The organism is Pradoshia eiseniae (assembly GCF_002946355.1).
Classification (GTDB): domain Bacteria; phylum Bacillota; class Bacilli; order Bacillales; family Pradoshiaceae; genus Pradoshia; species Pradoshia eiseniae.
In genome coordinates this window covers 1-57,671 of the sequence record NZ_PKOZ01000001.1, presented here as the reverse complement: position 1 = coordinate 57,671, position 57,671 = coordinate 1, and the positions used below count along the sequence as shown (strand labels likewise).

Sequence of the window (57,671 nt, the reverse complement as noted above, 5' to 3'; positions counted from 1 at the left end):
TTTGTCAGCATGCTGGATAATGACTGTTTTCCCGTATTCTTCTTTTTCTCCCGCATAAATCACAACACCTTCTTTGACTGTTCCGACAGAGGCTGCTGCAGCCGTTTTCACGATAACGCCCTGACCATTATGTTCAAAGCTTTCCATGATGGTTCCGCTTGCCGGCATAGAGAAATCGCTCCCCGTATCTTTTCCAGAATTCTCGGGCAGAAAGGCAAAAGGCTGTCCTATCGTTTCGTCGAACCAATTCACCACACTGGCAAATTGAAATTCCTGTTCATACACACCGCTGATGACACTCCTTGCCTCATTTGTCCATGGTGCGGATGTGCGATAAATGATGGCCATTACAAGCACTAGGCAAATGGAAGCCAAAAGCTGAAACAGCATCCATTCCTTTTTGATGAACACTTTATTTGGAGGAGTTTTGATCCCCTCATCATAAACAACCATAGTCTCTGTTCCCCAATCCAGCTCTTTATCCGCAAGAATCGAATCCCGCTTCCTCTCTTCCGGGATATATTTCCCATAATTCCGCTCTCTATTTTTCCGACGCTTAGCAATGCTTCTTCGAACATCCGAGCTGCTTTTATATGCCATACCCTTCACCCCTTAAGAAATTCCTCGTTTATAAAAAGTATGACTTCCTCGTCCAAGCTATGACTAGAAGGGAGAATACAAAAAAGCCTGCTGCAGCCATCATGATGGCTGCAGCAGGCTTGATATCATCAGCTCTTGACGCCGAATAATTTTTTAATGCGGGTAAAGACTCCGGTCTTCGCTTCCTCTAAAGGCTTAAGCGGAATGGATTCGCCTAAAATACGGCGAGCGATATCACGGTAAGCTATCGAAGCTATATTGTTCGGGTCAAACACAATTGGTTCCCCTTGGTTGGATCCTTTGATAACATCATCATCATCTGCGACAATTCCAATTAAATCAATGGAAAGGTGGTTTGTAATCTCGTCGATATCGAGCACATCTCCATTTTTCAGCATATGACTGCGAATCCTATTGATGACAAGCTTCGGAGCTTCCACATCCGGCTCCTTCTCCAGCAGGCCGATAATACGGTCTGCATCACGCACAGCTGTTGTTTCCGGAGTCGTCACAACAATGGCCTTGTCTGCTCCCGCAACAGCATTGCGGTATCCTTGTTCGATTCCCGCAGGACAGTCGATAATAATATAATCAAAATCCTGCTTCAAGGTCTCAATTAATTTCTTCACTTGCTTCGGGGTAACCGAAGACTTGTCCGCTGTTTGAGCGGCCGGCATTAAATACAGCCTATCTTCGAAACGCTTGTCCTTAACAAGTGCCTGATGAACCTTGCATCTTTCCTCGATGACATCGACCAAATCGTAGATGATTCGGTTCTCAAGCCCCATGACAACATCTAAATTTCTTAATCCAATATCTGTATCGACCAAACAGACTTTTTTACCCATTAATGCCAAGGCTGTTCCGACATTGGCGCTTGTTGTCGTTTTACCGACACCGCCTTTGCCGGAAGTAATTAAGATGGCCTCTCCCATGGCTATACGCCCTCCTCAAATAAGGATATATTCGGTCTCACTTTACTTAAAACTTGCAATCTATCAAATATAATTTCATTCGATTGATCCACATAAGCACATGCCATCATTTGGTCATCCTGCTCATGATGATCAAAGGAGTTATACAATATATCCCCGATCGTGATCAGCGCCGGCTTAAAAACAGAAGCTGATACCACGCAATCCTTATTGCCGTATATCCCTGCTTCGGCCCGGCCACGCAAGGTGCCCATCACAAAAATATTGCCTCCCGCCTTAACGGTCCCACCTGGATTGACATCACCAACAAGGAGAAGATCTCCCTTTGCCTCAAGCACTTGGCCTGAACGGACAATTTTCATCTCCTTTGTAACTGCTACTTCCTCTGCCATCCGCTTTGATTCTTCTAAAAGAATGACATTGGATTCGACATTCTTTACAGTCATATAACCTTTTTTCTCGACTAGCTCGATGAGACGTGCTGCTTGCTCATCCGCTAAATATCGATTACCCGTATGTATAGTGACATGAATACTGGATGTCGGCTCATTATTCGCCAGGTGCTGATTATGTATAGACAGCTTTTCATCCAGGTCCCTCAACGCTTCAGAAAAGGACGCTGTGTCATCAATGACAATCGTTAAGCCTTGTTTACTTCCTTTAATCATAACATGCTGTACAGTTTTTTTCCCCATGACGCTGTGCTCACCTCAATGCAATTTAATTCGACATGAGCGCTGGCAATCCCTCTTTTAGCGGTGCTCCGCCGCTTAAAAGTCTTCCTCAACTGTCCATTTCTTAATCCATTTCGCAAATAGATATCCAAACAAAATCAGGAAAACTAAATTTAATATTAGAGAAGGCAGCAATCTCATTTTTGCAAAATCAATGAAACTTAATGAAGCAAAACCAATCAGGCTGTTCAACTCAAACACAATGATTTCTAAGACAGTGATTGCAAGCAAACTGACCGTAGAAACAATGCCTAAATTCACTTGCAAAACCTTCATCAGCTGTGATGAAAGGTAAACCATCAAAGGCAGCGTGAACGTATAAATGCCCAGTATTTCTGTATAAACAACATCGTAAAAGATTCCAAGCCCAAACCCATACCATATGGCCATTTCCTTTTTGCCGTATACGGTCAGGAATACCAAAAAAATCATGATAAATCTAGGCACGAGAATATAATCAGTTTTGTAGAGAGGGCCTGAGAATACCTCTACAAAAATACCCTCTGAAATAAAGACAAGTACCGCAAGAAGGAATACCCTAATTTTCATTATAGGTCATCCCCCTCTGTACTGTCTGTATTAACTTCAGCAGTTGAACGTTTAACAATCATGACATCGTTGACATCATCAAAGTTGGCTGCAGGCTTAATATAAGCAGTCTGCGTCAGACCATATTGGTCAATGATAACCTCTTCTACTGTACCAACAACCAGCCCTTCAGGGAATACACCTCCAAGACCGGAAGTCACAACATTAGAATCTTCCTTGATATCCGCATCATATAACAGTCCAGTCAGCATAAGCGCTTGTTTATCTTCGTCAAAGCCTTGAATAAATCCATACGCCGGCTTTTTCCCTTGCACTACGGCAGAGATCCTATTCTGCGGATCAAGTGCTGTCAATAGCTGAACGGTGGAGGTGAATTGGGATACACTCTTCACCTTTCCAATCAATCCTTGTGCGGTAATGACAGCCATATTCTTCTCAATTCCGTTTACACTCCCCTTGCTGACCGTTAACGTTTCGTGCCAGCGTTCAGGGCTTCTTCCGATGACAGTCGCTTGAGTGACGGTATAATCATTGAGCGACTCTTTCTTTTCAACCATCGCTCGCAATTCTTTGTTTTCTTTTTCTAAATCGTAGATTTCTGTTTCAAGCTTCACATACTCTTCCAGGCGCGCTTTAAGATTTTTATTTTCCTCATATGTATTTCTTAAATCGGAAAGATTCTCAAAAAAGCCCGCTATTGCAGAAGCGGGCTTATGGAAAATAGTTTGTACGAAGCCGGCAGAATCCTTCATAAACTGTTCCGGCCAGCTTAGTTCATCCCTTTCCCTAAGTGAGAACCCTATTAAAGACACCAGAAAGATGATGCTAATCAGCAAGATAATCAATTTTTTGTTTAAGAAAAATTGCGGCATATTCTTGCTCCTTCATCGTTATTATCCTCTTCCGGGATTTTTAGGCTTTTATTCGGTTTTTATTTCGTTACTTTCGTCTTGAACAAGTGAATATGATCAAGCGCTTTTCCAGTACCGATTGCTACGCAATCAAGCGGATTTTCCGCGATCAAGACAGGCATTTTAGTTTCTTCAGAGATAACCTTATCAAGGTTACGGAGCAATGCGCCGCCGCCTGTCAAGACAATCCCGCGATCCATAATATCCGCTGCAAGCTCTGGCGGAGTCTTCTCAAGCGTGTTTTTCACAGCATCAACAATCGCATACACAGTGTCATGTAAAGCTTTGGCAATCTCATCAGGTGTGATTTCGATTGTTTTTGGCAATCCTGTCAACAAGTCACGTCCGCGGATTTCCATGTTTTCAACACCTTCAGGATCCCCTGCAGAACCGATTTCCAGTTTAATCGCTTCAGATGTACGGTCACCAATCATAAGATTGTAATTTTTGCGGATGTAGTTGATGATTGCTTCATCCATTTCATCACCTGCAATGCGAATGGATTGGCTTGTTACAATACCGCCTAAAGAAATGATTGCCACTTCTGTTGTACCGCCGCCGATGTCAACGACCATGCTTCCAGTCGGCTCCCAAACAGGCAAGTTAGCGCCGATTGCAGCCGCAAATGGCTCTTCAATCGTATAAGCGTCACGTGCACCAGCTTGTCTTGTGGCGTCAACGACAGCTCTTTCTTCAACAGCAGTGATGCCAGATGGCACACAAATCATGACGTATGGCTTACGGGCAAACAAGCCTTGGTTTTTCAACGCTTGTTTCATATAATATTTCATCATCGTCGCAGTTGTATCATAATCTGCAATTACTCCATCTTTCATCGGACGGAGAGCAACAACATTTCCTGGAGTACGTCCAATCATGTTTTTGGCGTCATTCCCGACAGCTACGATTGATTTTGTGTCAGTTTGAAAAGCTACAACAGAAGGCTCACGTACAACAATGCCTTTTCCTTTTACATAAACAAGCGTATTCGCAGTACCTAAATCAATTCCTAAATCTCTATTTCCAAGCATTTTTTAATATCTCCCTTTCTGAAACGTATTCCATAATAGGCATGAATTTATTCGTCATATTTTTCTATATAAGTAAAACAGCGTCTCTTCATGACTTTGTTAATTATATTGTCGATATCTGCATAAATCCATACTCGTATCTGAAAGAACTTTCGTGGATTTTCGCCATATTTCCGCCATAATAACGAATAACAGAGCTTTTTCCCCGTTTAAAACTGAAAACAAATCCAGTTTAAAAATCATACGTAATATTATAGCTCATCCTTTTTTGAATTCATAGTATTATAAATATCCTTTTTCCTTCAGACTGACATATTTCTTCTCTCCAATAACCAAATGATCCAGCACTTCAATTCCCATGATTCTTCCGCACTCAACGAGGCGTTTCGTCACTTCAATGTCTTCACGGCTCGGGGTTGGGTCACCTGAGGGGTGATTGTGCAGGCAAATGATTGATGCTGCAGACCTGCGGAGAGCTTCTTTGAAGACTTCCCGGGGATGGACAATGGAGGCGTTTAAGCTGCCGATGAAGATTGTTTGTTTGTGCAGTATTTGGTTTTTTGTATTCAAGTAAATGCAGACAAAATGTTCCTGTGATAAAAAACGCATATCATTCATGCAATAATTAGCGCAATCCTCTGGAGAACGGATGACGTACCGCTCTTCGTTAGTCAGATTGCTGATTCTGCGGCCAAGCTCCATGGCGGCAGCAAGCTGGACTGCTTTCGCTTCCCCAATTCCCTTAATCGCCGTCATTTCTTCAATCGTGGAATCCTTCAATAGCCTTAAGCCGCCGCACTTAGTCAGAAGCTGACCGGCTAATGCCATGACAGAATCCTCTTTTGTACCCGTTCTGAGCAGAAGGGCTAATAATTCTTGATTGGAGAGGCTTCCTCCACCGTATTGCAGGAATCGCTCACGCGGTCTCTCATCCTTCGGGTAATCTCGAATCATAATCTGCGTATCCATATCATCCTCCATTCCGTTGACGGAGCGGGGTATTCTATGTATGCATGATTTTCTTAAGCTCCCGATTCAGCCTTGAAACGGGCAATCCTACAACCGTGAAATAATCTCCTTCTATTCTCTTGACCAGTAAGGAACCATATCCCTGAATGCCATAGGAACCCGCTTTATCAAACGGCTCTCCTGTCAACACGTATTGTTCAACTTCCTTCTCTTCTAATGGCCAAAACTCTACGTCGGTCTTTTCATAAAAAAGATGGGTATTGCCGTCTTTTAAGAGGGCCACACCGGTAAATACCTGATGGACCTTTCCGGATAACTGCGTAAGCATGGAGATGGCTTCTTCCTTATCCGCTGGCTTTCCCAATACTTTTCCGTCAGAAACGACAATCGTATCTGCACCTATCACAACGGATTTCTTGTTAGTCTCAGCGATTGCATTTGATTTTATCCGCGCCAATTCCATCACGATTTCATGGGGCTGCAATCCATCCTGATAGGTCTCCTCCACATCACTCACCTTTATTTGAAAGGGGATGCCGAGAAGTTCTAGCAATTCTTTTCTTCTTGGGGAAGATGAAGCTAATATTAAATCCATTTCGTCACCTGCTATGAAAAGTTTAGATAGGGAGATACATATTAATCCTAACAGAATGCGACACCTTTCTCAATTCCCTATTGCTTCCACACAAAAGAAAAAGAGCGGTATCATCCACTCTCAGCTTAATCAGGATTCACTTTACTCTTTTTGAATCATTATTTCCCGAGAAATGCGTTAAAATTTATTCCATTCAGCAGCGAATTGAAGGGAACATTGCTGGATCTGCATCAATAAATCAGGCTTTGATTCCTTCTGGTATTGTGACCATAGCTTCTTCATGCTCTCGCTCAAATTATACATGTTCTTTAATTCTTCCGGAACCTTTTCTAAAGACACTTCCTCAGGCTTTGGGGCAATCGTTTTATCCCCCATTAAATGCTTTGCTGTGACAAGATCGTACTGCTTTACATTATGAAGCATAGCCTTTATTGCCTTTTGTTCTGCTTCGGAATAGACCTGACTGCTTTTACCGGTGAAGCTGACTTCCTTCCAATAGGTTTCTGTGCCCTTCTTGTTAAAGGATACAGCCAATTGCTTGGCATCTTCAAGGTTTCCCGCTGCCCCTATATATATATACCACTGCCCGGATTGCTTTAGGATAATCGGAGCATAATCTTCCTCTAGGAGGACAGCCCGTTCCTCTGCAGCTTCCCTCGAGGAGTATACACCTGCTTGAACCATGAACGCGGTCCATTCCTTGCTGACCGGATTTCCCTCAGAGCCTGAAATAGACGCTCCGAGTGCAGGCAGCCCGCCCTGCTGCATATCAGCCTTCTCTCCTGGACCGCTGAAAAGGACTATCTTAAGCATAATGATTCCGAACACCGTTCCTGTGACAAGGGCAACAAGAACAGGGAGCCCAATCCCAAACAAACGCATTTTATCCAGCTTAACCTTACCAAAGGCCCATTTTTTCCTTGCTTTCTTCTCTCCCTTAATGGCCGCTTTCGTATCCTCAGCATCTGGGTTAATCCACAGCGGGGACTTTGATTCTTCTTCAACACTGCTGGCCACTTGTTCAAACGATTCCTGTACTCCAGGATTCTCGCTTGAAATCCACTTATATACCTTTTGCTCTCCATTCACATTAACAATGATGGTTCTCTCCCGAGTTGGCTTGTCCATTGCATGGCCTCCGCGTTTTAGTTCATCTTATCACCCGCCGCCAAAAAAAGAACAAGACTCTTGTCGCATTGTTCAAAAAGCTTTCGTCAAATTTCTGATATTCCGCTGTCGATATACTGCTGAAACATGGAATAATGCCAACTGGAATTATTCCTCTCTTAGGATAATCACAAAAGCTTCCAATACCAATCGAGCACCTCTTGCCCGAAGAAATACGCAGCCAGGGCACCCATTGCAATGAACGGGCCAAATGGGATTGGCTCCCCTTTTTTCACTAGCCCTGCCGCTAACCCAATTCCCCCAAAGACTGCACCCAGGAGTGTAGAGAACATGATGGAAAGGAGCACGCCCTTTACTCCTATCAAAAGGCCAATTAAGGAAAAGAGTTTAATGTCACCTCCGCCTATCCCCCCTTTACTGATAATTGCGATAAAGAACGGAATCACAAACCCTACCGCAGCCCCGGCAAACATATCCCACCAAGGATCGAGAGGGATGAATATACGAAGCAACAACATGAAAGCAGCAAAAAACAGCAGGATTTTATTTGGTATGAGCATGTATACGTAATCAGACACAAAAATAATAACCAAAAGGGAGATAAATGCCCAGGCAATAAGAAGCTCCACCTTCCATCCCAGCAGCATAGGCGCTGACACAAACAAGATCCCTGTCACAAGCTCCATAATCGGATAAAGGGGGGATATGCCCGATTGGCATTTGCCGCATTTGCCCTTCAAAGCAAGATACGATAGAACCGGCACCAACTCAAAGGGGGACAATGACTGACCGCAGGATGGACAAGCCGACCGCGGCATTATGATAGATTCCTTCTCTGGGATCCTTAGTCCAACGACATTATAGAAGGAACCAAGGATAAGACCGATAAGGAAGATGAGAATGTAGAGACTAGTCATCGGCTTGCTCCGCCAAATTTCGTTTTGCCAGATAGATCGTAGCGTGCAGGATCAATTGCCCCTATATTATAAAGCTCTGAACCTCGAAAATTATTCTTGCCGTATTTTATAATCACTTCATCCTTATCCTTCCTAGTTCCCTTAAGTCTTACCGTTTTTTCTCTGTTAATGTGACTCCCCTCCATATCAGTCTCATGTCCTATCTGACCATATCATGATACCGGCATGAGTACCCTTCTTATCATTCTGCCTTGCTCATTACCTGGTACTTCTCTTGATAGTCGCTGGCACCTATTTATCTGTTATATCTTTACTTGAACGCTTGCATGGTTATTTCAATCTGACGCGAAGGTAAAGCTGGGTTAAAATAGGTAAAAATAACCATTTGTACAACGTATTTTATCAAATATTCTGATTAATGTCACATTAAGATAAAAAAAAAGGTCCTATGTCGGATACCTGCCAACAAGGACCAGTAAATATTATCGGCTATTAATGATGAAAGGGCGCGCTTCAGCCAAAAAGTATAAAGAGCCTGTAATAATCAGAACATCCTCTCCCGTGATTCGCCCGCAAGTTCTTTTAATCGCCTCTTGCCAATTCACTTCTATATATTTCTGTTCATGTTCACTCATCTTATATAATTCCCGAGCTTCATTCATCCGGTCCATCGCTGTCTGGGTGAATGTAATGCTCGCAGCCTTTTTCTCAATGGCTCTTATCATCTGAGGATAATCCTTATCCTTCAAGGCGGCAAAGATAAAATGTACGTTTTTATCCCCAAACCGCTCCTCTATTGTTTGAAGCAATGCTTTAATGCCGGATACATTATGCGCACCATCTAATATGATGACTGGGTCGGTAGATATTTGTTCAAACCGTCCCTTCCATTTCGCATTCGCCAGACCTGAACGAATGCTTTCCTCCTTAACCATGAAACCGTATTTCCGCTCAAGCAAAGTACAAGCCTGTATGGCTAATGAGGCATTGCTTAACTGATGCCTGCCAAGCATATTGATCCTAAGCCCCGAGTATCTAAATGCTTTCGATTGGAAATCAAAGAATTCCCAGCTTGTTTCCAAAACCCTGTTCTCCACCCAGAAATCCTTGCCCATATGAAATAATTCCGCATGGCTCTGGGCTGCTTTATCCATGATGGGTTGCAGCGCCTCTAGTGATTCAACGGCCGTAATGACAGAAATGCCTTCTTTTATAATCCCTGCTTTTTCTGCCGCTATCTCTGCAAGCGTATCCCCGAGAAGTTGTGTATGCTCCAAGGAAATACTCGTAATAATAGCAAGCAAAGGATGTATGACATTCGTCGAATCGAGCCTGCCCCCAAGCCCTGTTTCAATCAGAGCGATAGAAGGCCGTTTTTTCTCAAAGTACATGAAGGCAAGAACGGTATAGACTTCAAAGGAGGTCAAAAAGTTTCTGTCACTTTCAATCTCTGTCAAAACAGGGATAAGCTCATTCACTAGATCAACAAGCTCTTCATCTGTAATCATCTCATGGCCGATTTGTATCTGCTCATTCGGATTCTCAAGATAGGGAGAGGTAAAGGAAGCAACCTTATATCCTTGTGCCATCAAAATTTCCTTTAAGAAGGCGAGAGTCGACCCCTTCCCATTAGAGCCAGCGATATGAACCATCGGAATCTTTTTCTCAGGATTACCAAGTCTTCCAAGCACGAGTTCCATACGTTCGAGACCGAAGTCCATGCCGAGCTTTACGGCGCGGTCATTAAAAAATTCAAGTGCCTCTTCATAGCTGTGGATCAATCCAATCACTCCATTCCCTATAACAACACCCTGTTCAAATTGAACAGGGTGCTATGGTTAACCATATATTAAGCTAATTCTTCTAAGTCTTTCAAACGATTTTGGACTGCTTCACGTTTTTCGAGGTAATCAGCCAATTTCGCTCTTTCTTCTTCAATGACTTTCTCAGGCGCTTTCTTCATGAAGCCTTCATTGCCAAGCTTCTTCTCAATGCGCTCAACTTCCTTCTGCCACTTATCAAGCTCTTTTTGAAGACGTTTGAGCTCTTCTTCAATATTAAGAAGCCCTTGAAGCGGAAGAATTAATTCAACGCCTGTCACGATTGCGGTCATCGCTTTATCATCGGCCGGGATATCCGTTCCGATGGTCAGTTCCTCTGGATTACAGAAGCGTTCAATATAGCTGCGGTTCTTCTCTAGAACAGCCATTGTTTCCGCATCCTTCGCTTTCAAGGAAAGCTTGATTTTCTTGCTGAGCGGCGTGTTCACCTCTGCACGGATGTTACGAACAGTGCGGATGATCTCAACGAGCAATTTCATTTCATCAGATGCTTTTTCATCTGTCAATTCATCCTTAACAACCGGCCAGGAAGCCGTTGTGATGGACTCACCTTCGTGCGGAAGGTTTTGCCAGATTTCTTCTGTAATGAATGGCATGAATGGATGCAAGAGACGCATCGTTTGGTCAAGCACATAAGCCAGAATTGAACGAGTCGTTTTCTTAGCTGCTTCGTCTTCACCATATAGCGGAAGCTTCGCCATTTCAATATACCAGTCACAGAAGTCATCCCAGATGAAGTTATAAAGGGCACGGCCTACTTCACCGAATTCATATTTATCAGCAAGTCTTGTTACCGTTTCAATGGTTTCATTCAAGCGTGTCAGAATCCACTTATCTGCTACGGATTTCTCGCCGCTCAAATCGATTTCCTCATAAGTCATGCCATCCATATTCATCAAGGCAAAGCGGGATGCGTTCCAAATCTTATTCGCAAAGTTCCAGACAGACTCTACTTTCTCATAGCTGAAGCGCAAGTCCTGTCCTGGAGAGCTTCCAGTCGTTAAGAAGTAACGAAGGGAATCGGCGCCGTACTTATCGATAACCTCCATTGGATCAACACCGTTTCCTAAGGACTTACTCATCTTGCGACCTTGCTCATCACGTACTAGACCGTGGATGAGTACATCCTTAAATGGACGTTCGCCAGTGAATTCAAGACCTTGGAAGATCATGCGAGATACCCAGAAGAAGATGATATCATAGCCAGTTACGAGTGCCGCTGTCGGATAGTAACGCTTGAGGTCCTCTGCATCCTTCTCAGGCCAGCCCATTGTGGAGAATGGCCATAACGCGGAACTGAACCAAGTATCAAGAACATCGTTATCCTGTGTCCAGTTGTCGATGTCGGCCGGCTCCTCGCGTCCTACATACACTTCACCGGTTTCTTTATGGTACCAAGCAGGAATCCTATGTCCCCACCAAAGCTGTCTGGAAATACACCAGTCATGGATATTATCCATCCAGTTCAAGTATGTTTTTTCAAAGCGTTCAGGAACAAAATGAACCTTCTCCTCTGTCTCTTGAAGGGCAACAGCTCTCTCAGCCAAAGGACCCATTTTAACGAACCATTGGGTTGAAAGATATGGTTCAACCACAGCACCGCTGCGCTCGGAGTGTCCAACTTGGTGGATATGCTCCTCAATTTTGAAGAGAACGCCTGCCTCTTGAAGATCCTTTACGATTTGCTTGCGGCATTCGAAGCGGTCCATGCCTTCGTATTTGCCGGCTTTCGCATTCATTGTGCCGTCCTCATTCATGACAAGAACACGTTCAAGATTGTGACGGTTACCTACCTCAAAGTCATTCGGGTCATGCGCCGGCGTGATCTTAACCGCACCTGAACCAAAGTCCATCTCAACATACTCATCACCAACGATTGGAATCTCGCGGCCAACGATTGGAAGAAGCAATGTTTTGCCGATTAAGTGCTTGTAGCGCTCATCTTCCGGGTGTACCGCAACAGCTGTATCACCAAGCATTGTTTCCGGACGTGTAGTCGCTACTTCAATATGACCGCTGCCGTCTGCAAGCGGATAATTCATATGATAGAATGCGCCTTTTACTTCTTTATGAATAACCTCAATATCCGAGATAGCCGTTTTTGTGGATGGATCCCAGTTAATGATGTATTCTCCGCGGTAGATCAATCCTTTTTCATAGAGGGTTACGAATACCTCACGAACAGCCTTAGATAACCCTTCATCAAGGGTGAAACGCTCGCGGGAATAATCAAGCCCAAGTCCCAGCTTTGCCCATTGCTCACGGATATGGCCAGCATACTCCTCTTTCCATTTCCATGTTTCTTCAACGAATTTCTCACGTCCAAGGTCGTAGCGGGAAGTGCCTTGTCCGCGAAGCTTTTCTTCTACCTTCGCTTGGGTTGCGATGCCGGCATGGTCCATTCCTGGAAGCCATAGTACATCATAGCCCTGCATCCTTTTCATTCTTGTCAAAATATCTTGAAGCGCTGTATCCCACGCATGGCCTAAGTGCAATTTGCCCGTAACGTTTGGCGGCGGGATGACGATTGTATAAGGTTCTTTCTCTGAATCTTGGCCAGCCTCGAAGAACTTGCCATCAAGCCACCAATCATAGCGGCCTTTTTCAATTGACTGCGGGTCATATTTCGTTGGCATGCCAATCTCTTTTTGCTGTTCGCTCATGTTCATTCTCCTTCATTCGTTTATTCTGGTGTCCTGGAAAATAAAAAAACCGCTCCATCCCTCTGTCATCAACAAAAGGACGAAACGGTTAGTCTCGCGGTACCACCTTCATTCCGGAACAGACTGACAAAATATCAGACACTCCGGCTCTTCATTCATCATAACGGCTCTTCACCGGTTCTCGCTACTTGCAATTGGTTCACGAAAACAGCTCCTGGGCGACCTTCTGCGGATTTTGTTACTGAAGGAACCTTTCAGCCGGTGGATTCCTCTCTCTTACAGCCTTCTGCCGCGTACTCTTCCCATTCAAAGCTTTTAATTGGTTTTTTTTAATACTGTTATCATACATAAGTATGTAGCCTGACGTCAATCATTGTTTCCCAATTTTATATAATTTATTCAATTGGGCAAAGGCACTTGAGCCTAGCCCCATGAATAGAATGTGATAAAGGGGGAATTTCCGCATGAGACGAAGGATGAATAGATACAACTTGCCTCCTTGGATGCAAAATGGGCTTAATGTGACACGTCAATTTGCTGTCCCTATCACCGTCTTTCAAGGAATACGAACCTTCTTTCTTCCAAGCATCGTTGATTTGCTCCTGCTCTTCTTCTTAATTGGCCTCGTACTTGCCTTTTATTTAGAAATCATTTGATGTGCTGATTCACTGCCGGGCAGAGGCCCGGCTTTTTGTTTGCAAAGAATAGGGAGCCTTGCCAGAAAGAATCCCATGAGAGCAAGCAGGAAAATAAACATACTGCCGTAGAAAGATACATGCTCTCTAGCACAATATTTATAATTCGTAAAGGTTCCCTTCGTTACTTGCCTAATCAAAACAACATCTCTTATCCTTCATATGGCAGAGGCTGAGTTCCGTCCACATCGGTAAAGCCATATTTTCTCGCTAGCTCTGCCACCATAACTGTTTCACCAGAAAACCTTGATACCATGGCATCTGACGCCAACGCCACTACCGCACGCCCTACATATGCTGTTGTTTCCGTTGCCCCATCCTCTGGTCCATAACCCGAATCTATCACTCTTTCTGTTCTCATCCATCCCGGGCAAACAGCAACGGCCGAAATGTTGAACTCCTTTAATTCTTTTGCCATTGCAGACGTCATCCGATTGATTGTATTCATAGCCAAATCATAATATAAATTAGCTGAAACTTGGTTCTTGATAAAAAATGTGATATTTATTATTAATCCTTTATGGTGTTTTACCATCAGAGGCATCGCGTATCGAGCAGTCATTAAATAAGCTTGTGGTCCTGCAACCATCATCGCATCCCAATGCTCCAGCGGGCGTTCCCAAAAATGCGCTCCAGTCCCTTTTGGCAAAGAGCTTTCAGAGCCGCCAAATACACTGTTAACTAAAATATCAATGTGGCCTTGTTCCAGGCTAATTTGCTCAAACAGATTTCTTACGTCAAACTCGCTAGTATGGTCACATCGTATGGCGATGCCCTTTCCTCCGCGTAAAGTGACTCCAGCCGCCGTTTCCTCTATCGTTTCTGGTCGATGATCGGTTGTAGCTCCCTTTACGCTCCGACCTGTGACATAAACGGTCGCCCCCGCACTCCCTAACTGATAAGCTATTCCCCTGCCCGCTCCGCGCGAAGCTCCTGTAACAACAGCAATTTTCCCTTGTAATGGTTTCATATATTCCAAACTCACCTTCCCCACCCTCTTCTACCATAAGAAGTTCAATATAAAAGGGCAGCAATCCTTCTTAAATCAATAATCTGCAATCAAAGAGCAGCAAATCATCAACTTGTCGGTTTAGTTAACAAACAAAAGAAATAGATTCCCCTCACAGCGAGAGGCCCCAAGCCTTCTGATACCTCATTCCCAAAAGAAATCCTGAGTGATGCCTTCTATGATTCTCTACAACTTACAAAATAAACCTAAATGCAATCATCAGCCTTTAGAGAGAAATTATGGTAAAATAATTTTATGGATGAATAGAAAGGAGTGTATAGAATGGGGTCAAAAGATAAGAAGAAAAAGCCATTTTATAAAAAATGGTGGGTTTGGTTAATTGCAATTATATTCATTGCAGCAGTTGGTACTTCTGGAGATAATGAGGATAGTCAGGCTGTTGATTCTGCTGATGTAAAAGAAACAAGTGTAGACACAGAAAAGAAAGAGCAGGCAAAAGAAGAAACAACGGCTGAAGAAGTGACCGAAGAAGAAGCAAAGACTGAAGAACCAAGTGTTTCTAGAGAATTTAGTTCTGCATTAAAAAAGGCAGAACAATATGCTAAGAGCATGTCTATGTCAAAGAGCGCTATCTATGATCAATTAGTTTCTGATTATGGAGAGCAGTTCCCTGCTGATGCTGCTCAATATGCTATCGACCATCTTGAATTTGATTGGAAGGCAAATGCCTTAAAGAAAGCAGAGTCATACGCCGATAGCATGCATATGTCAAAAAACGCTATTTATGATCAATTAATCTCTGAATATGGGGAGAAATTCACCTCTGAAGAAGCTCAATATGCTATCGATCATCTTGATTATGATTGGAAAGCAAATGCCTTAAAGAAAGCAGAGTCATATGCTGATAGTATGAACATGTCCAAGAATGCTATTTATGACCAACTGATTTCTGAATACGGAGAGAAATTCACTCCTGAAGAAGCTCAATATGCTATCGATCATTTAGAATGATAAATTTCAAACTACGAGCAGCAGACCTTGCTGCTCTTTTTTTCAGGATATCCTTAGCTGCTTACGAATACAGTTCATCAATTATCAAAATTCGGACTTAGAGTACAAGCAGACAGAGCACTTGGTTAAGTGAATAAAACAATAGCAAAATTTCCCCCCTTAATTCTTTTCATCACCACCTCCTCTTATACACGTCCCTTCCATTTTTTCGTTATCTACCCTGATAGCTAACAGAGCTCCTTAAAACCAAGCAAGGCAAACACACCAATATTCCGAGAAGCAAAGGCAGAAAGATACATATATTTATAAGCGCAGAAAATAAAGACAGCCATTACCGGGCTGCCCTATCAATCACTTGGCTCCTTCGGTTTTTTACTCTCCTCGATCTGTTCTAGCCTCATGATAATGTATTCCATATTTTTTAATAGCCAATATTGCCTTTGGAGTTTCCGGCAGAATTGCAGCTCATCCTTCCCGGAGGTTTTCCGGGAATATTGATCGACAATCTTGAGACAATTAGCCGGGTATGCCATATAAGACATAAATAACAGCATTTCTCCCTCCTTAAATGGGAAGTATTGAAAATACCTATTGATCCATTCGACTGTTTCTTCCGACTGAATAGGGTATGTCTTTAATTGCTTAACGACAAAAGGCAATAAATCAAAATAAGCAGGTGCTGTTTTGGTACGCTCAAAATTAATGAAATGACCATACCCATTTTCACTGTATAAAAAATGGTGAATGGATACATTCCCATGTGTAATGACGTTGCGAACCTTTTCGTCCTCCTTCGTCTGTTCGTACCATCGTTTGATTTTATTCATTGAGTACGTTAAGGCTTGTGATACATCATAGAAGCAAAGACAGAAAAATTGCTCAAAAGGAGACATATACCATTTCTTCTCGATTGTGTTCATATACTCAAGCAGAAATTCCCTCTGCTCCTCCCACTCTTGCAGGGTGTTTTCATAATGCTCCTTACGTTCCTGCGAGGGAATGGGAGATTCCTTCGCCGAGAGAGTGTGCATACGCGCTAGCTCCCGGAACATTTGCTGATGCCGCTCATTCCGTTCCTCTTCCACCTCATCAGGAAGCCAAGGCATCAGGTAACTCAGCTTATCATTATGGAGAACCGCATAGCGGCCATCAATAGCCGGATAAATCGGGACAATCCGGTTATACCCATTTTGATAAAGGTTTTGGACATTTTTAATGAAATCGAAGCCGCGATTGGCTTTGATTGTCTTCACGGCAAAGATTCCGTTATTCGTATATACTTTTTTGACCTTTCCAAAATCCTCATAAAACTCAAGTTCCAGCTGATAATTTTGCAAATAATCAGCCAGCCATTTCTTATCCGCTCTTAACATTATGATGGCACCCTTTCTCCACGTGCCTATTAGGCAAAAGGCAGAGTTACAGGATTTTCTGCACTCTGCCTTTTCTTTTACTCTGCTGGTTTATTGGACGAGGCTGCTAAAGGAATGTAGACAACCTGGCCTGCCCTAAGACTATCAATCTCTCCAATCCGGTTTACGCGCGCAATATGCTGTGCGCTGATTTGGTAGCGATCTGCAAGACTGTCAATTGTCTCATTCCCTTGGACAATATATACCTTAAGCTTCGCCTGTTTCGCTTCTTCCTCCGGTGAGAATAAATCATATAAGAGCGATTTTGACTCCTTGTTAGCGGACGCTGCGTTTTCTTTCCTCTGCTCCTCTGCCTTTTGATTCCTTACATGGTCTTCGGACTGATAGGTGCGATAAGCAGGTGTTGTTGTCACCTCTTCATCTGGCACGAACGTTGATTGATAGGCTGATGGTTTCTCGCTTCCCTTTGTTGCTGGTAAGTGGTTAAGGAAATCCCTTTCTTCTTCAAATTCCTCATCGTTCTGCATTTGCTGTTCAGGCGGAATCCGCGCTTCTGCATAGAAGTTATCTTCACTTGATGACTCTTTGTTAACGGAAGGATAGGAGGGAAAGCTGAATGGAGTTAATTCCCCGTCTTGCGTCTCCTCTTCCTCTTCCACCTCTAAGGATGAACGGTATAATGGAATTTCTTCTGCTTTTGCATCTACTAGAATTTCCTCAGGAGATTCCTCCGTTGCCTCTTCAACTGGTCTATGATCAATAGCCTCAACAGGAATGGCCTCCGCTTCGCTCTCTTCTCGATCAATCGCCTCATCCTGGATGCCAGATATCCATAATTCAGCTGTCAAATGCAAGCAGCCATCTTCTGGGAGATGGTAATCAAAGCTTTGGACACCTACGCTCAATTCATTTTTATCCTGAACACGCTCAGCTGGAACGGTAATATCGACTGGGAATTGATGCTGAAATTCATACGTATCCTCCCGCTGGTCCGTGATGGACACATAACGGCGATTCAATTCGTCTTCCCCAGGTTCATTGCCTTCTTGCGGCTTATATTCACCCATGAGGTCCAAAGTCCCCCGCAAAATAATATACTGCTCCACCTCATGCACAGAGACATTCGGCTCTAACGAGATGGAATATAACTCGCTCACTTCCTGTCCGCTATGAAACCAAACATTTTCTTCTAAAGAAAATCGTAAATACGATGTTTTTTCTGGAGACATACCTGTTCCTCCCTCCAACCCTTTTCATCTAAATGTCATTTAAAGCCTATGCGGGAGGCAAGAGGATTATGATATAGTTTCCAGAAATCAAATGAGCAGCAGCCGGTAGTATGGAGATGAATCACCAACCAATATTCCCCTTATAATTTAGAAGAATATGGTATAATCGATACCAACTACTCGGTGCGGGTGGCATGCACTTTCTTTTCCTTATTAAACGAGGGAAGGGAGGTGATATACCAATGGATTTTCTGCAAACTTTAGTCAAAGATGCAGCAACGATCTTTCTTACGACCTTTGCTGCTGCAATCGCCATGCGATTTGCCAATCTACCGCTAAAGAAAAAAAGAAAAACCACCCCGTGCCGGCCAAAGCAAAAGGGTGGTTCTTCAACTAAGAGATAGCTTATTTGCATACCACTCGCAGTAGTTGCAGCCAGAGAGTTACCAGCTCTCTGGTTTCTTTCGTGTGTATTTATGATTATATTATACCCTTCCCGCCAATTGTTCAATCAAAATTCTAGTTGAACATTATTTTTGGGTGTAAAAAGCCAGCCACAAAAGGAGCTGGCATATCTCTCTCATTTCCCTTTAATTGCCTTGAATGCTTTTTGGGCAGCTTGAATCGTCTTCTCGATATCCTCTTCACTATGTGCTGTGGATAAGAAGATTCCCTCGAATTGAGAAGGAGGAAGGAATACCCCATTGTCTGCCATTTGCTTATAATACTCAGCAAAAAATTGCAGGTCTGAGGATTTAGCTGATTCATAATCTGTGACCTTCTCATTCGTGAAGAAGAAGCCAATCATAGATCCTGCTCGATTGCAGGTAAGCGGTACATGATATGTTTCTGCCGCTTCCATAAAGCCCTCCTCCAACCGGTCACCCTTCTTGATGAAGGTCTGGTAGGTTTCTTCTGTCAATTGAGCCAAAGTTTCATAGCCGGCCGTCATTGCCATCGGGTTTCCTGATAGGGTACCAGCTTGATAGATAGCGCCGCTTGGAGCAATTTGACTCATGATTTCCTTCTTGCCGCCGAACGCGCCGACAGGAAGTCCGCCGCCGATGACTTTGCCAAGGCAAGTCAAATCAGGCGTTACGCCGAAGTGTCCTTGTGCACAGTGGTAATCAACACGGAAGCCTGTCATTACCTCATCAAAGATCAGCAGGGTACCGTTTTTCTCCGTAATCTCGCGCAGGCCTTCAAGGAATCCTGGGACTGGCGGTACAACACCCATGTTCCCTGCCACAGGTTCCACGATCACGCCTGCGATATCTTCACCAAATTGCTCGAACGCATATTTAACGCTCTCAAGATCATTATATGGAACCGTAATCGTGTTACGAGCGATTCCCTCAGGCACACCTGGACTGTCTGGCAATCCAAGTGTCGCCACTCCAGAACCTGCTTTAATGAGGAGAGAATCCCCATGTCCATGATAGCAGCCTTCGAATTTAAGGATTTTATCTCGTCCTGTGTAGCCTCGTGCCAAGCGAAGAGCAGCCATCGTTGCTTCCGTTCCGGATGAGACCATACGGACCATCTCAATAGAAGGAACACGGTCAATAACAAGCTGAGCCAAGCGGTTCTCTGATAGGGTCGGTGCCCCGAAGCTTGTCCCTGTTTCTGCGATTTTTTTTATGCCTTCTACTACGCGGTCATTCGCATGACCGAGAATAAGCGGTCCCCATGAGAGCACATAATCAATATATTCATTGCCGTCAATATCATAGATTTTGGAGCCTTTACCCTGCTCCATGAAAATCGGGTCCATATTGACCGATTTAAATGCGCGCACTGGGCTGTTTACGCCGCCAGGCAGCAGATTGACAGATTCCTTGAAGGCTTCCTTTGATTTTTCATATGATCGCATATGTCCAAATCTCCTTTTCAATTATCGGATTAGTTCGTCTCTTTGATCCATCTTGCGGCATCTTTGGCATGGTAGGTGATGATGAGGTCCACTCCGGCCCGTTTCATCCCGACCAAGGTTTCCATCACGATTCCTCTTTCATCAATCCAGCCATTGGCTGCCGCCGCTTTAACCATTGCATACTCCCCACTTACATTATAAGCGACAAGCGGCAAATTAAAATTATTTTTCACATCACGAATAATATCAAGGAAGGCAAGTGCCGGCTTCACGATAAGAAAATCCGCTCCTTCAGCGACATCTGATTCTGCCTCGCGCAACGCTTCAAGCCGGTTTGCATAATCCATTTGATACGCTTTCCGGTCTCCAAACTGCGGTGCGGAGTTTGCTGCATCACGGAAAGGGCCGTAAAAGGCTGAAGAATATTTCACTGCATACGACATGATTGGAATATCCAAATAGCCTGCCTCATCCAGTCCTTCACGAATGGCTGTGACGAATCCATCCATCATATTGGACGGAGCGATAATGTCAGCTCCTGCTTCTGCTTGGCTCACTGCTGTCTTCACAAGCAATTCAAGGCTTTCATCATTTAAGACAGCCCCATTCTCCACGATTCCGCAATGGCCATGGCTTGTGTACTCACATAGACAGGTATCCGCAACAACAAGCAATTCAGGATAATGCTCCTTCACAAAGCGAATCCCTCTTTGGATAATTCCATGTGTATGGAAAGCACCTGTTCCACATTCGTCCTTATCTGCATCATCTGGCACGCCGAATAAAATGACCGATTTAATTCCTAATGAAACAACCTCATCAAGCTCCTCTTTTACACGGTCTAAGGAAAATTGGAAAACACCAGGCATGGATGGCACTGGATTTTTTTGGTTCTCCCCTTCCGTAATGAAGATTGGATAGATGAAATCATCTACATGAAGATGTGTTTCACGTACAAGTGCTCTCATCGCACTATTTTTGCGTAATCTCCTGTGCCGGGTAAATGTATTTGTCATGATTAGCACTCCTTGTTTTGATAATATAAATCTATTTCCTTTAGCATATGTTCAATCGTATATTGTTCTGGGCTCACATCAACGGATAAACCAAGCCGCTCGGCCCGCTCCTTTGTCACCGGTCCAATCGTCACAATAATCTTCCCTTCCGTCTTCTCCTTCAGCCCAGACTCACAGACAATACGCATGAACGCCTCTACCGCTGAGGGGCTCGTGAAGAGGAAAAGGTCAATAGCCTGTTCCTTTAACGTGCTTATTAGGTGCTCCACAGCACCGGCTGGCGGTTTGTTGCTATATACGACCGCTTCTTCCGCCTTTATATGCTGGGCGCATAGCCCTTTATAAATATAATCTCTCGCCAGGTCACCTTTGACAATTAAAACCGCTTCATCCTTATGGACAACTTCAAGAAATTCAGGCAGGAAAGCTTCTGCCACATAAGTCTTCGGGATAAAAGACGCCTGAAGACTAAGCTTGCCTAATTCCAGCTCGGTTTTCTTCCCAATTGCTGCAATCTTCGGAAGCTGGTCTAGAGGAATACCCGTTTCTTTTGCCAGCTCCATAAAATATTGAACCCCATTCTTGCTCGTAAAGACAAGCCAATCAAATAGATGAAGTCTCCTTGCCTTCCAGCTGGCATCCTTCCAGTCCTCTGAACTTGGCCGCTGAAACGATAAGAGGGGCACCAATACAGGTACCCCTCCATGCTCTGAGATCATGGCGCATAATAACTGGGCCTGTGATTCCTCTCTTGTGACGAGCACCCGTTTCCCTTTTAGAAACATGGTTTGTGCCATCTTCAGCTTTCCATCTCCTCTTTCACCAAGTCGATGAGCTCCTTCGCTCCGCGTTCAGATAAACGCTCAGCAAGCTCCTCTCCAAGTGCGATCGGTTCTGTTCCTTGCACCGTATCCCGGTAAATGATTTTCCCATCAGGAGAACCGACGAGAGCGAGCATCTCCAAGCTGCCATTATCCGTTTTTCTCGCATAGCCTGCGATTGGCACCTGGCATCCGCCCTCCATTGTCTTTAAGAAAGCGCGCTCAGCAAGTACCGCTTCCTCCGTCGCACGGCAATTCAGCTTTGCCAATTCCTTAAGGAGCTCTCCATCATTGACCCGGCATTCAATCGCAAGCGCCCCTTGACCGACAGCAGGGATGCACAGCTCGTCATCCAAATATTCGGTTACGATATCCTTGCTCCACCCAAGCCTTGAAAGACCTGCCGCGGCCAAAATAATCGCATCATAGTCTTCATCCTTTAATTTCTGGAGACGTGTATCGATGTTCCCCCGAATCCATTTAATTTGAAGGTCAGGTCTTTGGGCTTTTAGCTGAGCGCTTCTTCGCAAGCTTGATGTACCAATAATCGCACCCTCTGGAAGCTCGCTAAGAGGCATATGATTCTTCGAGATCAGAACGTCACGATGGTCCTCCCTCTTAGGCACACAGCCAATCGTCAAGCCCTCCGGAAGCTCTGCCGGCATGTCCTTCATGCTATGGATAGCCATATCTATCTCCCCATCTAGCATGGCTTGTTCAATTTCTTTGACGAATAATCCTTTTCCTCCGACTTTTGAAAGGGTGACATCCAGAATTTTATCTCCTTTAGTCACAATCTCCTTTAATTCAAACTCAAAGGGCAAGCCTAGCCCCTTCAGCTGGTCGATCACCCAATTTGATTGTGTTAATGCCAGTTTGCTTCTACGTGATCCTACGATAATTTTCCTCATGATTTCCCTCCATCAAAAGACATGAAATGCTGATGTGTTCCCAAATAAAAAGAAATTGATCAAAACAAGCAGGAAGGATGCGATATTCCAATAGGCCAGCGTCTTCCCATAATATTTTTTCTTTACTCTCATATATAAGTAAATACCATATACGGTCAAACATGCAAAGGATCCGATGATTTTACTGTCATACCAAACGATATCCTCCACGACTATATAGGCGAATTCTAACCCTAGTATTAAGGAAAGCAATAATAGAGGTAGACCAACCACAACCAATCGATAAGCCATCTGCTCAAGCTTTGCCAAATCACCAAGTCTGACAAGCCGCTTGCCCCATTTCTTTCGCTTAAGCAAATCATATTGAATTAAGTACAAAAGCGAGAAAACGAATGATAGGGCAAAGGCCGCATAGGAAAGAATCGCGACCGTTATATGAATGACTGATAGCTCAGAGATAAACTGGGTCCTGTTCTCGATCTTGTCCAGCTGTATGGGAGAGAACGTTTGGACGACCATTAGCCCAAATCCAAGCAGATTGGTGAAAAAGATCAAAAAATCCGTCCTCAAAAACCAATTCAAGGCCAATGAAACAGTAATCAAAATCCAGACATAAAAATAGAGCCCCTCGAGCAGCGAAAGGATTGGAAACCTGCCCGCTTCATAAATATAAAGAAATAAAAAGATTGTTTGCATGAACCAAACAATCGAAAGAATCCAGAAGGCCGACTTATTGGCCTTCTGATTATTTTGTAGAAAGTCATAGAAATATAGCAATACACTTAAGGCATACAATAGGATAGTTATCTCAAGCACTCTATTTAAATATATATCAAGCATTATGCCGTCCTGCCTAATCAATAAGGCTGTGAAACTACTCGCAGGATGGGCCGTTCTTGATTGCGCGCTGATTCCTTGTACGGCACTGCTTTTTTCTCTTCTTTCTCAACCAGTTCATCTATATTAAACGTATCGATAAACGCCTGAAGCAAAGCATCTGAATGCTTCTTCTCCGCAATTTCCTTCGCATATAGAATCGGATCCTTCAGCATTTGATTGACGATACTCTTCGTATGCTTATTGATAACCTTCCATTCTCTCTCACTTAATCCAGGGAGCTTTCTTTCCATGCTCGCTATTGTTTCTGCCTGAATGGAAAGCGCCTTTTCACGCAAGGCAGAGATGACAGGAACGATGCCAAGCATCTTTAGCCATGCATTGAATTCAACAAGCTCCTGTTCAATCATGATCATAATCTCTCTAGCCGCTTCTTTCCGTTCTTCGAGGTTCGCTTGGACAATCCCCTCTAAATCATCGATATCATAGAGAAACACACTGTCAAGCTCCACTAAACGAGGATCCAGGTCACGAGGTACCGCAATATCTACCATGAAAATCGGTTTTCCCTTACGCAGGATATTGATATTCTCCATCATTTCCTTCGTTATGACGTAATCCTTTGAGCCGGTAGAACTGATGAGAATGTCTGCTTCAAGCAAGGAACATTGCAGCTCCTTGAGCATCTTCGCCTTTCCAGAATATTTAGAGGCGAGCTTTTCTGCTTTCTCAAGCGTCCGATTAATGACGGTAACCTGTGTCGCACCGCTACCATATAAATTCTCAATGGCCAGCTGTCCCATCTTGCCGGCACCAAGGATAAGAATTTTCTTATCCTCCAGCGAACCAAAGATTTTCTTGCCAAGTTCAACAGCCGCATAGCTGATGGAAACGGCATTCTTATTGATTTCTGTTTCGGCATGTGCTCTTTTCGCGAGCGTAATCACTCTCTTGAATAAATTATTAAACAAAACACCTGTTGTTTTCTCTACTTGTGCGAGCATAAAGCTCTTCTTCACCTGACCAAGAATCTGGGTCTCACCAAGCACCATGGAGTTCAAGCCGCACGCCACTTGGAAAAGATGATTTACTGCCCCATCTTCCTCATAGATATATAAATAAGAGGAAAGTTCAGTCAAATCAATGGAAAACCATTCAGATAAAAATTCCTTAATATAATATCGTCCGGTATGTAACTGGTCGACGACCGCATATACCTCTGTGCGGTTACAAGTGGAAACGATGATATTTTCCAAAACGCTCTTTTTTGTTTGCAGCGCCTTCATCGCTTCAGGTAACTGATCTAATTCAAAACTTACTTTCTCACGGATTTCAACAGGAGCAGTTTTATAATTCAGACCTACGGTAATGATATGCATCTCCCCTGTTACACCCCCATTTGCGTAATTTGCGGATATTCTTCAAGCAGGTATTCCTCATAAACTGCCAGGATGAATTGTGAACAAAATCGTAACTTTACACAATTCTCATTCATCATTAGACCGTTATAAGCATTTCAGCCTTCAAAACGATCATTTATTTGACCTTTTTCTACATCCTTTGAGCCAATTAGTCATTAGTCCTCATGCCGATTCTATTGGCTGTATCTAAATTCCTTATAATCGCTCAAAGGCTTGATATAAAAGGATTTATAGAAAAAATAATTCAAAAATTGCTAAACCTGATATAATCAATATAGGTTTCAGTCGGCAGATTTTTTACCAAAAAGTATCTCTATCAGTAAGATGTGTAAATTCGTACTATCTGTACATTAACAAAGATTAGAATAATTATCAATAATAACAAACTAGGAGTCGAAAGATGAGAGAATTTCGTTATTTCACCTGCACCATTTTAATTGGTTTTGGGTTTTTTTACCTTTTACACTCAATTGATTTTCCGCTATTTCAACCATATTATTCATGGGCAACGTTAAGCATTATTCTTGGGCTTGCCTTTCTTTTGCAAAGCAGGTTTGGGGGACAGGCAGACTTCCTGCTGCCGGGAGTCTTCTTCACAGGCTATGGACTGCACCAATATATCGCCGGAAAGCTTGCCTATTGGCCAGGTGAACAAGTGGTTATCTTCCTTTTATTTGGACTAGGCTTCCTTCTGATCTATCTAAAAAAAGGAGTTGGAAAAGGGGCCGGCATCCTCTTTATCATCATCTCTGTCTTATTAATCTTTTATGAGAAGATCCTCGACTTTTTTGGTATATCAAATTATGCTGAAGCTTTCTCTGCCTACTGGCCAGTTGCTTTGATTCTCACCGGCCTATTCATCCTTTATAAGAAGAAATAAAAAATGCAGGAGCCGTTAAGTTACAGCTCCTGCATTTTTACTTCTTATATTCTGGCTTGAATGGCATTCCAAGCCTGGTCTTTCCCTAGCCCTGTTTCAGATGAGAAGAGAATAATCTCATCACCCTTAGCAAGGTCTAATGTATCTCTGACCACTTTCAGATGCTTCTGCCATTTTCCTTTTGGAATCTTATCAGCTTTCGTTGCGATAACAATCGTCGGAATTTCATAATGCTTTAAGAAATCATACATCATCACATCATCTGCCGATGGCTTATGACGGAGGTCGATAATCAGAAGCATCGCACGCAGCGGCTCCCTTGTCGTAATGTATGTCTCAATCATCTTGCCCCAGGCTTCCCGCTCGGTCTTGGATACCTTTGCATAGCCGTATCCTGGAACGTCAACAAAGAAGATCGTTTCATTCAATTTATAGAAATTCAATGTCTGGGTTTTCCCCGGCTTCGAGGATGTCCGAGCCAAGCCTTTACGGTTAATCATCTTATTAATAAAGGAAGATTTCCCTACATTCGAACGTCCTGCCAGCGCAAATTCCGGGAACCCGTCTGTCGGGTATTGCTCCGGCTTCACCGCGCTCATGACAATCTCTGCTTGTGTTACTTTCACTTTTCTTCACCTGCCAATGCATGCTGCAATACTTCATCTAGCTGCGAAACAAATACGAATTCCAAATCATTGCGCACACTCTCCGGAATGTCATCGATATCCCGAGCATTATCGACCGGGCAGATAATCTTTTTCAAACCGGCACGGTGGGCACTCATTGATTTCTCCTTCAATCCGCCGATTGGCAACACCCGTCCGCGCAGCGTAATCTCGCCTGTCATGCCGACTTCTTTACGGATTGGTCTTTTCGTAAGCGCTGAAATAAGCGCTGTTGCAATCGTGATCCCAGCAGAAGGGCCATCCTTTGGTACAGCTCCTTCCGGGACATGGATATGAATATCATATTTCTCGTAGAAATCCTTGTCAATATGAAGTTTTTCTGACTTTGAGCGCACATAGCTGAGCGCAGCCTGAGCAGATTCCTTCATTACATCACCAAGTTTTCCTGTTAGAATCAGTTTTCCTTTTCCTGGTGACAATAATACTTCAATTTGGAGGGTATCTCCGCCAAAGTTTGTATAAGCTAGACCTGTAGCAACACCTATTTGATCCTCCAGCTCCGCTGCCCCAAATCGGAAGTAAGGCTTACCTAGAAAATCACTGACATTCTTCTGTGTCACCACGACCCTTTTCTTCTCGCCAGATACAATAATCTTCGCAACCTTTCGGCAGACGGCAGCTAATTGACGTTCAAGCGTCCGCACACCAGCCTCCTTCGTATAGTAACGAATGATTTGCGTGATGGCCTCATCCTTCATTTGAAGATTGCTCTTGGACAAACCATGTGCTTTCAATTGCTTTAACAGAAGATGCTCCTTGGCAATATGGAGCTTCTCATATTCGGTATAGCCAGATAAATTGATAATCTCCATTCGGTCACGCAAAGGCGCCGGGATGGTAGATAAATCATTGGCTGTCGCTATAAACATAACCTTAGATAAGTCATATGTTTCTTCAATATAATGGTCGCTGAATGAGTTGTTTTGTTCCGGGTCAAGGACTTCGAGCATCGCGGATGACGGGTCACCGCGGAAATCATGTGACATTTTATCAATTTCATCGAGAAGGAAGACTGGATTAATGGTTCCTGCCTTCTTCATTCCCTGAATGATCCGTCCTGGCATGGCGCCAACATACGTGCGTCTGTGGCCGCGGATTTCCGATTCATCCCGTACTCCCCCAAGAGAAACACGGACAAAATGACGATTCAATGATTTTGCAATTGATTTCGCCAAACTTGTCTTACCGACACCTGGAGGTCCAGCCAAGCAAAGAATCGGCCCCTTAAGCGAGTTAGTGAGCGATTGGACAGCCAAATACTCAAGCACTCGCTCCTTAACCTTTTCAAGACCGTAATGGTCATCATTTAAGACCTTTTCCGCTTTCATAATATCCAAGTCATCCTTTGTTGCATTAGACCATGGAAGCGCGATAAGCCACTCGATATAATTACGGATGACCGCACTCTCAGCCGAGCTCGCCGGAATCTTCTCATACCGGTCCAATTCCTTCTTAGCTGTCTCAAGAACTTGTTCAGGCATACCTGCTTGATTGATTTTTTCCAGCAGCTCCGCGACTTCAGCTGTCTTGCCTTCCTTGTCGCCAAGCTCTTTCTGGATCGCCTTCAATTGCTCACGCAAATAATATTCCTTCTGCGTACGCTCCATTGATTTCTTCACACGCTGGCCAATCTTTTTCTCCAGATTAAGGACTTCTTTTTCATTGTGAATGATATCTATGACCTTATTCAGGCGTTCTTTAATATCGATTGTTTCCAATATATCCTGCTTATCCTTCAGCTTAAGCGGAAGATGGGAGGTTATGATATCAGCAAGCCGTCCTGGCTCTTCAATGTCAACTGTCGTGTTATACGTCTCCGTTGTTACTTTCTTTGAAATTTTTATGTATTGTTCAAAGTAATCCAACAAGGTTCTCATTAACGCTTCAGTTTCAGGATCTTTCTCAGTGGAGTCTTCTACGACTTCAAGCCTTGCAGCAAGATAGTCTCCCTCATCCACGTACTCAATCATTTGAGCGCGTGATATGCCTTCCACCAAAACCCGAATGGTGCCGTTGGGAAGCTTAAGCATCTGTTTGACCTTCGTGAGTGTACCTAACTGATAGACATCTTCCTCACTCGGTTCATCTGTGGATACTTCCTTTTGGGTTGTCAAAAAAATAAAATGGTCATCTACCATAGCTTTCTCTAGCGCCTGTACAGATTTTTCTCTTCCAACATCTAGATGAAGAACCATCGTTGGGAAAACCAGCAATCCGCGCAGCGGCAGGAGGGGAACGTGTTTTTCCTCAGTAATTGCCATTTGTTGCACCTCCATTTAAAACCTGTTATATGTTATAAGAATAAGACCTTTACCAATTTTATCGTATTTATAGACTCGTGTCTATTTAGGGCGTTCTCTTGCCTCACGCTCCTCTTTTCCCTTTTCCCTGAGTTTTTTAACATTTTTCATACTTTTATTTCATTTATAAGACAGAAGGCGCAAACACAAGAAAAGAGCTTGCCGATGAAGCGAGCAAGCTCTTTTCCTTTTTATCCGCTCTCCCTCTCAGATGTGCGCTCCATATCCTCCATGATTTGGTCGATGATCTGTGTTCGATCAAACGCTTCCTGGAAGACTTCTTTCAGCTGACTGACCGGCTTAATGATAATGCCTTCAAGCTCATCAAGAATGGATTGGACGTTCTCCTTTGGAATAATGACCATTTCTGCTCCGGCAAGCTTTGCTGCGTTCGCTTTGGTGAAGACCCCGCCAACTGGCTTCACCTTCCCATGAATACTTATTTCACCAGTCATGGCTACCGTGTTTTTCACTGGAATTCGATAAATTGCCGAATATATGCCCACGGCCATTGCAACGCCTGCTGACGGTCCGTCAATAGGAATGCCGCCAGGGAAATTAACGTGGATATCATATCGATCTGCCGGGATTCCCATTGTGCGTAAGACTGTGACAACATTCTCGATTGAACCTTTCGCCATGCTCTTGCGGCGTATTGATTTGCCAGGACTGTTGAAGCTCTCCTCTTCCACGATTCCGGTGATGGTGACCGTTCCCTTATCCTGCGCTTCGATAACGGTCACTTCAATGTCCAATAAAGCCCCAGTATTCGGACCAGTTACTGCCAGACCATTAACCACCCCAATAGAAGATTCTGTCCCAACGCTTGGACTAAAGCGCGGTGTCATCTGACTTGATTGAATGATCCATTCAATATCCTCATCCTTGATGTAATCTCGCTCATCTGTGATGGCAAGACCAGCTGCGCTTTGAACCATATTTACAGCTTCACGCCCGTTACTTGCATACTGGCCAACCAATCGCAATCCCTTCTCACCTAGCTTAAGCTCCACCCGCTTTGCAGCATTGGAGGCGACTTGCATGAGCTCCTCTTCATTCAATTCTCGGAAGAAGATTTCCATGCATCTTGACCTGATAGCCGGCGGAATTTCAGAAGGCGTCCTTGTCGTCGCACCTACTAGACGAAAATCAGATGGGAGACCATTCGTGAAAATCTCATGAATATGCTTCGGGATATTTGGATTTTCTTCACTATAGTAGGCACTTTCAAAAAAGACTTTCCGGTCCTCAAGCACCTTTAGCAATTTATTCATCTGGATATTATGAAGCTCTCCAATCTCATCAATAAAGAGAATGCCTCCATGCGCATTAGAGACAGCACCTTGTTTCGGCTGTGGAATGCCCGCCTGTCCCATTGCTCCCGCTCCCTGATAGATAGGGTCATGAACAGATCCAATCAACGGGTCAGCGATCCCTCTTTCATCAAACCGTGCTGTTGTCGCATCTAATTCAATGAAGGGAGCTGTTTGGCGAAAGGGTGACTTCGTATTCCTTTTCCCTTCCTCCAGCACAAGTCTTGCCGCAGCCGTTTTTCCGATGCCTGGCGGTCCATAGATAAGCACATGCTGCGGGTTCGGTCCGCATAATGCAGCTTTTAACGCCTTAATGCCATCTTTCTGCCCGATAATATCGTGAAAGCTTGCCGGGCGCACCTTTTCCGATAAAGGCTCCGTCAGCTTGATCGCCTTCATTCTATGTAATTGATCCATTTCCTTCTTTGCTTCCCGATCGATTGTCACCTTTTGAACCCGCTGCCCTCTTAACAGATTCAAGAAATATAATCCAATGACAACTCCAAAAAATAATTGGATGATGATTACTGCGGCTGTCCAACTCATTTATGCACCCTCCTGAAGATTCATCGTATAAAGATACAAGCTAGTATCTCCTTATCAGAAAGGGAATAAACCCCTAATCATTCCATATATGAGCAAGAAAGAAGGTTTATTTTTATTCCTCAAAAAAAATGCTGGCCCCTATTGGAACCAGCATTTCCTATTAAATCTGCATTAAGCAGAAGTCTTCTTCTGAACCGTATCAGTCGTACCATCAGAAAGAATAATCTTTGGTGATTCTCCTTTTGTGATGGATTCTGCTGTGATGACGCATTTTGCGATATCATCGCGTGATGGCAATTCAAACATCACCTCTAGCATGATTCCTTCAATAATGGAACGAAGGCCACGCGCACCTGTCTTCCGCTCGATTGCTTTCTTCGCAATCTCAAGAAGGGCTTCATCCTCAAATTCCAATTCAACGTCATCAAGTGACATCATCTTCTGATATTGCTTCACAAGAGCATTCTTCGGCTTAGTAAGGATTTGAATCAAAGCATCCTCATCAAGCTGTTCCAATGTCGCAATGACAGGAAGACGTCCAATGAACTCTGGAATTAAGCCAAAGCGAAGCATGTCCTCTGGCAAAACTTTCGTTAGAAGATCCTTTTCTTGGATATCTTCTTTCTCTGTTGCAGAACCGAAACCGATTACCTTTTGACCTAAGCGTCGTTTAATGATCGGTTCAATACCATCGAATGCTCCTCCGCAAATAAAGAGGATATTCGTTGTATCGATTTGGATGAATTCTTGATGCGGATGTTTTCTTCCGCCTTGTGGCGGCACACTCGCAACCGTTCCTTCCAAGATTTTAAGCAAAGCTTGCTGAACCCCTTCACCCGATACATCACGAGTGATAGAAGGGTTCTCAGATTTACGCGCAATCTTGTCAATTTCATCGATGTAGATAATTCCCTTTTCGGCTTTCTCCACATCATAATCAGCCGCTTGAATCAGCTTAAGAAGGATATTTTCAACATCCTCTCCGACATAACCAGCTTCTGTTAAGGATGTCGCATCCGCAATAGCGAACGGAACATTCAGCAATCTGGCCAATGTTTGGGCAAGCAAAGTTTTCCCGCTTCCTGTAGGACCGATTAAGCATATATTGGATTTGGACAATTCAACATCTTCAATCTTGCTGTTGGAATTGACGCGTTTATAGTGATTGTATACCGCCACGGCCAAGGATTTCTTTGCCCCTTTTTGACCAATGACATATTCATCAAGGATATCAAGAATCTCCATTGGTTTCGGAATATCCTTGAATTCCACTTCTTCGTCTGTACCTAACTCTTCCTCAACGATTTCTGTACAAAGTTCAATACATTCATCGCATATATAAACACCTGGACCCGCTACGAGTTTTCGGACTTGTTCCTGAGTCTTGCCGCAGAAAGAACACTTAAGCTGCCCTTTCTCATCATTAAATTTAAACATAGTTTCACCCCTTGGTAATATGGACTCTATCATGAAATCTGCAGTACAAAATGATCAGATTAACAAATGAAGGGTATGTAAGGATTGTAACACACATCGCTCCATTTGAGGTAAAGAAATGGTTGACGGAAAATACGTAATCACATGCTTATTATGTATAGGTACATAATATCCATTCTGGCCGACTTTCAATCCTCTAATTCAAAAATGGAATCATATGTATTTCAATTATTTAGAATTAATCTACACTTTATTCAGAAAAAAAGCAATTATGTATACTCAAAAACATTTCGATATCGAAAGTCGATTTTTAGCGAGATTTGCAAATATGATATGTATAAAACAAGGTACGATAAGTTAAATCGCACCTTGTTTCTATGATTATATATGGATTAAGCTTCTACAGTTTTGCTGTTGTCAACCAATACATCGATTGCTTTTCTAACAATCAAGTCGCCTTTAACACTTTCAGTGCCGCCTAGCGCTTGGATGATTTGCTCAGCAGATAAGCCGTATTGCTCAGACATTGTTTGAACTTCAGCGTTGATTTCTTCTTCGCTTACTTCGATGTTCTCTGCTTTTCCGATAGCTTCAAGAGTAAGATTGATGCGTACGCGCTTTTCAGCTTCCTCTTTCATTTGCTCTTTAAGAGCTGCTTCGTCTTGTCCAGAGAATTGGAAGTACATATCAAGAGTCATACCTTGCATTTGAAGACGTTGACCGAACTCTTGAACCATGCGATCTGTTTCTGTATCGATCATAGCTGCTGGAATGTCCATTTCAGCATTTTCTGCTGCTTTCTCGATAACTGTATCTTTTACATGGTGCTCAGCATCATGGTTTTTCTTTTCTACTAAACGGTTTTTGATTTTTTCTTTAAGAGCGTCTAAAGTTTCAACTTCTTCGTCTACATCTTTCGCAAACTCATCATCAAGTGCTGGAAGCTGTTTTGTTTTGATTTCGTGAATTTTCACTTTGAATACAGCAGGTTTACCAGCTAGTTCAGCAGCATGGTATTCTTCTGGGAAAGTAACTTCCACATCTTTTTCTCCGCCTGTTTCAAGACCAACCAATTGATCTTCAAAACCTGGGATGAAAGAGTTAGAACCAAGTTCCAATGTGTAGTTGTCAGCTTTTCCGCCTTCGAAAGCTTCGCCGTCAACGAATCCTTCAAAATCAAGAACAACTGTGTCGCCTTTTTCTGCTGCGCCTTCTTCTTTAATAACAAGCTCAGCATTGCGCTCTTGCATTTGTTTGATTTCTTCGTTTACTTCTTCATCAGTCACTTCAGTGTCAAATTTAGTCACTTCAAGACCTTTGTATTCGCCAAGTTTTACTTCAGGCTTCACTGTAACAGTCGCTTTGAAGATAAGAGCTTGACCTTTTTCCATTTGTTCAACGTCGATTTCAGGGCGATCTACCGGCACGATAGCTGTTTCATCAATCGCTGCAGCATATGCTTCAGGCAAGATGAAATCAAGCGCATCTTGGTAAAGAGATTCTACGCCGAATTTCTTTTCAAATAAAGAACGTGGCATTCTTCCTTTACGGAAACCTGGAACTTGTACTTGTTTAACAACTTTTTTGAACGCAGAGTCTAATCCTTCGTTCACTTTTTCAGCAGGAACTTCAACGGTTAAGACGCCGCGGTTACCTTCTAGCTTTTCCCATTTTGCAGACATGGTTTTCCCTCCAACTATATATATTTCCTAATAAATCGTCTTTTTTTAATACTGGCAAATATGGAACCAGATATATAGATCCTTAGGCCGCACAGGCCTTTGCCTGTACACATGCATATTGCAACCATTATATTATAACATACGTTTTCCACGTTTCAACACTTCGGCCTTCAAATAACAGGGAAAGTAATGCTTTCCAAATTTCTTATTTCTTCTAATATCCCTTTTATCTCTTCCTCCGGCTCATCCGAAACAAGCCCATAGGCTTCTTCGACCAGTCTCTCATAAGCTTTTCCCCAAATCGACAAATGATCGATATTTAATGGATAAAGGAGAATATTGTGCCGTTTGACCATCTCCATCGCTTGTTCATACATAATAGGGTCATTATGTTCAAGCTTCTCACTCAATTCCTTCTGCAGCTCCATCAGGAACCTGGTCTCTTCAGGCTTTGGAAGATCCTCTATGTTCACTGTCCATCTTTGCCCAAATTTGTTCAATTCAACCGTCCTATTTACTTCTTGTTCCCGCAAGAGCGAGAGCACGAGCGTCTTAAGAAATGGATGCTTTTCTTCTATTAAGTATTGGCATAGTGCATCAGCCCACGGACGTATGTTTTGGTTAGATAAGGAAGATAATATGTATAATTGTTCTTCAATTGTTCCAGCCTCAAGAATTCGCACAACCTCTGCTTCATCAATCGGCAGTCCCTCTGTCGGTGAAGGCTGGGAGGAATCCTCTTGCTGCCCGACAATCCTCTTGCTCATCAAGAGCAGATTCTCAAGCGATTCAACCCTCTCTGGCGGAACTTGATCCTCATCAAATAACGCTTCAATCACTGCTGCGATTTCCTCATGTTCATTTAATTGGAGAAGTATCATCAAATAAATATTAATCACATGAAAATAGTCGCCGATGCCCTGGTCCATCATCCGCTTGACAATTTCCTTCGCCTCTTGATAGCGGCCCAGCTCGACCAATGATAATGCCAGACCCAAATTAATATCCTCATGGTCTGGTTCCATCTGAATTCCTTGGTCAAAATACCGAAATGCTTCTTTGTAATTTTTGCCCTCCATTGCCTCCATGCCCTTTTTCATCAACAGCTCGCTCAGATGCGGAAAGGGAATTATTTTGTGTTCGTTTTTCTCCATATTGTACCGCCTCGAAAAATAAATTAATTGAAGTAAGTGTAGCATGCCTTTCTGTGAAAAACAAAACATTGTCGAAACAGAAGACCCACATGAGCAGGTTCGATAAAAATAAAAAGTAAAAAGCCTCCGCCATCTATAGACGGCAGAGACAAAGTTACCCATTATTTCTTCACAGCATGCATGAAGTGAACCGTTTCAAAGGCTTTTAAATAATCATGTCGATTATTAAAAAAACTCATTTGAATATCTTCTGGAGACAAATGTTCATATATCAACAAGCCAGCTTCTCCTAGCAATGATTCCATTTCTTTATACGTGAAATGAGATTTCATCGGCTCACCACTAGCTGCCGCCAATTTGACCATATTTTCCACGCGATTTGATAACCCTTTTTCCGTAAAGAGGTTTTCATCAGCATAATCAAATACAATTGAGCTACCTTCAGGCATTTCTTTCAAAAGGTTCATCAGTAGTCCCTTCAGGTCATCCTTTGACAAATAATATGAAACACCTAATAAGCTAAAGAAGGTTTTCTCTCGTTTCACTCCGTTTTCAAATAGAAAGTCGGCTGAAATTTTCTTTGTGAAATCACAAGGAATAAAATGCAAATTAGATAGCACGTGTAAATTAGATTCTTTTAACTTATTTAGTTTAAATTGTTGTGTTGCAGGAAAATCAACTTCATAAATGGAAAGATCATATTCAAGTTGCGGGTGGCGTAAGGCAAAAGTGTCCATGCCCGCGCCTAAAACAATATATTGAGTAACCCCCAAAGAAACTTCGTGCAGGAGCACCTTTTCACAGAATGCAGCACGCGCTAACGGTGTAGGAGAAAGCTGTATTTGGGTAACCCATTTTAAGATTTCATCCGGTTGATTTTTTAACTTGCCAGCCATTTCTGGATTAAAAAAACTTATACCCTTTATCATATTCATTTTTATAGCTTCAAATTCCTGTTTAGACAGTAGTTTAGGGGCTATAAAATCATCAAAAATAACAGGGGTATCAAAGAGATGATGATATGCGCGGCCAAAAGCAGAAATTAAGGATGTCATACTTGCTTCATTTGATTTCATAAATAAAACCCTCCGTAGATATATTCACAGAACGATTTTATTTTAACATAGAAATTTTTCATTATAACATATAAAATATTTTTTGTCAATACATTTATGCACTTAAGTATTTTTCCCTCCGCGCATTTCCTTTCTTCCTTTAGACTGATTTAAGCATCAATAATTCCTTTTTAAATAAATCATTTATCCAGATAATGGACAGCAAGCTGACCATTACAAAAAAATTCACACAACACGGCGGATATGTGAAAAATAACCGTTTCTTAAAACCCACTTGATTCAGCTAACTAATAGCAGAGCAATATCTATTCTCCTTCGGTGAAGAAAAAAGTAATCTGCCAAGCACTCTCTAGCTCCTACCTAAAGAGAAATCTGAAAGGAAAATAAAAACAGGCGGAAAATGACTCTCCGCCTGCACCGTTAATCATTATTTCAGACTCTCCTAGACAAACAGCCTTTCTTCATATTCCTTAATGGAATCCTCGTATTGCAACGTCAAAGATATTTCATCCCAGCCATTTGTGAGCATGTTCTTCCAGTATGGATGGATGTCAAATGACACCGAGAATCTATCCCCGGCAGTGAGTTTCTGTTCCGGCAAGTCAACGGTTATCTCGTTCTTTTCAGCGCGAATATGCTCCTTCAGTGCAGCGAGCGTTTCTTTTGGGAGCGTGATGGGCAGAATGCCATTTTGCAGGCAGTTCTGATGGAAAATATCCGCAAACGAAGAAGCGATAACGACTTTAAAGCCATAATCACCGAGCGCCCATGGAGCATGCTCCCTTGATGAACCGCAGCCGAAGTTTTCACCAGCTACCAAAATAGTCGCCCCGCGGTTCTCCTCCTGGTTCAGCTCAAAGTCCGGGCGTTCAACATTTTCCGCTTCGTAACGCCAATCGTAGAATAGGAAGCGGCCGAATCCTGTCCGTTCAATTCTCTTCAGAAATTGTTTCGGGATAATTTGGTCAGTGTCCACATGATCTCGGTCCATAATGACTGGCTTGCCTGTATAAATCGTCATTTGCTCCATCTTAACTCACACTCCCTTCACTGATGATACCTTCAAGTTCCCTCACATCTACAAATCGGCCATATAGCGCTGCCGCTGCAGCCATTTTCGGGCTGACGAGATGTGTCCTTGCTCCCGACCCTTGCCTGCCTTCAAAATTACGGTTAGAGGTGGAGGCACAATGCTCTCCAGGAGGGACGACATCCGGGTTCATGCTCAGACACATGCTGCAGCCTGCTTCCCTCCATTCGAAGCCTGCCTCCTTGAAGATGATGTCTATCCCTTCCTCTTCTGCTTTCTTTTTGACTCTTTGGGAGCCTGGAACGACCAACGCACGTACACCCTCTGCGACTCGTTTGCCCCGGAGCATCTCAGCAGCCTCCCTTAAATCCTCCATGCGCGAATTTGTACACGAGCCAATGAAGACATGCTGGACAGGAATCTCTTTGATTTCCTGTCCTTCCTGAAGCCCCATATACTCGAGCGCCCGTTTCAAGGAGCGTGCGGCTGATTCATCAAGGTCAGAAGCAACTGGGACATGCCCATCTACCGGACTGCACATACCAGGATTTGTACCCCAGCTGACCATTGGCGAGATATCCTCACCGCGAATCTCAATGACTCTGTCATAATCTGCATCCTCATCACTGGCGAGCGCTGCCCATTCATTCCTATAACGTTCGAATTCATCTGGCTTTGGTGCATATTTCCGCCCCTTCATATAAGAAAAGGTTGTCTCATCCGGGCTGACGAGACCAGCGCGCGCTCCTCCTTCAATCGTCATATTGCAGATGGTCATGCGCTCTTCCATAGACATTTGGCGGACCACATCACCCGCATATTCTAAGATATGCCCGGTGCCAAAATGGACGCCATTTTGCGAAATGATATAGAGAATGACATCCTTAGCTGTCACTCCCGGCTTCAATTGACCATTGATTTCAACTTTCATCGTTTTAGGCTTGTTCTGCCAAATCGTTTGAGTAGCGAGTACATGCTCTACTTCACTCGTGCCAATCCCAAAGGCCAAGGCACCAAAGGCACCATGTGTCGATGTATGGCTATCCCCGCACACGATCGTCTTCCCTGGCCACGTCAGACCGAGATCCGGACCGATTACGTGAACGATCCCCTGGTCTTCACTATCAAGTCCTGCAAGCGGCACCCCAAACTCACTGCAATTTCGCTCCAGAGCACTCATTTGCCTCTTCGCGACTTCATCGGTTACAACAAAGCGGTTGATTGTTGGGACATTATGATCCATTGTCGCGAAGGTCAAATCCGGACGACGGACCTTCCTTCCCTTCAGTCTTAAACCTTCAAATGCCTGAGGAGAGGTCACTTCGTGCACGAGATGCAGATCGATGTATAATAAATCTGGTTTGCCCTCCTCTTTGCGAACAATATGTTTATCCCAGATTTTATCAATAATCGATTTCCCCATCGTAATCCCTCCTCATTAAATTTATGGTTGATTCTTTTTATGCATAAGCATCCATGATATGAACAATGGCATCCTTTTGCAGGATCTCCTCTTTAATGGCTTCTACCATCTCAGAGGTTGAATATGGTATTCCACTGCCCGCCAGATCGGCTGTCCTCCTGCCTGAATCAAGAATACTCCTGACCGCCTGCTCCACGGTATCCGCTTCCTCTTCTAATCCAAAGGAATGGCGAAGCATGGATGCACTTGAGAGAATCATCGCAATCGGATTTGCTTTATTCCTGCCGGCTATATCCGGGGCTGAACCATGGATTGGTTCATATAAATGAAGACCGCTCTCAGAAAGACTGGCGGAAGGCAGCATGCCAAGCGACCCTGTAAGGACACTTGCCTCATCGCTTAAAATATCACCAAACATATTCTCCGTGACAATCGTGTCAAATTGTCTTGGATTCTTAATTAATTGCATCGCCGCATTATCGACAAGCATATGCTCGAGGGTCACTTCGGGATAATCTTTTGCCACTTCTTCGGCGACCTCTCGCCACATACGGCTCGACTCCAGGACATTCGCTTTATCCACCGATGTGACCTTTTGGTTGCGGGTGGAAGCCAATTCAAAGGCGAGCTTCATAATCCGCTTCACTTCCTCGCGCTCATAATAGAGGGTATCCACTGCCGCCTCCATGCCATCCCGATACGTTCTCTCACTCGGTTTCCCAAAATAAAGACCACCTGTCAATTCCCTGACAATCAAAAAGTCCGTTTCTTCGATGATTTCTTTCTTTAGCGGGGAAGATTCTAACAAACTCGCATAATAGTTGATTGGACGCATATTGGCATAAAGGTTCAATTCCTTGCGTATTTTCAGCAAGCCTTGTTCCGGCCTATATTCAGGGGGATTTTGATCCCATTTCGGACCGCCGACTGCTCCAAGCAAGATCGCATCACTTTGCCTGCAAAGGGCAAGCGTTTCATCCGGAAGAGGATTGCCGTGACGATCAATCGCGGAACCTCCTATCTGCCCGTAACGAAAGGTGAATTTATGTCCATACCGTTCCCCGATAGCTCCGAGGATTTCGACCGCTCCCTTTGCCACTTCCGGCCCGATACCGTCGCCTGGTAATACAGCAATGTTCTTTTTCATTTCGAAATCCTCCTTCTAAGGTTTAGTTCATCAAAGCAATTGACGTTCTTTCTTCCGTCATGATTGCCCGGTTAATGGCATTTAAGTAAGCCTTCGCAGACGCCTCTAAAACATCCTGAGCCAATCCTCGGCCGCTTGTCTCAACACCCTCATACAACACCTTCACGAATACTTGGGCAAGCGCGTCCCGCCCGGCTCCAACTGACTGTATGCGGTAATCCTTTAATGTGACCGGTTTATTTATGCAGCGCTCAAGTGTGTTATACAAAGCCTCGATGCTTCCTGCACCCGTCCCGGCTTCCTGGATTGTTTCATTATCCATGCCTGAGAGCGTGACCGTTGCTGTTGGGATTTGGTTTGTTCCATATTGGACCTGGATGGAGACCAACTCATAATAGCCTCCCTCTTTCGTCACCTTCTCCTCGAGCACGAGTGCGACGATATCATCATCTGTCATCTCTTTCTTGCTGTCTGCAAGATTCTTAAACACCTTGAATAATTGATTCATCTCTTCATCCGATACGGTGAACCCCAGCTCTTTGATCTTCGTGCGGAAAGCATGCCGGCCGGAATGCTTTCCGATTACCATCGAATTGGAGCTTAGCCCCACTGTTTCTGGCTCAATGATTTCATAGGTCGTTTTCTCTTTCAGCACACCATCCTGATGAATACCGGATTCATGCGCAAAGGCATTCTGACCGACAACCGCCTTGTTTGGAGGGATAACCATGCCCGTTAATTTGCTCACAAGCTCACTCGTCCGCTTGATTTCACTTAGCACAAGCCTGGATTCTGCTTGATAGAAATCTTTTCTTGTATAAAGGCCCAGCACGACCTCTTCTAAAGCCGTATTGCCGGCACGCTCTCCAATCCCATTAATTGTTCCTTCAATCTGGGTTACGCCCGCAAGGATAGCAGCCATGGAATTGGCAGTTGCCAATCCTAAGTCATCATGACAATGGGCTGATAGCTTAACGCGCCCGATAGATGGCACATGATTTTGCAGGTACGTAAACACTTCTGCATATTCCCGCGGCGTGATGTAGCCGACTGTATCAGGAATATTGATAATTTCCGCTCCTGCCTGAATGGCCTCCTCAATGATTCTAGCGAGAAACGGAAGCTCTGTCCGGCAAGCATCCTCTGCTGACCACTGGACTACTGGGAAGAACTGTTTAGCATATTTAATAGAAGCGACGGCCGCTTCCACAACCTCATCCTCTGTCATCTTTAATTTATATTGCCGGTGTATAGGCGAAGTCGCCAAGAATACATGAATGCGAGGGCTTGCTGTGTTCTTCAAGGCTTGCCAAGCTGCATCAATATCCGATTGGGCAGAGCGGGCTAGCGCTGTCACCGTAGAGCCCTTTACCATCTCGGCTATCTGCTTGACGGATTCAAAGTCTCCTTGGGAAGCAGCCGGGAAGCCAGCCTCAATAATATCGACGCCAAGTCTCTCTAGCTGTCTTGCAATCTCGATTTTTTCCATACTGGTCAAGGTAACGCCAGCAGACTGTTCCCCATCCCTTAACGTGGTGTCAAATATCTCAATTTTTCGCACTCGTCACCACTTCCTTCTGCTTCTTTTGCTGCTCATTGATGAACGGCATCATTTGGCGCAGCTCCCTGCCTACTTGTTCAATCGGATGTGCATTTTCCTGTGCTTGAGTCGCATTGAAGACCGGTCTGTTCACCTGGTTTTCAACCAGCCAGCCTTTTGCGAAAGTACCATTTTGGATTTCCTTCAGAACTTCTTTCATTTCTTCCTTTACTTGAGGTCCCACAACGCGCGGACCGGATACGAAGTCTCCCCATTGCGCTGTGTCAGAAATGGAATAGCGCATGCCTTCCATTCCGCCTTCATACATAAGGTCAACGATTAATTTCAGTTCATGCAAGCATTCGAAGTAGGCAAGCTCCGGCTGATAACCCGCTTCTGTCAAAGTTTCAAAGCCCGCTTTCACAAGGGAGGTTAATCCTCCGCATAACACAGCTTGCTCCCCGAACAGATCCGTTTCTGTTTCTTCCTTAAAGGATGTTTCTAGCGCACCTGCTCTTAATGAACCAATTCCCTTCGCATAGGCTAGTGCCAATTCGCTCGCCTCACCTGATACATCCTGATGGATGGCAAACAATGCCGGTACCCCTGCCCCTTGTTCATACGTTCTTCTAACCAGGTGACCCGGTCCTTTTGGAGCAACTAAGGATACATCCACATAGGATGGCGGGACGATTTGATGGTAGTGCACGTTAAACCCGTGAGCGAACATTAAGGTATGCCCTTCACGCAAGACCGGTTCGATTTCAGCTTTGTAGACTTTCGTTTGGTGCTCATCCGGAAGGAGAATCATGATGACATCCGCTTCCTCACTCGCCTCCCTGACAGATTTCACATCGAATCCATCCTCACTCGCTTGATCCCAGGATTTTCCCGGCCTTAGACCAATGATGACATCCATTCCGCTGTCCCTTAAGTTTTGGGCATGAGCATGCCCTTGTGAACCATATCCCACGATTGCGATTTTCTTCCCTTGCAATACCGCTTCATTTGCTTCATTTTGATAGTACATTTTTGCCATAATTAATCTCTCCCTTTCATTATTAGACGATTGAATAATTGCGATTTCCTTGATCTGCGGGCTGTGTGCCTCGCGCAAAAGCAGTTGTGCCTGTTCTGGCAATCTCTTTAATCCCATATGGCTTGATTAGTTCTAAGAAAGCTTCAATCTTATTCGTCTCTCCTGTAAGCTGAATGACGAGGCTATCTTTGCCAATATCGATGATGGAAGCTCGAAACGGCTCAATCAGTGAATAAATTTCACTTCTCGTTGCTGGCAATACGGCTACCTTCACCAAGGCAAGCTCTCTGGCGACAACCGATTGATCCGTTATATCCTGAACCTTGATAACATCGATTTGTTTATTTAACTGCTTGGTGATTTGCTCGGCAATCTGGACACTCTCTACGTTTACGATACAAGTGATTCTCGACCTGTCCTCAATCTCCGAATGCCCTACCGTAATGCTCTCAATATTGTAATTCCGCTTAGAGAACAGGTTCGTGATCCGGTTCAATACACCGGGTCTGTTCATAACGGTCAGTGTTATGATTCGTCTCATCTCTTCTTCACTCCCACCATCTCGTTGATTCCCTTGCCCGGGGCAATCATGGGGTACACATTCTCTTCTGGTTCTACAAATACATTAATCAAGACCGGCTTATGCTCTGGAAATTCTTCTGTAAAGGCTTGCTTCACTTCCTCTTCCGTCCTTGCGTCAATCCCTTTGATTCCGTATGCTTCTGCCAGCTTGCTGAAGGAAGGCTGTGAAGCAAAGACACTCTGTGAATACCTGGAATCATAGAAGATTTCCTGCCACTGTCGAACCATCCCCAACGAACCGTTGTTCAAGATAATGATTTTAATAGGGAGGTTATGCTCCGCAATGACTCCAAGCTCTTGAATGGACATCTGCACACCCCCATCCCCATTGATGGAAATGACCAAATCATCCGGTTCAGCCATTTGGGCGCCAATAGCCGCAGGTAAACCAAAGCCCATCGTGCCAAGGCCTCCTGAGGTTACCCAAGCATTCGGCCTTTTGAACGGATAATACTGCGCCGCCCACATTTGGTGCTGCCCGACATCTGTCGTCACGATTGCATCACCCTTGCTAAGCTCATAAATCAGCTCCATGACACGCTGCGGTTTTAATGCCTTTGATTCTTCTTTTTCATAGTGATACGGTGACTCCTCAAGCCATGCATGAATTTGCTTTCTCCACGGCTCACTATCCGAGCGTTTGCCATTTTGCTTTACGAGCTGAAGGAGTGCCTGCTTCGCATCTCCCACGACCGGAATCGCGGTTGGAACATTCTTGCCGATTTCCGCCGGGTCAATATCAATATGGGCCACTGTCGCATATGGAGCAAATCTCGATAAGTTACCTGTCAGCCTGTCATCAAAACGGGCACCGATATTGATGAGAAGATCACATTCATACATGGCCATATTGGCTGCATAGATGCCATGCATCCCGCCCATTCCAATATAGAGCGGATGGTCCGGCGGGAAGGTACCAAGGCCAAGCAATGTGTTGACGACCGGAATTTGCTGCTGCTCTGCAAACTCCAGCAGCTGCTTAGAAGCTTTTGCATGCAAGACGCCAGCTCCTGCTAAGATTAGCGGTTTCTTGCTTGAGCTAACAGCCTCGACAAGCCGCCTGATCTGCAAATAATTCGGCTCAGTTGTAGGCTGATAACCCGGAAGCGAGATACTCTCAGGCTCCACTTCCACATCCCCAAGTGCGGCAATGTCTTTCGGTATATCAATCAGGACTGGACCTGGTCTGCCTGTAGAAGCAATATAGAATGCTTCTTTCACTATTCGAGGGATATCTTTCGTATCCCGAATCTGATAATTATGTTTCGTTACCGGAGTGGTGATTCCAACGATATCTGCCTCCTGGAAAGCATCAGTTCCAATAACCCCTGTTCCTACCTGGCCGGTAAAAATAACGAGCGGCAAAGAGTCCATCATCGCATCCGTTATGCCTGTGACAAGATTCGTTGCACCTGGTCCTGAAGTTGCAATCACTACCCCAGGCTTACCGCTTATTCTTGCGTACCCTTCTGCCGCATGAATGGCTCCTTGCTCATGCCGGGATAACACATGTTTCATTCCGGCATGATAGAGAGAATCGTAAATGGGTAAAACGGCTCCTCCTGGATAACCAAATAATACTTCCACTTCCTGCCTCTTCAATGCATTAATCAACATCTCCGCTCCGCTGATCCTTGAGTTAGACTGCACTTCCTTTTCAGCAAGAGCTGCTTTTTCCATCATGGAATCTCCCTCCCGATTTGTGTAATCTCTTACCGCCAGGCTCAATTTCTTGTGAGAATAAAAAAAGCCTTTTCATCCCTGACGTCTCTTCAATGAAACGCAAGGGATGAAAAGGCTTATCTCCTCTCCATGGTACCACCCTCATTCATGGCAAAATCTAAATCGCCATGCACTCGAATTCTTTGGTAACGGGTTTTGGTTATAAAACCCGGCCTGTATTACTCTCATGTTTCACACAGGCACTCCAAGGTGAGTTCATAGATGGAAACAGCACCGGCTCTCAGCTCCCCCGGCTCTCTGTATCTGTTCGCCCCATCTACTACTTATCCTTTTCATTGATTTAATACATATATATATACATAGAAAAATCTGTTTAATTTACTAAATATAAGGAACTTTGTTGTTGAAACTTATAATACGACCTTCCCGAGGAAGAGTCAACTGATTTTTCATAATTATTAGATAATTTAGTTTATTCAAAAATCTTTGTAATCGTTTTCATTCTTGATATGAAGCCATTTGATTAAAATAAAAATTTTCTAGTGATTTTTTTGCCCCTCTACCAATGCTAGTCAAAAGACAGCCTCCTCAAAAATGCACGCTCCCGAAACAGGAGCATGCATTCCCTTAACTTCCTATGAAGTTTGCACATTCTTGAACTGGCTTTCATACATATGGCGGTATTGCCCATTTTGGTTGATCAATTCCTGATGACTCCCCTGTTCCTTAATACGACCGTCATCAATGACCATAATAGTGTCAGCTTCACGGATAGTCGATAACCGGTGGGCAATCATAAAGCTTGTTCTGCCAGCCATGACTTTGCGCATTGCATTCTGGATGGCAAGCTCCGTTCTCGTATCAACACTGCTGGTCGCTTCATCAAGAATCAGAATGGCCGGATCAGAGAGAATGGCTCTAGCAATCGCTAGCAGCTGACGCTGTCCTTGACTAAGATTCCCCCCGCTTTCTGAAAGCATGGTTTCATACCCCTTAGGCAGCCTTGTGATGAAATAATGAGCATTGGCCATTTTAGCTGCTTCCACCACTTCATCATCGGTTGCCTCAAGCCGGCCATATTTGATATTCTCCTTGATTGTCCCTGTAAACAAATACGTATCCTGAAGAACGATGCCAAATGTGTTGCGCAGGCTCTCTCGCGTGAAATCACGGATATCCGTTCCGTCAATCGTAATGCGTCCTGCCCCGACATCATAAAAGCGTGTCAATAAATTAATAATCGTTGTTTTGCCTGCTCCGGTCGGACCAACGAGCGCAATATGGCTGCCCGCTTTAGCCTCGAAGCTTATGTTGTTCAGGATAGGAGAATCCTTTTGATAACCAAAGCTGACCCGTTCAAAGCTTACCCTTCCTTCCGCTCGGGATAGCTCGTCCGCACCAGGCTTATCCGCCAGCTCTTCTGTCTCGTCAATAACCTGAAACACACGCTCAGCACCGGCAACCGCTGATTGAAAAATATTAAAGATATTGGCCAAATCATTTAATGGCCGTGTAAATTGCCGTGAATAACTGATAAAGGCAGCAATGACTCCAACCGTAATCGAGCCATTAACAGCCAAAACTCCTCCGACAATCGCCACAGAGGTCAGCCCTAAGTTATTGATGACATTCATGATTGGCATGAGAAAGCCAGACCAGATTTGAGCCTTGCGCCCTGATTCGAACAACTTGCCGTTAATCGCATCAAAGGTGAAAATGACCTCATCTTCATGGTTAAATGCCTTCACAATCAAATTGCCGGAAATCGACTCTTCAATATGCCCATTAAGTCGGCCTAAATGCTTTTGCTGCTCCCTAAAGAGAATCCTTGTCCTTTTAGCGATTGTTTTTGTCAGTAAATACATAAGGGGGATTGTCACGCATGCCGCCAATGTCAATATCGGACTGAGCACGAGCATCATAACAAAGGAGCCCGTGATGGTAATGACCCCGCTCATCAGCTGGGTCGTCGACTGGGAGATACTTGTGCTGACATTGTCGATATCATTCGTCACACGGCTCATCATGTCGCCATGAGTGTGTGTATCGTAATAGGATATCGGCAATTTATTCAGCTTACGGAACAAGGATTCCCTCAAAGACCGGACAACACGCTGGGAGATTCCCGCCATCATCCAGCCTTGCAAAAGTGTAGAGACTCCATCTGTCACGTACACGACTGCGAGAATAATAACAAACCAATGCAGGAGAGAAAGGTCAACCTGCCTCCATTCAAGGGAGTCCACCGTCCTCCCAATCCAATAGGGGACAAATAAGCTGACGGCAGCACTTATGACCACAAAGAGAAGGACAATCCACAGGCTTCTTTTCTCGCTCCCGAAATAACCCCATATGCGCTTCAATGTCCCGCTAAAATCCTTTGGCTTTTCAACAGCCGCAAATCTCGCTCCCCCATGCCCTCTTGGCGGTCCAGTTGGAAGCGTTCCTTTATTCTGGTTAGTTGACTCAGCCACTAGTTTCCATCTCCGTTCCTAATTGGGATAGGATAATCTCCTTATAGACAGGATTGTCCTTGGCCAATTCCTCATGCTTGCCAGCGCCGGCAATTTTCCCATTTTCCATGACGATGATAAGGTCTGCATCCATGATTGAGGTGATTCGCTGAGCAATTAGGAAGACGATTTTCTTCTTTCTGTCCTCACGCAGCGCCTCCTTTAACCGTTGTTCAGTCACGGCATCTAGGGCGCTTGTCGAATCATCCAATATGAGAATGGGCGCATTCTTCAATAATGCACGAGTGATTGACACCCGCTGTTTCTGCCCTCCTGAAAGGTTCACACCGCCTTGGCCAAGCTGCGTATCATACCCATCCGGCAAACGAGAGATAAAGGCATCAGCCTGCGCGATTCTTGAAGCATGCTGGATATCTTCCATACCAGCATCCGCTTTCCCCCATAGAATATTTTCTTTGATGGTACCCGTAAAGAGAGTAGATTTCTGCGGAACATAAGCAATTTGGTCACGCAATTGTTTCAAATCCATCGAATGAATATTTTCGCCGTTTATGTAAATTGACCCGCGGGATGGTTCATACAGCCTTAGAAGCAAATTCACCAGACTGCTCTTCCCCGCACCTGTGGACCCAATAATTCCAACCGTTTCTCCCGGACGAACGTGTAACGATACATCCTTTACGACATAATCCTCTGTGCCATGATAGGAAAAACTGACATGGTCAAACATAACTCCTTCCTGCCGGATGCTGGCATCTTGCGCTTTCATCCCGGATACGTGATTCGTCCCTAAGACTTCACTAATCCTGCCGGCGGAAACACGCGCGCGGACAAACATATTGAAAATCATCGTAATCATCATCAAGCTTATTAGGATTTGGGTCATATAGTTCACATAAGCGACCACTTCACCCACCTGCATTTGTCCATCATTAATATTCCAGCCGCCAGCCAGCAACACTAGCACAATGCCGAAATTGACCGTGAGGGATATCCCCGGACTAAAGATAGACATGATTCGCATGGCTTTCGTGGATGTACCGAATAATTGCTCATTTTTCTCATCAAATCTTGACTGTTCGAAAGGTCCGCGATTGAATGCCCGGATAACCCGAATGCCTGAGAGAAATTCCCTCACCACACCATTGAGCTGATCCGTCGCTTTTTGGACACGCATAAAGAACGGCAGACTGATTCTCATGTTTAGGATGATAATCAGCGCGACTATCGGGATAACAATAAGAAGCACCCAGGAGATGGATGCATTAAGCCTTACCGCCATAAAGATACTTCCCAAACAGACAAGCGGCGCCTTCACCATAATCCGCATTAATCCATTCACGAACATCTGTACCTGATTGACATCATTCGTCAGCCTGGTCACAAGTGAGGATGCCTCAAATTGATTCATTTCTTCAAGTCTCAAGGAATGGATTTTCCGGTATAAGTCTGAACGAAGCTCAGCACCGAGCCTTTGTGACAGATTGCTAGAAATGATATTCCGAATAATGGCTCCAAGTGCACCAATCCCTGTTACAAGAAGCATCATCCCGCCCATATCGAGAACATATTGAAGATCATTGTTGGCAACACCATTATCAATAATGGAGGCCAATATCGTAGGAAGAAGCAAGTCGCAAATCGCCTCTATCATTAAAAAAACAATGGCTATCGAAAATAAAAAACCATACTTCTTTATATACTTCTTATAATGCCTCATTCATTCACCCTCTTCCTGCTGACACATATGCATACCCTTATTTTGCTAAATTCCTATTCATCATACAAGCAAAAAAGCCCGGAACTAATTGTCCCGGACTTTCTTAGTTAATTATTTTGTTTTTTCAAATACATATATACTGGGTATCCGATAGCTGTAATAGCTAACCCAATTAATGAATAGAGCGTGTCACTAACGATTGTGCAAACCAATATATAGACGCCGCCTATTATGCCAACAAGCGGCACAATCGGATACAGCGGCACGCGATAGGTCGGCACTAGATCTGGGCGTTTCTTACGCATAACGAATACACCATAAATAGCGAGCACAAAGAAAATCCAAACGGCAAATAATGCTAGAGTTGATAAAGTATTGAATGACCCTGAGAATATATAAATAATAGCAATCGCCACTTGGAAAATGTAAACGTTAATTGGTGTGCTCGTACGTTTCTCAACGCGGCCAATGATATGGTGGAACGGGAAAATCTTATTCTCCGCCATAGCAAACGGTACACGCACAGTCGTCATCAGGTACCCATTTAACGTTCCAAAGATCGAAATCAGAATTCCGATTGAAATGAGCATAGAACCAGCGCTGCCGAATAAGATTTGGGCAGCATCAGAGGCCACATTCTCCGCCCCAACGATTTCCGCTGGAGTTAACACGGATAAGAATGCAACATTGATTAAAACATAAGCCGCAATAATAATCATCATTCCAAAGAAAATGGAGCGCGGCAAGTCACGTTTAGGGTCTTTCATCTCACCCGCCATATTGCCCACACTAATCCATCCTTCATAAGCAAAAAGCGTCCCGAGCATAGCTACACCAAACGTTGCAAAGGAAAACCCATGGACTGGTTCCCCAGAGAAAACAGGGGTAGCTTCATTAACGCCGTGGATAATACCAAAGATGATGATAAAAGCAATGGGAATCATTTTAGCAATCGTTGCAATGAACTGTATCCGGCTTCCGAGCTTTGTCGAAATGACATTCAGCACCGTCACAAAGAGTAAGATACCAATCGCCAACGCTTTTTGCTGGCCACTTGACATTGGGATGAAATAAGTGGCCTGAGTCGCAAAGACAATGCAAAGCGCCGCCACAATCGCCGGCCCATAAATCAATGCTTGCACCCAGCCAAATAAAAAGGCAATCTTCTCACCATATAATTCTTTCAAATAGGCAAACACGCCGCCCGTGTGAGGGATTGCTGATCCAATTTCCGCTAACGTCAGAGCGGCTGCCATCGTCAGCAAACCTCCAAGCAGCCATGCCAGCACGGCTGCTATTGCCGAACCTGCACTATCCATTACTGGAGTTGCCTTGAAGAAAATCCCGGAACCAATAACCACGCCAACCACAATGGTCAAGGCTTCCTTCATGCCAATTTCCTTCTTTAACACTGCACCTGCTGCATACATCTCTTTCTCTTGTTGTTTTTGCATGAACCCTATTTCCCTCTCAAAATTATTTGTAAATAATTTATTTCTCACTAGATTTTATCACGATATTTAATATAAATCCTTAAAAACTATAACTTGGTAAATTTTTATCTTATCAGAAAATTGCCATTTAAAACTATATTCTATTTTCAATTCACTTGATACCTGAAAATATGACAAAAGCTGCCTTGACCCTTACTCAAAAGAGAAGAATCATAGGCAGCCTCTCAATTCGTATGATAGATTGAGGAATATATTATTATAGAATAGTATTACTCAGCAAATTAGATGAACAATCAATGATGATAAATATTCATGACCCAAAAACCAATATCCTGAAAACCTAGTTTTTTATAAATCGTTCCGGCATCAGGATTATCATAGAATAGGCATAATTCCTTGCCCTCCCCCAGCAGCTCCTCACACAGCGCCACCATACATGCACTAGCCATTCCTTTCCTCTTATAATCCGGATGGGTCGCAACTCCAACGACCATGGCGGAGAGAGAGTTCTCGGCTGTTGTTGAAGCGGTAGAAACGAATCGGCCTTCCCTTTCAATATAAAACGTCCTGGCTACTCCGCTCTCAAGGGCTTCCCGCTTATTCTTCTCGGAAATGATAGAATCGGCAAATTCGGGAATGGCCTGCAGCAAGTCAACTAGACGCTTCGCGTCATCCGGTACGGCCAATCGCACCTCTGATACATCCACATCATCAAGGTTAACCTTCAACTCTGTACATTTCGCATAATAAAACTTTCTTTTTCGCTTCAGCTTATTTGTCAGGTATGGTTCAATCTTTGCCGTGCAGCGCTCCAAGCCGGATAAAAAGGAGAACTGGTCATCCGCTTCGATAATCCGGGCAAATCCCTGTGCATCAAATTCCTCTGTTTTAGCATACGGAATATAGTTTTCACGATATTTCAGCAAAACGGCCATCAGTTCATTCTGATCATTAAATTCTCCCCATACTTGCTGGAATTCCTGCTCATACCCATATGCTTCAATATCACCGATGATGAACAAATTCTCGGCAGCTTCCCCTTTTATCAGACGAAAGCATGCTTCATGGTCCTGCTTATCCAATCTCCGAATCATCCGAAATCCCCCAATCCCAAAGCAAACGGTTTATTTTTCCATCCATTATAAAACAATAAAAAAGGCGATGGAACCCCCTTCGAAGGATTCCATCGCATTCTTTTATTCGCTCGTAATCTCTTTCAAGATTTCATAGGAGCGCTTTTGCTTATCAGGATCAAAAATATAGGAAATAGCCATAATCTCATCCACATTGTGAGCCTCCTGGAAATCAGAAAGCTGGGTTCTGACAGAGTCCTTGGAGCCAATCAAGGAAACGCTTGTCATTGCTTGAGCCATTTGTTTTTCGCCAGGTGTCCATAAACCATCCATTGTATCTACCGGCGGGCTTAATGGATTTTTCGAGCCGCGGACGACATTCAAGAAGAACTGCTGCAGCGTCGTTGACTCATACAAGGCTTCCTCATCCGTTTCAGCCGCGATGACATTAAGACAAACCATCATATATGGCTTATCCAGATACTTCGATGGCTGGAATCTATTTCGATAGATAGAAATCGCCTCCTCCATATAACGAGGGGCAAAATGGGCCGCAAAGACATATGGAAGGCCCAACTTAGCGGCAAGGACGGCCGATTCTGTTGAGGATCCGAGAATGAAAACGGGAATGTTCGCGTCTGCACCCGGGTAAGCTTTTACCGCTCCTTGTTCATCCTCCGGACCGAAATAGGTTAAGATCTCCTCCACATCGGCCGGGAAAGTATACACCGAATTATGATTCGATCTGCGCAGGGCCCCCGCAGTGAGCATATCTGTCCCTGGAGCGCGTCCCAGCCCAAGATTCAAGCGGTTCGGATAAATGGCCTCCATGGTGCCAAATTGCTCCGCCACAACGAGCGGGGAATGATTCGGAAGCATGATTCCCCCTGACCCTACCTGAATTTTATCTGTATGTTCAAGCACATGCTTTATCAAGATTGCAGTGGCTGAGCTGACCAGTGTAGGTGTATTATGATGCTCAGCTACCCAATATCGGGTATATCCCATCTTCTCAACAGCCTGGGCCAAATCGACTAAGGAATCAATCGCTTCCTTCGTTCCCTCCCCGCTTCTAATTGGCGCGAGATTCAGCACCGAGACCGGTATGTGTATAGTTGACATGTAGGCACAACCTCCTGCTAGTTATTTCCATTCAATAGTATCAATATCTTTCCCGTATGAGAAATGTAATGCTTGTCAGATTTGTTTTTTCTCATCGTAACCGTTATACTATTCGGACAAAGCACATAAAGGAGACTAGTACTATGAGCAAAATTGAAATCGGAGAAATCCTTTTACTTGAAGGTGAAGACGGCCAGGATCAAGAAATTGAAATCCTAGGTACACTTGACGTTGACGGAGCAGAATATGCGGTCGCAGGACTTGTAGAAGAAATCAAGCGCGAAACAGATGAGGATATGGAAATCTTCTTCTTCCGTGTCGATGATGAGGGCGAGCTGCATGAAATAGAATCTGATGAAGAATTCCAAAAGGTAGCGAGCGTACTTGAAAACAATTTAAAGCATGACCATTAAGAAACCAGGCCATGAACGACAAAAGGGATTGAGAATAAACATTCTCAATCCCTTTTTATTTCATTGTCGAAAAGCCTCTAGGAAACCTCTCATACATGAGCGTCTGCCCTAGACTAATAGCGCATAATTATCTTTACTGACGCAACGGCCGATTTAGGAAACTTTCGCTTCCTCCTTAAAGGACCGGGTATATTGCGGTAATATAACCTTCCAAAACAGCAGGCCATTCGCAATCACCAAAAGACCAAAGAAGCCTCTTGCAATCCATTCCGGAACCAGCAGGGCGATTCCGTTCATATCCCCGCCTCCAAACAATCCGCAAAGAACGCTCAGATATACGGGGTCAAGCAGAAGCAGGGTGATTGTCACATAATACATGATTGCCCGGAAAATCTTAGAATGCGACCTGCAAATCATGGGGCTTGCAAAAACCATTGCATAACCGATAATCAGCGTGCTGATCGCACCTGCCAGGCAAAAAATCCCCATTTGCAGATCGGTCATCTGCGTGTTGTACACATCGATCTGAATGCCCAGACCCATAAAATTGATTGTTTTGAACACTCCCATAGAAAGTGCGGCAATCAGATGGGCACCTTCATGGACAATGTAGTACACAATCAATGCTGCAAAAAGCGCTGTATATTGTCTTATTCGTTTATTCATAGTTGTTGGTATCTCCTTGGTGTAATCGTTATTCAATAGATTATAAATTATTTGTTCCTCATAGTACCGACGAATATCCGCTGGTTTACCTCCCTAAAGCATTCTTTGCAGTATTCAGCCAGAGAAACTATGGTCTTCAAGAAAAGCATGCCCGCAATCAAGCCTGACAGTCCGGCAATTTTGAATCAGCGCCTGCACTCTTTCAGCATCTTCTTCACTGTTAGCCGCTTTCAGTGTGCCATCGCTTCCGACAACCGCCTTCGCTTTCAAATAAATGGTCTCGCAGTTATCTTTCTAGTCTCATTCTCAACAAATTGTGCAACTGCAGTTATGTAATAGTAAAAATTATATTTAAATATTTTTAACCTGTCAAAACAGCTGTGAAAAGCATACCACGGCATGGGCATGCCCAAATGCTCGTTCGCACTTCTTATATAATCCTATTAAACAAACTAGGATTAATGGGATTCCCCCTTCACTCATCATTATTTGCTTATCTAATATGCTAAACTTTATCCTCCCCGCTTGCCGCCATTTTTGGGTCATTTGTTACAGAATAAGCTACCTCTTCTCTTCATACACTTCCATGTATTCAAAAAAACGAATGATATGGAGGCATTTAATGAACAAAATGATGAGAAAAATTTCAGCTATTTTCCTGTGCTTATTGGTATTCATTCCATACGGGATCTCCTCAGAGGTTTCTGCCGGAAAGCTGATTCCGCCGAGAGAATCCTTTACCCCAGGCGATTGGTTCCTGGGAGACCGCCCGCCAAATTATAATTCATCTAAACCGCCGATTGTCTTTGTCCAAGGGAAGAATGGAAACTCGACCAGCTGGTATGGTGAGACGTCTTACCATGGAGTGAACGATATGTATACAAAAGCGTATGATGCTGGTTACCAAACCGTTTTTGTCCAGCTTTATGATGCGGCGGGCAATGGATCAGAAAATCAATATACGAACGGGCGCCTGCTTGCCTCCATGCTCAGGGAAATATCGCGTCACTTCAACGGCCAGAAGGTTAATATTATCGCCCACAGCAAGGGAGGTCCTGACACACAGGCTGCTCTCATCCACTACGGAGCGCATCAATATGTCGGCAGGGTCGTCACATTAGGCTCGCCGCACCACGGCTCAGAGCTGGCAGACCTGGCGTACAGCTGGTATGCCGGATGGCTGGGAGAACTGCTCGGTCAAAATGATGCAGGCACGTATTCCCTTCAGGTTGGGGAAATGGCGAAATTCCGCTCTGCGACTGACAGCCATACAAACAGAAGTAAAAATAAGTACTACACGATTGCCGGAACTAACCGTGGGCCTGCCTTTTCCGCTCTTGCTTTAGGCGGTGCATATTTAGGTTCCTACGGTGCTAACGATGGGCTAGTCAATGTAACAAGCACAAAGCTGCCGTATAGCACACACTTATTCACAGATAGCACGCTTGACCACGATAATATTCGATTAGGATCGAAGGTATTCTCAAGAATCGAGCCATATTTGCGCACTTCCTCCGTCGCACAAACCAGCTCGTCAGCCGATTCGCTCAAGCAAACCGAAACAGCTATCCAGAGCTCGTCTTCCCGCTACATCCATGGCGGCAGCTTAAGCCAGGGTCAGTTCATTAAACAAGAAATGTATCTGCCTGAAAAAACAACCGGAACCCTCGCTGTCTACACAGCTAGCCCATCTACAGTCGTCGAGCTAGTCTCGCCGGATGGGATCATCATCCCTGCATCGAAGCCAGATGTCGACCAAACCATTTTCTCAGGCGCCAACCTTTATACATTTGACCTTCCTGCTTTCGCCCCTGGCACTTGGACGGTTCAAATGAAAGCAACAGATACAAATGACGCCTACATGCTGGCCTCCACCTTCAACGATGAAGACACGTACGGACTGGAGATGGCCGGAAAAGGCAAAGCAGCTCAAACCGACTTCACAATCCGCACTCCAAAGCAGGCAGGTACAACTAGCTTCTCGATTAAATTTATTGATAGCGATGGCAATCAGCTAAATCATAACACCCAGCCGAAGCCAGTCAGCGGATCGACTTACACCGCCAAGCTTCCGAAGGTATCTAAGCCGGGGGTTTATAATATGACGGTTGATATTAAGACGAAGCATCCGAATGGCAAGGAATCGATAAGGACTTTGGTGCGATCGATTTATATAGATTAAACAAAAGGAAGAGCCTCTTATAAACAAAGAGAGCTCTTCCTTTCTAAATGACAAGCCAAAAACACCTACTGCCATCAGTGGGTGCCCTGCATTATTCACTTTATACTCTATTATTGAGCAGTATATCCGCCGTCTACGACAATCTCCGCCCCTGTCATAAAGGTATTTTCAATGGCGAAAATGATGGCATGCGCGATTTCCTCCGGCTTTCCAAGACGATCAATCCCTTTAGATAGCGGATGAAGTGATTTTAGCATTTCAATCCCTTCAGCTCCTGCAACGTCCTCATTAACCATTCCCGTAATAATATAACCAGGATGAACGCTATTCACACGGATGTTAAATGGAGCAAATTCCAATGCCATGGATTTGGTCATTAATCTTACCGCACCTTTGCTAGTATTGTAGAAACAAGCACCTGCTGAACCTACTAAGCCTAGAATAGAAGAGACATTAATAACCGCTCCGCCCGTGCCTTGCGCAACCATCTGGCGAATCGCTTCACGGCTGCAATAGAATACACCATTTTGGTTAACACCTATGTATTTCTCGTATTCCTCAGTTGAAAGTTCTAGCGTGCTGCCGCCCCCGCCAATTCCCGCATTGGCAACCATAATGTCAAGATGGCCGTATTTTTCAACCACATGTGACACCATTTCTTTTACTTGACCCTCATCTGATACGTCTACTTTAATAAATTCAACGTTTAATTCCCCTGCAGTTTGATTCCCTAGCTCTTCATTGAAGTCTGCAATGACCGGCACTCCTCCTTTGGCAAGAATCGCCTTAACGGCTTCCTTACCAATTCCGTTTGCTCCACCTGTTACGATCGCTACTTTCCCTTGGATTTCAAACATGCTAATATCTCTCCTTTTCCTTTATTATTTCTTTTTGATAAGATATTTTTTCAGAATAATTAATCAATTTATATTTTATCAATATAAAAACGAATAGTCACTAATTCCTCTGTCTTCTAACTTAATAAATTATTATATTAATAAACAGATACAGGCAATATCACCTGCCAGACTACCCTTATCTCTTCCTAAATCTACATATGGACAGGAAAGATATCACTGTATAAAGTACATATTAAACACTATTTTTTCATCCATATAGGGGGATTCATATATTATGAGGCACTACGGGTATTACCCAGCAAGAAGGAAATCAACAGGGATTGCCTATATTTTATGGCTCTTTTTAGGCTATTTAGGGGCACACCGATTTTATTTGCGAGATTACGGAATGGGTATTTTCTACCTTTTCACAGGCGGAGGATTCATGATTGGCTGGTTTATTGACCTATTTCGCATCGGCAATATGGTCGACATCTATAACTACCGATATGCACAGGCACCCATTCATCATGCAGGCGGATACGGAAACACGTACAATAACACCAAAAATATCAACAATACCTTTATCATTAATAATATGATGAAAGACGTAACCAAGGTTGATATCCAGGATAAATAGAGGATTTTCAGATCATTCAACTTTTTAATTGAGTCATATCCGTATCGGTATGACTCTTTTTAATTTGGCGGCCGCTATAAAGGCTTAAGCAAAACTATAATGAAAAACCTAGAATCCCAAAGCTTCAAACAATCAGATTATCAGTCAATCCCGCCGCCACCGGAATCGCTGCTGTCAAAACTAGCGGAGTAATTATAATCATTGCCAGCTGCTTCTGATTTGGAAGATTGGTTTTTATCTTCATCAGCTAAATCAGCTGTAAATATGATAGGGTTAAACGCACCACTATCTGACGTGTCTTTGTTAAGCTGCTTTCCATTCGTCTTTCCCTTCTTCTTTCGAAACCAATTAAACACAAGCATCACTCCTTTTGATATGACTCTTTATACAATTCTTTAAAACTAGTATAAATCCTTCTTATGCTGAACCGCTTTTTAGCTGCATAACAAAAAAAGAGCTGATCTGAAGTGCACCCCAAATGTTAGACAAATCATCTAACATTTGGAGGTGCTTTTCTTTTGGCTAAATTCACTGAAGAGG

General features: G+C 43.9%; 52 protein-coding genes and 2 other annotated features (1 of these 54 running past the window's edge). Of the genes, 7 read left to right on the top strand and 45 right to left on the bottom strand.

Going from position 1 to position 57,671, the window contains the following annotated elements:
• The 13 genes from CYL18_RS00255 to CYL18_RS00195 form a co-directional block, all read right to left on the bottom strand.
• A protein-coding gene (locus CYL18_RS00255; protein WP_104847469.1) for a M23 family metallopeptidase crosses the window boundary here: on the bottom strand, positions 1 to 600 show its 5' portion. It extends 183 nt beyond the left edge of the window; the window shows 600 of its 783 coding nt (coding positions 1-600); it begins with the start codon at positions 598 to 600; its stop codon lies off the left edge, out of view.
• A gap of 128 nt (positions 601 to 728) precedes the next feature.
• On the bottom strand, positions 729 to 1,535 hold the full coding sequence (gene minD / locus CYL18_RS00250; RefSeq protein WP_104847468.1) for a septum site-determining protein MinD: 807 nt from the start codon (positions 1,533 to 1,535) through the stop codon (positions 729 to 731).
• A gap of 2 nt (positions 1,536 to 1,537) precedes the next feature.
• Positions 1,538 to 2,230 carry a septum site-determining protein MinC gene (minC, locus tag CYL18_RS00245; protein ID WP_104847467.1) on the bottom strand — a complete coding sequence of 231 codons (693 nt, stop codon included), beginning with the start codon at positions 2,228 to 2,230 and terminating at the stop codon, positions 1,538 to 1,540.
• A gap of 75 nt (positions 2,231 to 2,305) precedes the next feature.
• A complete protein-coding gene (gene mreD / locus CYL18_RS00240) occupies positions 2,306 to 2,818 on the bottom strand; it encodes a rod shape-determining protein MreD (protein ID WP_104847466.1) in 513 nt (170 codons plus the stop codon).
• A complete protein-coding gene (mreC, locus tag CYL18_RS00235) occupies positions 2,818 to 3,690 on the bottom strand; it encodes a rod shape-determining protein MreC (protein ID WP_104847465.1) in 873 nt (290 codons plus the stop codon). Before mreC ends, mreD begins: the two co-directional genes overlap by 1 nt.
• Before the next feature lie 59 nt (positions 3,691 to 3,749).
• Entirely contained in the window at positions 3,750 to 4,760 is a 1,011-nt protein-coding gene (locus tag CYL18_RS00230; RefSeq protein WP_104847464.1) for a rod shape-determining protein, read from the bottom strand.
• 282 nt (positions 4,761 to 5,042) lie between these two features.
• On the bottom strand, positions 5,043 to 5,729 hold the full coding sequence (gene radC / locus CYL18_RS00225) for a RadC family protein (protein ID WP_104847463.1): 687 nt from the start codon (positions 5,727 to 5,729) through the stop codon (positions 5,043 to 5,045).
• 34 nt (positions 5,730 to 5,763) lie between these two features.
• Entirely contained in the window at positions 5,764 to 6,324 is a 561-nt protein-coding gene (locus CYL18_RS00220) for a Maf family protein (protein WP_104847462.1), read from the bottom strand.
• A 177-nt stretch (positions 6,325 to 6,501) separates the two neighbouring features.
• Complete coding sequence (locus CYL18_RS00215; RefSeq protein WP_104847461.1) at positions 6,502 to 7,452, bottom strand: SPOR domain-containing protein; 951 nt, start codon at positions 7,450 to 7,452, stop codon at positions 6,502 to 6,504.
• Between the two features lie 167 nt (positions 7,453 to 7,619).
• On the bottom strand, positions 7,620 to 8,369 hold the full coding sequence (locus tag CYL18_RS00210) for a prepilin peptidase (protein ID WP_104847460.1): 750 nt from the start codon (positions 8,367 to 8,369) through the stop codon (positions 7,620 to 7,622).
• Positions 8,366 to 8,554 (bottom strand): hypothetical protein, encoded by a 189-nt coding sequence (locus CYL18_RS00205; RefSeq protein ID WP_104847459.1) that lies wholly within the window; start codon positions 8,552 to 8,554, stop codon positions 8,366 to 8,368. Before CYL18_RS00205 ends, CYL18_RS00210 begins: the two co-directional genes overlap by 4 nt.
• A 297-nt stretch (positions 8,555 to 8,851) precedes the next feature.
• Positions 8,852 to 10,159, bottom strand: coding sequence for a bifunctional folylpolyglutamate synthase/dihydrofolate synthase (locus tag CYL18_RS00200; RefSeq protein ID WP_146102792.1), 1,308 nt, complete (start codon positions 10,157 to 10,159; stop codon positions 8,852 to 8,854).
• Positions 10,160 to 10,218: 59 nt separating this feature from the next.
• Complete coding sequence (locus tag CYL18_RS00195; RefSeq protein ID WP_104847457.1) at positions 10,219 to 12,873, bottom strand: valine--tRNA ligase; 2,655 nt, start codon at positions 12,871 to 12,873, stop codon at positions 10,219 to 10,221.
• 72 nt (positions 12,874 to 12,945) lie between these two features.
• Positions 12,946 to 13,192: a binding site (T-box leader), on the bottom strand.
• Positions 13,193 to 13,337: 145 nt separating this feature from the next.
• Between CYL18_RS00195 and CYL18_RS00190 the strand changes: the two genes are divergently transcribed.
• Positions 13,338 to 13,529: a hypothetical protein gene (locus tag CYL18_RS00190; protein ID WP_104847456.1), complete on the top strand. Its 192-nt coding sequence runs from the start codon at positions 13,338 to 13,340 to the stop codon at positions 13,527 to 13,529.
• A 190-nt stretch (positions 13,530 to 13,719) separates the two neighbouring features.
• Here CYL18_RS00190 and CYL18_RS00180 read toward each other — a convergent pair whose 3' ends face one another.
• The gene (locus tag CYL18_RS00180) at positions 13,720 to 14,538 is read right to left on the bottom strand and encodes an SDR family NAD(P)-dependent oxidoreductase (protein ID WP_104848307.1); all 819 of its coding nucleotides are present in this window, start codon (positions 14,536 to 14,538) and stop codon (positions 13,720 to 13,722) included.
• Between the two features lie 321 nt (positions 14,539 to 14,859).
• Between CYL18_RS00180 and CYL18_RS00175 the strand changes: the two genes are divergently transcribed.
• Complete coding sequence (locus tag CYL18_RS00175) at positions 14,860 to 15,549, top strand: Ltp family lipoprotein (RefSeq protein WP_104847454.1); 690 nt, start codon at positions 14,860 to 14,862, stop codon at positions 15,547 to 15,549.
• Between the two features lie 347 nt (positions 15,550 to 15,896).
• Here CYL18_RS00175 and ysxE read toward each other — a convergent pair whose 3' ends face one another.
• Both ysxE and spoVID read right to left on the bottom strand, forming a co-directional pair.
• A complete protein-coding gene (ysxE, locus tag CYL18_RS00170; RefSeq protein WP_104847453.1) occupies positions 15,897 to 16,922 on the bottom strand; it encodes a spore coat protein YsxE in 1,026 nt (341 codons plus the stop codon).
• A 77-nt stretch (positions 16,923 to 16,999) separates the two neighbouring features.
• A complete protein-coding gene (gene spoVID, locus CYL18_RS00165; protein WP_104847452.1) occupies positions 17,000 to 18,151 on the bottom strand; it encodes a stage VI sporulation protein D in 1,152 nt (383 codons plus the stop codon).
• A 242-nt stretch (positions 18,152 to 18,393) separates the two neighbouring features.
• Between spoVID and CYL18_RS19330 the strand changes: the two genes are divergently transcribed.
• Positions 18,394 to 18,555 (top strand): hypothetical protein, encoded by a 162-nt coding sequence (locus CYL18_RS19330; RefSeq protein WP_201741219.1) that lies wholly within the window; start codon positions 18,394 to 18,396, stop codon positions 18,553 to 18,555.
• A gap of 176 nt (positions 18,556 to 18,731) precedes the next feature.
• Here CYL18_RS19330 and hemL read toward each other — a convergent pair whose 3' ends face one another.
• Genes hemL through hemA form a run of 6 tightly spaced genes read right to left on the bottom strand, consistent with a single transcriptional unit; the run spans position 18,732 to position 24,988 of the window.
• Positions 18,732 to 20,024 carry a glutamate-1-semialdehyde 2,1-aminomutase gene (gene hemL / locus CYL18_RS00160; protein ID WP_104847451.1) on the bottom strand — a complete coding sequence of 431 codons (1,293 nt, stop codon included), beginning with the start codon at positions 20,022 to 20,024 and terminating at the stop codon, positions 18,732 to 18,734.
• Between the two features lie 29 nt (positions 20,025 to 20,053).
• The gene (gene hemB, locus CYL18_RS00155; RefSeq protein ID WP_407984483.1) at positions 20,054 to 21,040 is read right to left on the bottom strand and encodes a porphobilinogen synthase; all 987 of its coding nucleotides are present in this window, start codon (positions 21,038 to 21,040) and stop codon (positions 20,054 to 20,056) included.
• A 2-nt stretch (positions 21,041 to 21,042) separates the two neighbouring features.
• Positions 21,043 to 21,837 carry a uroporphyrinogen-III synthase gene (locus CYL18_RS00150; protein WP_104847450.1) on the bottom strand — a complete coding sequence of 265 codons (795 nt, stop codon included), beginning with the start codon at positions 21,835 to 21,837 and terminating at the stop codon, positions 21,043 to 21,045.
• Positions 21,838 to 21,839: 2 nt separating this feature from the next.
• Complete coding sequence (gene hemC, locus CYL18_RS00145; RefSeq protein WP_104847449.1) at positions 21,840 to 22,772, bottom strand: hydroxymethylbilane synthase; 933 nt, start codon at positions 22,770 to 22,772, stop codon at positions 21,840 to 21,842.
• A gap of 12 nt (positions 22,773 to 22,784) precedes the next feature.
• Complete coding sequence (locus tag CYL18_RS00140) at positions 22,785 to 23,612, bottom strand: cytochrome C assembly family protein (protein WP_104847448.1); 828 nt, start codon at positions 23,610 to 23,612, stop codon at positions 22,785 to 22,787.
• 17 nt (positions 23,613 to 23,629) lie between these two features.
• Positions 23,630 to 24,988, bottom strand: coding sequence for a glutamyl-tRNA reductase (gene hemA / locus CYL18_RS00135; protein ID WP_104847447.1), 1,359 nt, complete (start codon positions 24,986 to 24,988; stop codon positions 23,630 to 23,632).
• Positions 24,989 to 25,430: 442 nt separating this feature from the next.
• Here hemA and CYL18_RS00130 point away from each other — a divergent pair, with 442 nt between their 5' ends.
• Positions 25,431 to 25,910, top strand: coding sequence for a hypothetical protein (locus CYL18_RS00130; protein WP_104847446.1), 480 nt, complete (start codon positions 25,431 to 25,433; stop codon positions 25,908 to 25,910).
• Between the two features lie 44 nt (positions 25,911 to 25,954).
• On the opposite strand, the gene yihA is transcribed toward CYL18_RS00130, so the two are convergent.
• The 19 genes from yihA to CYL18_RS00035 form a co-directional block, all read right to left on the bottom strand.
• Positions 25,955 to 26,536 carry a ribosome biogenesis GTP-binding protein YihA/YsxC gene (gene yihA, locus CYL18_RS00125; RefSeq protein ID WP_104847445.1) on the bottom strand — a complete coding sequence of 194 codons (582 nt, stop codon included), beginning with the start codon at positions 26,534 to 26,536 and terminating at the stop codon, positions 25,955 to 25,957.
• Entirely contained in the window at positions 26,533 to 28,857 is a 2,325-nt protein-coding gene (gene lon, locus CYL18_RS00120) for an endopeptidase La (protein WP_104847444.1), read from the bottom strand. Before lon ends, yihA begins: the two co-directional genes overlap by 4 nt.
• 230 nt (positions 28,858 to 29,087) lie before the next feature.
• Positions 29,088 to 30,755, bottom strand: a complete 1,668-nt coding sequence (gene lonB / locus CYL18_RS00115; protein WP_104847443.1) for an ATP-dependent protease LonB — start codon at positions 30,753 to 30,755, stop codon at positions 29,088 to 29,090.
• Positions 30,756 to 30,926: 171 nt separating this feature from the next.
• Positions 30,927 to 32,192 (bottom strand): ATP-dependent protease ATP-binding subunit ClpX, encoded by a 1,266-nt coding sequence (gene clpX, locus CYL18_RS00110; protein ID WP_104847442.1) that lies wholly within the window; start codon positions 32,190 to 32,192, stop codon positions 30,927 to 30,929.
• A gap of 392 nt (positions 32,193 to 32,584) precedes the next feature.
• The gene (gene tig / locus CYL18_RS00105) at positions 32,585 to 33,874 is read right to left on the bottom strand and encodes a trigger factor (protein WP_104847441.1); all 1,290 of its coding nucleotides are present in this window, start codon (positions 33,872 to 33,874) and stop codon (positions 32,585 to 32,587) included.
• 170 nt (positions 33,875 to 34,044) lie between these two features.
• Positions 34,045 to 35,028, bottom strand: a complete 984-nt coding sequence (locus tag CYL18_RS00100; protein ID WP_161497046.1) for a tetratricopeptide repeat protein — start codon at positions 35,026 to 35,028, stop codon at positions 34,045 to 34,047.
• A 161-nt stretch (positions 35,029 to 35,189) separates the two neighbouring features.
• A complete protein-coding gene (locus CYL18_RS00095; protein WP_104847439.1) occupies positions 35,190 to 36,104 on the bottom strand; it encodes a class I SAM-dependent methyltransferase in 915 nt (304 codons plus the stop codon).
• A 442-nt stretch (positions 36,105 to 36,546) separates the two neighbouring features.
• Positions 36,547 to 37,134 carry a 3-isopropylmalate dehydratase small subunit gene (leuD, locus tag CYL18_RS00090; protein WP_104847438.1) on the bottom strand — a complete coding sequence of 196 codons (588 nt, stop codon included), beginning with the start codon at positions 37,132 to 37,134 and terminating at the stop codon, positions 36,547 to 36,549.
• Position 37,135: 1 nt separating this feature from the next.
• Positions 37,136 to 38,557: a 3-isopropylmalate dehydratase large subunit gene (gene leuC / locus CYL18_RS00085; RefSeq protein WP_104847437.1), complete on the bottom strand. Its 1,422-nt coding sequence runs from the start codon at positions 38,555 to 38,557 to the stop codon at positions 37,136 to 37,138.
• Between the two features lie 37 nt (positions 38,558 to 38,594).
• Entirely contained in the window at positions 38,595 to 39,704 is a 1,110-nt protein-coding gene (gene leuB, locus CYL18_RS00080) for a 3-isopropylmalate dehydrogenase (protein WP_104847436.1), read from the bottom strand.
• A gap of 22 nt (positions 39,705 to 39,726) precedes the next feature.
• Entirely contained in the window at positions 39,727 to 41,265 is a 1,539-nt protein-coding gene (locus CYL18_RS00075; RefSeq protein WP_104847435.1) for a 2-isopropylmalate synthase, read from the bottom strand.
• Entirely contained in the window at positions 41,252 to 42,283 is a 1,032-nt protein-coding gene (gene ilvC / locus CYL18_RS00070; protein WP_104847434.1) for a ketol-acid reductoisomerase, read from the bottom strand. The genes CYL18_RS00075 and ilvC overlap by 14 nt, the downstream gene beginning before the upstream one ends.
• A gap of 22 nt (positions 42,284 to 42,305) precedes the next feature.
• A complete protein-coding gene (gene ilvN, locus CYL18_RS00065) occupies positions 42,306 to 42,824 on the bottom strand; it encodes an acetolactate synthase small subunit (protein WP_104847433.1) in 519 nt (172 codons plus the stop codon).
• A complete protein-coding gene (gene ilvB / locus CYL18_RS00060; RefSeq protein ID WP_104847432.1) occupies positions 42,821 to 44,548 on the bottom strand; it encodes an acetolactate synthase large subunit in 1,728 nt (575 codons plus the stop codon). The genes ilvN and ilvB overlap by 4 nt, the downstream gene beginning before the upstream one ends.
• Positions 44,549 to 44,647: 99 nt before the next feature.
• Positions 44,648 to 44,893, bottom strand: a binding site (T-box leader).
• Positions 44,894 to 45,183: 290 nt separating this feature from the next.
• Positions 45,184 to 47,022 carry an ABC transporter ATP-binding protein gene (locus CYL18_RS00055; RefSeq protein ID WP_104847431.1) on the bottom strand — a complete coding sequence of 613 codons (1,839 nt, stop codon included), beginning with the start codon at positions 47,020 to 47,022 and terminating at the stop codon, positions 45,184 to 45,186.
• Positions 47,015 to 48,742 (bottom strand): ABC transporter ATP-binding protein, encoded by a 1,728-nt coding sequence (locus CYL18_RS00050; RefSeq protein WP_104847430.1) that lies wholly within the window; start codon positions 48,740 to 48,742, stop codon positions 47,015 to 47,017. The genes CYL18_RS00055 and CYL18_RS00050 overlap by 8 nt, the downstream gene beginning before the upstream one ends.
• 107 nt (positions 48,743 to 48,849) lie before the next feature.
• The gene (locus CYL18_RS00045) at positions 48,850 to 50,196 is read right to left on the bottom strand and encodes an APC family permease (protein WP_104847429.1); all 1,347 of its coding nucleotides are present in this window, start codon (positions 50,194 to 50,196) and stop codon (positions 48,850 to 48,852) included.
• Between the two features lie 293 nt (positions 50,197 to 50,489).
• Positions 50,490 to 51,290, bottom strand: a complete 801-nt coding sequence (locus CYL18_RS00040; RefSeq protein ID WP_104847428.1) for a GNAT family N-acetyltransferase — start codon at positions 51,288 to 51,290, stop codon at positions 50,490 to 50,492.
• Positions 51,291 to 51,392: 102 nt separating this feature from the next.
• The gene (locus CYL18_RS00035) at positions 51,393 to 52,391 is read right to left on the bottom strand and encodes an LLM class flavin-dependent oxidoreductase (protein ID WP_104847427.1); all 999 of its coding nucleotides are present in this window, start codon (positions 52,389 to 52,391) and stop codon (positions 51,393 to 51,395) included.
• A 143-nt stretch (positions 52,392 to 52,534) separates the two neighbouring features.
• Here CYL18_RS00035 and CYL18_RS00030 point away from each other — a divergent pair, with 143 nt between their 5' ends.
• Positions 52,535 to 52,804 (top strand): DUF1292 domain-containing protein, encoded by a 270-nt coding sequence (locus tag CYL18_RS00030; protein ID WP_104847426.1) that lies wholly within the window; start codon positions 52,535 to 52,537, stop codon positions 52,802 to 52,804.
• A 153-nt stretch (positions 52,805 to 52,957) separates the two neighbouring features.
• Here CYL18_RS00030 and CYL18_RS00025 read toward each other — a convergent pair whose 3' ends face one another.
• Together CYL18_RS00025 and CYL18_RS19140 are read right to left on the bottom strand one after the other, a co-directional pair.
• A complete protein-coding gene (locus CYL18_RS00025; RefSeq protein ID WP_104847425.1) occupies positions 52,958 to 53,470 on the bottom strand; it encodes a hypothetical protein in 513 nt (170 codons plus the stop codon).
• A gap of 114 nt (positions 53,471 to 53,584) precedes the next feature.
• A complete protein-coding gene (locus CYL18_RS19140) occupies positions 53,585 to 53,740 on the bottom strand; it encodes a hypothetical protein (RefSeq protein WP_161497045.1) in 156 nt (51 codons plus the stop codon).
• A 352-nt stretch (positions 53,741 to 54,092) separates the two neighbouring features.
• On the opposite strand from CYL18_RS19140, the gene CYL18_RS00020 reads away from it, so the two are divergent.
• Positions 54,093 to 55,652 (top strand): esterase/lipase family protein, encoded by a 1,560-nt coding sequence (locus CYL18_RS00020; protein ID WP_104847424.1) that lies wholly within the window; start codon positions 54,093 to 54,095, stop codon positions 55,650 to 55,652.
• 110 nt (positions 55,653 to 55,762) lie between these two features.
• On the opposite strand, the gene CYL18_RS00015 is transcribed toward CYL18_RS00020, so the two are convergent.
• Positions 55,763 to 56,509 carry an SDR family NAD(P)-dependent oxidoreductase gene (locus CYL18_RS00015; RefSeq protein ID WP_104847423.1) on the bottom strand — a complete coding sequence of 249 codons (747 nt, stop codon included), beginning with the start codon at positions 56,507 to 56,509 and terminating at the stop codon, positions 55,763 to 55,765.
• Between the two features lie 277 nt (positions 56,510 to 56,786).
• Here CYL18_RS00015 and CYL18_RS00010 point away from each other — a divergent pair, with 277 nt between their 5' ends.
• A complete protein-coding gene (locus CYL18_RS00010) occupies positions 56,787 to 57,131 on the top strand; it encodes a TM2 domain-containing protein (protein WP_104847422.1) in 345 nt (114 codons plus the stop codon).
• A gap of 140 nt (positions 57,132 to 57,271) precedes the next feature.
• Here the strand turns inward: CYL18_RS00010 and CYL18_RS00005 are convergent, their stop codons facing one another.
• Positions 57,272 to 57,487, bottom strand: a complete 216-nt coding sequence (locus CYL18_RS00005; protein WP_104847421.1) for a hypothetical protein — start codon at positions 57,485 to 57,487, stop codon at positions 57,272 to 57,274.
• Positions 57,488 to 57,671 lie beyond the last annotated feature (184 nt).

Coding starts and splice junctions, on each gene's coding strand:
- minD (WP_104847468.1), bottom strand. CDS start 1,535: ATGGGAGAGGCCATCTTAATTACTTCCGGCAAAGGCGGTGTCGGTAAA.
- minC (WP_104847467.1), bottom strand. CDS start 2,230: ATGGGGAAAAAAACTGTACAGCATGTTATGATTAAAGGAAGTAAACAA.
- mreD (WP_104847466.1), bottom strand. CDS start 2,818: ATGAAAATTAGGGTATTCCTTCTTGCGGTACTTGTCTTTATTTCAGAG.
- mreC (WP_104847465.1), bottom strand. CDS start 3,690: ATGCCGCAATTTTTCTTAAACAAAAAATTGATTATCTTGCTGATTAGC.
- CYL18_RS00230 (WP_104847464.1), bottom strand. CDS start 4,760: ATGCTTGGAAATAGAGATTTAGGAATTGATTTAGGTACTGCGAATACG.
- radC (WP_104847463.1), bottom strand. CDS start 5,729: ATGGATACGCAGATTATGATTCGAGATTACCCGAAGGATGAGAGACCG.
- CYL18_RS00220 (WP_104847462.1), bottom strand. CDS start 6,324: ATGGATTTAATATTAGCTTCATCTTCCCCAAGAAGAAAAGAATTGCTA.
- CYL18_RS00215 (WP_104847461.1), bottom strand. CDS start 7,452: ATGGACAAGCCAACTCGGGAGAGAACCATCATTGTTAATGTGAATGGA.
- CYL18_RS00210 (WP_104847460.1), bottom strand. CDS start 8,369: ATGACTAGTCTCTACATTCTCATCTTCCTTATCGGTCTTATCCTTGGT.
- CYL18_RS00205 (WP_104847459.1), bottom strand. CDS start 8,554: ATGGAGGGGAGTCACATTAACAGAGAAAAAACGGTAAGACTTAAGGGA.
- CYL18_RS00195 (WP_104847457.1), bottom strand. CDS start 12,873: ATGAGCGAACAGCAAAAAGAGATTGGCATGCCAACGAAATATGACCCG.
- CYL18_RS00190 (WP_104847456.1), top strand. CDS start 13,338: ATGAGACGAAGGATGAATAGATACAACTTGCCTCCTTGGATGCAAAAT.
- CYL18_RS00180 (WP_104848307.1), bottom strand. CDS start 14,538: ATGAAACCATTACAAGGGAAAATTGCTGTTGTTACAGGAGCTTCGCGC.
- CYL18_RS00175 (WP_104847454.1), top strand. CDS start 14,860: ATGGGGTCAAAAGATAAGAAGAAAAAGCCATTTTATAAAAAATGGTGG.
- ysxE (WP_104847453.1), bottom strand. CDS start 16,922: ATGTTAAGAGCGGATAAGAAATGGCTGGCTGATTATTTGCAAAATTAT.
- spoVID (WP_104847452.1), bottom strand. CDS start 18,151: ATGTCTCCAGAAAAAACATCGTATTTACGATTTTCTTTAGAAGAAAAT.
- CYL18_RS19330 (WP_201741219.1), top strand. CDS start 18,394: ATGGATTTTCTGCAAACTTTAGTCAAAGATGCAGCAACGATCTTTCTT.
- hemL (WP_104847451.1), bottom strand. CDS start 20,024: ATGCGATCATATGAAAAATCAAAGGAAGCCTTCAAGGAATCTGTCAAT.
- hemB (WP_407984483.1), bottom strand. CDS start 21,040: ATGACAAATACATTTACCCGGCACAGGAGATTACGCAAAAATAGTGCG.
- CYL18_RS00150 (WP_104847450.1), bottom strand. CDS start 21,837: ATGGCACAAACCATGTTTCTAAAAGGGAAACGGGTGCTCGTCACAAGA.
- hemC (WP_104847449.1), bottom strand. CDS start 22,772: ATGAGGAAAATTATCGTAGGATCACGTAGAAGCAAACTGGCATTAACA.
- CYL18_RS00140 (WP_104847448.1), bottom strand. CDS start 23,612: ATGCTTGATATATATTTAAATAGAGTGCTTGAGATAACTATCCTATTG.
- hemA (WP_104847447.1), bottom strand. CDS start 24,988: ATGCATATCATTACCGTAGGTCTGAATTATAAAACTGCTCCTGTTGAA.
- CYL18_RS00130 (WP_104847446.1), top strand. CDS start 25,431: ATGAGAGAATTTCGTTATTTCACCTGCACCATTTTAATTGGTTTTGGG.
- lon (WP_104847444.1), bottom strand. CDS start 28,857: ATGGCAATTACTGAGGAAAAACACGTTCCCCTCCTGCCGCTGCGCGGA.
- lonB (WP_104847443.1), bottom strand. CDS start 30,755: ATGAGTTGGACAGCCGCAGTAATCATCATCCAATTATTTTTTGGAGTT.
- clpX (WP_104847442.1), bottom strand. CDS start 32,192: ATGTTTAAATTTAATGATGAGAAAGGGCAGCTTAAGTGTTCTTTCTGC.
- tig (WP_104847441.1), bottom strand. CDS start 33,874: ATGTCTGCAAAATGGGAAAAGCTAGAAGGTAACCGCGGCGTCTTAACC.
- CYL18_RS00100 (WP_161497046.1), bottom strand. CDS start 35,028: ATGGAGAAAAACGAACACAAAATAATTCCCTTTCCGCATCTGAGCGAG.
- CYL18_RS00095 (WP_104847439.1), bottom strand. CDS start 36,104: ATGAAATCAAATGAAGCAAGTATGACATCCTTAATTTCTGCTTTTGGC.
- leuD (WP_104847438.1), bottom strand. CDS start 37,134: ATGGAGCAAATGACGATTTATACAGGCAAGCCAGTCATTATGGACCGA.
- leuC (WP_104847437.1), bottom strand. CDS start 38,557: ATGGGGAAATCGATTATTGATAAAATCTGGGATAAACATATTGTTCGC.
- leuB (WP_104847436.1), bottom strand. CDS start 39,704: ATGAAAAAGAACATTGCTGTATTACCAGGCGACGGTATCGGGCCGGAA.
- ilvC (WP_104847434.1), bottom strand. CDS start 42,283: ATGGCAAAAATGTACTATCAAAATGAAGCAAATGAAGCGGTATTGCAA.
- ilvN (WP_104847433.1), bottom strand. CDS start 42,824: ATGAGACGAATCATAACACTGACCGTTATGAACAGACCCGGTGTATTG.
- ilvB (WP_104847432.1), bottom strand. CDS start 44,548: ATGATGGAAAAAGCAGCTCTTGCTGAAAAGGAAGTGCAGTCTAACTCA.
- CYL18_RS00050 (WP_104847430.1), bottom strand. CDS start 48,742: ATGAGGCATTATAAGAAGTATATAAAGAAGTATGGTTTTTTATTTTCG.
- CYL18_RS00045 (WP_104847429.1), bottom strand. CDS start 50,196: ATGCAAAAACAACAAGAGAAAGAGATGTATGCAGCAGGTGCAGTGTTA.
- CYL18_RS00040 (WP_104847428.1), bottom strand. CDS start 51,290: ATGATTCGGAGATTGGATAAGCAGGACCATGAAGCATGCTTTCGTCTG.
- CYL18_RS00035 (WP_104847427.1), bottom strand. CDS start 52,391: ATGTCAACTATACACATACCGGTCTCGGTGCTGAATCTCGCGCCAATT.
- CYL18_RS00030 (WP_104847426.1), top strand. CDS start 52,535: ATGAGCAAAATTGAAATCGGAGAAATCCTTTTACTTGAAGGTGAAGAC.
- CYL18_RS00025 (WP_104847425.1), bottom strand. CDS start 53,470: ATGAATAAACGAATAAGACAATATACAGCGCTTTTTGCAGCATTGATT.
- CYL18_RS00020 (WP_104847424.1), top strand. CDS start 54,093: ATGAACAAAATGATGAGAAAAATTTCAGCTATTTTCCTGTGCTTATTG.
- CYL18_RS00015 (WP_104847423.1), bottom strand. CDS start 56,509: ATGTTTGAAATCCAAGGGAAAGTAGCGATCGTAACAGGTGGAGCAAAC.
- CYL18_RS00010 (WP_104847422.1), top strand. CDS start 56,787: ATGAGGCACTACGGGTATTACCCAGCAAGAAGGAAATCAACAGGGATT.